This is a genomic window from Acinetobacter sp. TUM15071 (assembly GCF_008980925.1).
GTDB lineage: Bacteria > Pseudomonadota > Gammaproteobacteria > Pseudomonadales > Moraxellaceae > Acinetobacter > Acinetobacter dispersus.
In genome coordinates, this window is record NZ_BKGB01000006.1 from 1 (window position 1) to 56,381 (window position 56,381).

63 protein-coding genes, 3 tRNA genes and 1 pseudogene (1 of these 67 running past the window's edge) are annotated in these 56,381 nt (G+C 41.9%); 21 read left to right on the top strand and 46 right to left on the bottom strand.

What is annotated here, in order from left to right; translation table 11 throughout:
* The 6 genes and pseudogenes from GBI66_RS07005 to GBI66_RS07030 form a co-directional block, all read left to right on the top strand.
* Positions 1-1,606 (top strand): annotated as a pseudogene (locus GBI66_RS07005) (hypothetical protein); the annotation flags it as partial.
* A gap of 372 nt (positions 1,607-1,978) precedes the next feature.
* Positions 1,979-3,088, top strand: coding sequence for a porin (locus GBI66_RS07010; protein WP_151715605.1), 1,110 nt, complete (start codon positions 1,979-1,981; stop codon positions 3,086-3,088).
* A gap of 384 nt (positions 3,089-3,472) precedes the next feature.
* Entirely contained in the window at positions 3,473-4,468 is a 996-nt protein-coding gene (locus GBI66_RS07015) for a tripartite tricarboxylate transporter substrate binding protein (protein ID WP_151715606.1), read from the top strand.
* Positions 4,469-4,564: 96 nt separating this feature from the next.
* A complete protein-coding gene (locus tag GBI66_RS07020; protein ID WP_151715607.1) occupies positions 4,565-5,008 on the top strand; it encodes a tripartite tricarboxylate transporter TctB family protein in 444 nt (147 codons plus the stop codon).
* A 14-nt stretch (positions 5,009-5,022) separates the two neighbouring features.
* On the top strand, positions 5,023-6,522 hold the full coding sequence (locus GBI66_RS07025) for a tripartite tricarboxylate transporter permease (protein ID WP_151715608.1): 1,500 nt from the start codon (positions 5,023-5,025) through the stop codon (positions 6,520-6,522).
* A gap of 78 nt (positions 6,523-6,600) precedes the next feature.
* Complete coding sequence (locus tag GBI66_RS07030) at positions 6,601-7,647, top strand: AbrB family transcriptional regulator (RefSeq protein ID WP_151715732.1); 1,047 nt, start codon at positions 6,601-6,603, stop codon at positions 7,645-7,647.
* A gap of 112 nt (positions 7,648-7,759) precedes the next feature.
* Here GBI66_RS07030 and GBI66_RS07035 read toward each other — a convergent pair.
* The 3 genes from GBI66_RS07035 to GBI66_RS07045 all read right to left on the bottom strand — a co-directional run bounded on the left by GBI66_RS07035 (position 7,760) and on the right by GBI66_RS07045 (position 8,060).
* A tRNA-Arg gene (locus GBI66_RS07035) sits at positions 7,760-7,836 on the bottom strand.
* Between the two features lie 46 nt (positions 7,837-7,882).
* Positions 7,883-7,959 (bottom strand) — tRNA-Arg (locus GBI66_RS07040).
* An 11-nt stretch (positions 7,960-7,970) separates the two neighbouring features.
* A tRNA-Ser gene (locus tag GBI66_RS07045) sits at positions 7,971-8,060 on the bottom strand.
* 259 nt (positions 8,061-8,319) lie between these two features.
* Here GBI66_RS07045 and rnr point away from each other — a divergent pair.
* The 5 genes from rnr (at position 8,320) to GBI66_RS07070 (ending at position 14,251) form a co-directional block, all read left to right on the top strand.
* Positions 8,320-10,755 (top strand): ribonuclease R, encoded by a 2,436-nt coding sequence (gene rnr / locus GBI66_RS07050; protein ID WP_151715609.1) that lies wholly within the window; start codon positions 8,320-8,322, stop codon positions 10,753-10,755.
* 87 nt (positions 10,756-10,842) lie between these two features.
* A complete protein-coding gene (locus GBI66_RS07055; protein ID WP_151715610.1) occupies positions 10,843-11,430 on the top strand; it encodes a hypothetical protein in 588 nt (195 codons plus the stop codon).
* Between the two features lie 76 nt (positions 11,431-11,506).
* Positions 11,507-13,546: a M3 family metallopeptidase gene (locus tag GBI66_RS07060; protein WP_151715611.1), complete on the top strand. Its 2,040-nt coding sequence runs from the start codon at positions 11,507-11,509 to the stop codon at positions 13,544-13,546.
* Between the two features lie 38 nt (positions 13,547-13,584).
* Entirely contained in the window at positions 13,585-13,791 is a 207-nt protein-coding gene (locus GBI66_RS07065; protein ID WP_004660391.1) for a YheV family putative metal-binding protein, read from the top strand.
* 10 nt (positions 13,792-13,801) lie between these two features.
* On the top strand, positions 13,802-14,251 hold the full coding sequence (locus GBI66_RS07070; protein WP_151715612.1) for a hypothetical protein: 450 nt from the start codon (positions 13,802-13,804) through the stop codon (positions 14,249-14,251).
* Positions 14,252-14,299: 48 nt separating this feature from the next.
* Here the strand turns inward: GBI66_RS07070 and GBI66_RS07075 are convergent, their stop codons facing one another.
* Positions 14,300-15,214, bottom strand: a complete 915-nt coding sequence (locus tag GBI66_RS07075; RefSeq protein ID WP_151715613.1) for a DMT family transporter — start codon at positions 15,212-15,214, stop codon at positions 14,300-14,302.
* Positions 15,215-15,328: 114 nt separating this feature from the next.
* Between GBI66_RS07075 and GBI66_RS07080 the strand changes: the two genes are divergently transcribed.
* Entirely contained in the window at positions 15,329-16,096 is a 768-nt protein-coding gene (locus GBI66_RS07080) for a helix-turn-helix transcriptional regulator (RefSeq protein ID WP_151715614.1), read from the top strand.
* Positions 16,097-16,207: 111 nt separating this feature from the next.
* On the top strand, positions 16,208-17,089 hold the full coding sequence (locus GBI66_RS07085) for a DMT family transporter (protein WP_151715615.1): 882 nt from the start codon (positions 16,208-16,210) through the stop codon (positions 17,087-17,089).
* A 2-nt stretch (positions 17,090-17,091) separates the two neighbouring features.
* On the opposite strand, the gene GBI66_RS07090 is transcribed toward GBI66_RS07085, so the two are convergent.
* The 8 genes from GBI66_RS07090 to GBI66_RS07125 form a co-directional block, all read right to left on the bottom strand.
* Positions 17,092-17,400, bottom strand: a complete 309-nt coding sequence (locus GBI66_RS07090) for a hypothetical protein (RefSeq protein ID WP_151715616.1) — start codon at positions 17,398-17,400, stop codon at positions 17,092-17,094.
* Between the two features lie 68 nt (positions 17,401-17,468).
* Positions 17,469-19,673, bottom strand: a complete 2,205-nt coding sequence (locus tag GBI66_RS07095) for a TRAP transporter large permease subunit (RefSeq protein WP_151715617.1) — start codon at positions 19,671-19,673, stop codon at positions 17,469-17,471.
* Positions 19,674-20,169: 496 nt separating this feature from the next.
* Positions 20,170-22,380: a TRAP transporter large permease subunit gene (locus tag GBI66_RS07100; RefSeq protein ID WP_151715618.1), complete on the bottom strand. Its 2,211-nt coding sequence runs from the start codon at positions 22,378-22,380 to the stop codon at positions 20,170-20,172.
* A gap of 144 nt (positions 22,381-22,524) precedes the next feature.
* Positions 22,525-23,112, bottom strand: coding sequence for a rhombosortase (gene rrtA / locus GBI66_RS07105; protein ID WP_151715619.1), 588 nt, complete (start codon positions 23,110-23,112; stop codon positions 22,525-22,527).
* Positions 23,113-23,187: 75 nt separating this feature from the next.
* Positions 23,188-24,303 carry a hypothetical protein gene (locus GBI66_RS07110; protein ID WP_151715620.1) on the bottom strand — a complete coding sequence of 372 codons (1,116 nt, stop codon included), beginning with the start codon at positions 24,301-24,303 and terminating at the stop codon, positions 23,188-23,190.
* A gap of 359 nt (positions 24,304-24,662) precedes the next feature.
* Positions 24,663-24,869, bottom strand: coding sequence for a hypothetical protein (locus GBI66_RS07115; protein ID WP_151715621.1), 207 nt, complete (start codon positions 24,867-24,869; stop codon positions 24,663-24,665).
* Positions 24,870-25,076: 207 nt separating this feature from the next.
* Complete coding sequence (locus GBI66_RS07120; protein ID WP_151715622.1) at positions 25,077-25,466, bottom strand: hypothetical protein; 390 nt, start codon at positions 25,464-25,466, stop codon at positions 25,077-25,079.
* Complete coding sequence (locus GBI66_RS07125) at positions 25,459-25,716, bottom strand: succinate dehydrogenase assembly factor 2 (RefSeq protein WP_151715623.1); 258 nt, start codon at positions 25,714-25,716, stop codon at positions 25,459-25,461. The genes GBI66_RS07120 and GBI66_RS07125 overlap by 8 nt, the downstream gene beginning before the upstream one ends.
* Before the next feature lie 187 nt (positions 25,717-25,903).
* On the opposite strand from GBI66_RS07125, the gene GBI66_RS07130 reads away from it, so the two are divergent.
* On the top strand, positions 25,904-27,076 hold the full coding sequence (locus tag GBI66_RS07130) for an acyl-CoA dehydrogenase family protein (protein WP_005318008.1): 1,173 nt from the start codon (positions 25,904-25,906) through the stop codon (positions 27,074-27,076).
* Between the two features lie 49 nt (positions 27,077-27,125).
* Here GBI66_RS07130 and GBI66_RS07135 read toward each other — a convergent pair whose 3' ends face one another.
* The 32 genes from GBI66_RS07135 to GBI66_RS07290 all read right to left on the bottom strand — a co-directional run bounded on the left by GBI66_RS07135 (position 27,126) and on the right by GBI66_RS07290 (position 44,751).
* Positions 27,126-27,626: a DUF2059 domain-containing protein gene (locus tag GBI66_RS07135; protein WP_151715624.1), complete on the bottom strand. Its 501-nt coding sequence runs from the start codon at positions 27,624-27,626 to the stop codon at positions 27,126-27,128.
* Positions 27,627-27,753: 127 nt separating this feature from the next.
* The gene (locus GBI66_RS07140) at positions 27,754-29,244 is read right to left on the bottom strand and encodes an NAD(P)/FAD-dependent oxidoreductase (RefSeq protein WP_004804131.1); all 1,491 of its coding nucleotides are present in this window, start codon (positions 29,242-29,244) and stop codon (positions 27,754-27,756) included.
* Positions 29,245-29,595: 351 nt separating this feature from the next.
* Complete coding sequence (locus GBI66_RS07145; protein WP_151715625.1) at positions 29,596-30,093, bottom strand: GNAT family N-acetyltransferase; 498 nt, start codon at positions 30,091-30,093, stop codon at positions 29,596-29,598.
* A gap of 150 nt (positions 30,094-30,243) precedes the next feature.
* Positions 30,244-30,609 carry a 50S ribosomal protein L17 gene (gene rplQ / locus GBI66_RS07150; RefSeq protein WP_004641032.1) on the bottom strand — a complete coding sequence of 122 codons (366 nt, stop codon included), beginning with the start codon at positions 30,607-30,609 and terminating at the stop codon, positions 30,244-30,246.
* Between the two features lie 18 nt (positions 30,610-30,627).
* Positions 30,628-31,635 (bottom strand): DNA-directed RNA polymerase subunit alpha, encoded by a 1,008-nt coding sequence (locus GBI66_RS07155; RefSeq protein WP_004804125.1) that lies wholly within the window; start codon positions 31,633-31,635, stop codon positions 30,628-30,630.
* Between the two features lie 18 nt (positions 31,636-31,653).
* Positions 31,654-32,280, bottom strand: coding sequence for a 30S ribosomal protein S4 (gene rpsD / locus GBI66_RS07160; protein WP_004657698.1), 627 nt, complete (start codon positions 32,278-32,280; stop codon positions 31,654-31,656).
* A 12-nt stretch (positions 32,281-32,292) separates the two neighbouring features.
* The gene (rpsK, locus tag GBI66_RS07165) at positions 32,293-32,679 is read right to left on the bottom strand and encodes a 30S ribosomal protein S11 (protein ID WP_004281491.1); all 387 of its coding nucleotides are present in this window, start codon (positions 32,677-32,679) and stop codon (positions 32,293-32,295) included.
* Between the two features lie 19 nt (positions 32,680-32,698).
* Positions 32,699-33,055 carry a 30S ribosomal protein S13 gene (rpsM, locus tag GBI66_RS07170; RefSeq protein WP_004657696.1) on the bottom strand — a complete coding sequence of 119 codons (357 nt, stop codon included), beginning with the start codon at positions 33,053-33,055 and terminating at the stop codon, positions 32,699-32,701.
* Positions 33,056-33,162: 107 nt separating this feature from the next.
* Entirely contained in the window at positions 33,163-33,279 is a 117-nt protein-coding gene (gene rpmJ, locus GBI66_RS07175) for a 50S ribosomal protein L36 (RefSeq protein WP_000867907.1), read from the bottom strand.
* A gap of 21 nt (positions 33,280-33,300) precedes the next feature.
* Positions 33,301-34,620, bottom strand: a complete 1,320-nt coding sequence (secY, locus tag GBI66_RS07180; RefSeq protein ID WP_171494280.1) for a preprotein translocase subunit SecY — start codon at positions 34,618-34,620, stop codon at positions 33,301-33,303.
* Positions 34,621-34,665: 45 nt separating this feature from the next.
* Positions 34,666-35,106: a 50S ribosomal protein L15 gene (gene rplO, locus GBI66_RS07185; protein WP_005147117.1), complete on the bottom strand. Its 441-nt coding sequence runs from the start codon at positions 35,104-35,106 to the stop codon at positions 34,666-34,668.
* Between the two features lie 3 nt (positions 35,107-35,109).
* On the bottom strand, positions 35,110-35,286 hold the full coding sequence (gene rpmD, locus GBI66_RS07190; protein ID WP_003653652.1) for a 50S ribosomal protein L30: 177 nt from the start codon (positions 35,284-35,286) through the stop codon (positions 35,110-35,112).
* A gap of 6 nt (positions 35,287-35,292) precedes the next feature.
* Positions 35,293-35,790, bottom strand: a complete 498-nt coding sequence (rpsE, locus tag GBI66_RS07195) for a 30S ribosomal protein S5 (protein WP_004657688.1) — start codon at positions 35,788-35,790, stop codon at positions 35,293-35,295.
* Between the two features lie 2 nt (positions 35,791-35,792).
* Entirely contained in the window at positions 35,793-36,143 is a 351-nt protein-coding gene (gene rplR / locus GBI66_RS07200; RefSeq protein ID WP_005147119.1) for a 50S ribosomal protein L18, read from the bottom strand.
* 14 nt (positions 36,144-36,157) lie between these two features.
* Positions 36,158-36,691, bottom strand: a complete 534-nt coding sequence (gene rplF, locus GBI66_RS07205) for a 50S ribosomal protein L6 (protein ID WP_004657685.1) — start codon at positions 36,689-36,691, stop codon at positions 36,158-36,160.
* A 13-nt stretch (positions 36,692-36,704) separates the two neighbouring features.
* Positions 36,705-37,100: a 30S ribosomal protein S8 gene (rpsH, locus tag GBI66_RS07210; protein WP_005147121.1), complete on the bottom strand. Its 396-nt coding sequence runs from the start codon at positions 37,098-37,100 to the stop codon at positions 36,705-36,707.
* An 11-nt stretch (positions 37,101-37,111) separates the two neighbouring features.
* Positions 37,112-37,417 carry a 30S ribosomal protein S14 gene (gene rpsN / locus GBI66_RS07215; protein WP_005147122.1) on the bottom strand — a complete coding sequence of 102 codons (306 nt, stop codon included), beginning with the start codon at positions 37,415-37,417 and terminating at the stop codon, positions 37,112-37,114.
* 9 nt (positions 37,418-37,426) lie between these two features.
* Positions 37,427-37,963 carry a 50S ribosomal protein L5 gene (gene rplE, locus GBI66_RS07220; protein ID WP_004804116.1) on the bottom strand — a complete coding sequence of 179 codons (537 nt, stop codon included), beginning with the start codon at positions 37,961-37,963 and terminating at the stop codon, positions 37,427-37,429.
* Between the two features lie 16 nt (positions 37,964-37,979).
* Positions 37,980-38,297 (bottom strand): 50S ribosomal protein L24, encoded by a 318-nt coding sequence (rplX, locus tag GBI66_RS07225; protein WP_005147125.1) that lies wholly within the window; start codon positions 38,295-38,297, stop codon positions 37,980-37,982.
* 9 nt (positions 38,298-38,306) lie between these two features.
* Complete coding sequence (rplN, locus tag GBI66_RS07230) at positions 38,307-38,675, bottom strand: 50S ribosomal protein L14 (protein ID WP_004657680.1); 369 nt, start codon at positions 38,673-38,675, stop codon at positions 38,307-38,309.
* Positions 38,676-38,767: 92 nt separating this feature from the next.
* Positions 38,768-39,025, bottom strand: coding sequence for a 30S ribosomal protein S17 (gene rpsQ, locus GBI66_RS07235; RefSeq protein WP_004641057.1), 258 nt, complete (start codon positions 39,023-39,025; stop codon positions 38,768-38,770).
* A complete protein-coding gene (rpmC, locus tag GBI66_RS07240) occupies positions 39,022-39,219 on the bottom strand; it encodes a 50S ribosomal protein L29 (RefSeq protein ID WP_000849927.1) in 198 nt (65 codons plus the stop codon). Before rpmC ends, rpsQ begins: the two co-directional genes overlap by 4 nt.
* On the bottom strand, positions 39,219-39,632 hold the full coding sequence (gene rplP, locus GBI66_RS07245; protein WP_004657678.1) for a 50S ribosomal protein L16: 414 nt from the start codon (positions 39,630-39,632) through the stop codon (positions 39,219-39,221). Before rplP ends, rpmC begins: the two co-directional genes overlap by 1 nt.
* A 3-nt stretch (positions 39,633-39,635) precedes the next feature.
* Positions 39,636-40,388: a 30S ribosomal protein S3 gene (rpsC, locus tag GBI66_RS07250; RefSeq protein ID WP_005147128.1), complete on the bottom strand. Its 753-nt coding sequence runs from the start codon at positions 40,386-40,388 to the stop codon at positions 39,636-39,638.
* 1 nt (position 40,389) lies between these two features.
* Positions 40,390-40,719 carry a 50S ribosomal protein L22 gene (rplV, locus tag GBI66_RS07255; RefSeq protein ID WP_005147130.1) on the bottom strand — a complete coding sequence of 110 codons (330 nt, stop codon included), beginning with the start codon at positions 40,717-40,719 and terminating at the stop codon, positions 40,390-40,392.
* Positions 40,720-40,730: 11 nt separating this feature from the next.
* On the bottom strand, positions 40,731-41,006 hold the full coding sequence (gene rpsS, locus GBI66_RS07260) for a 30S ribosomal protein S19 (protein WP_004775885.1): 276 nt from the start codon (positions 41,004-41,006) through the stop codon (positions 40,731-40,733).
* Between the two features lie 13 nt (positions 41,007-41,019).
* Positions 41,020-41,844, bottom strand: a complete 825-nt coding sequence (gene rplB, locus GBI66_RS07265; protein WP_004660349.1) for a 50S ribosomal protein L2 — start codon at positions 41,842-41,844, stop codon at positions 41,020-41,022.
* An 11-nt stretch (positions 41,845-41,855) separates the two neighbouring features.
* Positions 41,856-42,176: a 50S ribosomal protein L23 gene (gene rplW / locus GBI66_RS07270; protein ID WP_004641070.1), complete on the bottom strand. Its 321-nt coding sequence runs from the start codon at positions 42,174-42,176 to the stop codon at positions 41,856-41,858.
* Positions 42,173-42,775 carry a 50S ribosomal protein L4 gene (gene rplD / locus GBI66_RS07275; protein WP_004804113.1) on the bottom strand — a complete coding sequence of 201 codons (603 nt, stop codon included), beginning with the start codon at positions 42,773-42,775 and terminating at the stop codon, positions 42,173-42,175. Before rplD ends, rplW begins: the two co-directional genes overlap by 4 nt.
* Before the next feature lie 11 nt (positions 42,776-42,786).
* Positions 42,787-43,425, bottom strand: a complete 639-nt coding sequence (gene rplC, locus GBI66_RS07280) for a 50S ribosomal protein L3 (protein ID WP_004775888.1) — start codon at positions 43,423-43,425, stop codon at positions 42,787-42,789.
* Between the two features lie 58 nt (positions 43,426-43,483).
* The gene (gene rpsJ / locus GBI66_RS07285; protein WP_000070912.1) at positions 43,484-43,795 is read right to left on the bottom strand and encodes a 30S ribosomal protein S10; all 312 of its coding nucleotides are present in this window, start codon (positions 43,793-43,795) and stop codon (positions 43,484-43,486) included.
* 227 nt (positions 43,796-44,022) lie between these two features.
* Complete coding sequence (locus GBI66_RS07290) at positions 44,023-44,751, bottom strand: type 1 glutamine amidotransferase (RefSeq protein ID WP_004804112.1); 729 nt, start codon at positions 44,749-44,751, stop codon at positions 44,023-44,025.
* Positions 44,752-44,920: 169 nt separating this feature from the next.
* Between GBI66_RS07290 and GBI66_RS07295 the strand changes: the two genes are divergently transcribed.
* The 6 genes from GBI66_RS07295 (at position 44,921) to GBI66_RS07320 (ending at position 51,504) form a co-directional block, all read left to right on the top strand.
* Positions 44,921-46,114 (top strand): PLP-dependent transferase, encoded by a 1,194-nt coding sequence (locus tag GBI66_RS07295; protein WP_151715626.1) that lies wholly within the window; start codon positions 44,921-44,923, stop codon positions 46,112-46,114.
* A gap of 19 nt (positions 46,115-46,133) precedes the next feature.
* Positions 46,134-47,684, top strand: a complete 1,551-nt coding sequence (locus GBI66_RS07300) for a helicase HerA-like domain-containing protein (RefSeq protein WP_151715627.1) — start codon at positions 46,134-46,136, stop codon at positions 47,682-47,684.
* 141 nt (positions 47,685-47,825) lie between these two features.
* Complete coding sequence (hmpA, locus tag GBI66_RS07305; RefSeq protein ID WP_151715628.1) at positions 47,826-49,037, top strand: NO-inducible flavohemoprotein; 1,212 nt, start codon at positions 47,826-47,828, stop codon at positions 49,035-49,037.
* 79 nt (positions 49,038-49,116) lie between these two features.
* Entirely contained in the window at positions 49,117-49,569 is a 453-nt protein-coding gene (locus GBI66_RS07310) for an Rrf2 family transcriptional regulator (protein ID WP_005147145.1), read from the top strand.
* A gap of 84 nt (positions 49,570-49,653) precedes the next feature.
* Complete coding sequence (gene yihA / locus GBI66_RS07315) at positions 49,654-50,430, top strand: ribosome biogenesis GTP-binding protein YihA/YsxC (protein ID WP_005185270.1); 777 nt, start codon at positions 49,654-49,656, stop codon at positions 50,428-50,430.
* 129 nt (positions 50,431-50,559) lie between these two features.
* Positions 50,560-51,504: a metal-dependent hydrolase gene (locus tag GBI66_RS07320; protein ID WP_004804105.1), complete on the top strand. Its 945-nt coding sequence runs from the start codon at positions 50,560-50,562 to the stop codon at positions 51,502-51,504.
* 60 nt (positions 51,505-51,564) lie between these two features.
* Here the strand turns inward: GBI66_RS07320 and GBI66_RS07325 are convergent, their stop codons facing one another.
* On the bottom strand, positions 51,565-52,806 hold the full coding sequence (locus GBI66_RS07325; protein WP_151715629.1) for a dicarboxylate/amino acid:cation symporter: 1,242 nt from the start codon (positions 52,804-52,806) through the stop codon (positions 51,565-51,567).
* 129 nt (positions 52,807-52,935) lie between these two features.
* Positions 52,936-53,808, bottom strand: coding sequence for an acyl-CoA thioesterase II (locus GBI66_RS07330; RefSeq protein WP_004804100.1), 873 nt, complete (start codon positions 53,806-53,808; stop codon positions 52,936-52,938).
* 298 nt (positions 53,809-54,106) lie between these two features.
* On the opposite strand from GBI66_RS07330, the gene plsB reads away from it, so the two are divergent.
* Positions 54,107-56,381, top strand: the 5' portion of a protein-coding gene (gene plsB / locus GBI66_RS07335; protein ID WP_151715630.1) for a glycerol-3-phosphate 1-O-acyltransferase PlsB. It continues 272 nt past the right edge of the window; 2,275 of the gene's 2,547 nt are visible here — the first part of the coding sequence; it begins with the start codon at positions 54,107-54,109; the stop codon falls past the right edge of the window.

Consider the following 56,381-nt stretch of genomic DNA (forward strand, 5'->3'; position numbering starts at 1 on the left):
CAACACAGGTATCACTACGGTAGGTGGCGCAATTAGCGGTGTTCTTCCGGGCGTTCATCCAGTTACTGATTTAACCAATCTAGGTACCCTCACCTTTGAAACGTCGCGCGATACAGTAAACGGTACATTAGAAGCAATTTCTGATTTAGCGGGTGCTGATATCGGTGGTGCAGCGGGTTCTCTCACTGGTGTTGTCGGTACATTGATTAATAATGGTTCAACTGCTTCTGGTCTGGTTCAGCATATTGCTGGTGACCTCACTGATGTTGGTGGCCTCATCGGCGGTATTACAGGTGGAATTGGCGGTGGTGAAGGTGGTCCTTTAGGCGCAATTACTGGCATTATCGGTGGGATTACAGGTGGTATTGGCGGCGGTGAAGGTGGTCCTCTTGGTGCAATCACTGGCATCATCGGTGGTATCACTGGCGGAATCGGCGGCGGTGATGGCGGTCCTTTAGGTGCGATCACTGGCATTATCGGCGGCATTACTGGTGGAATCGGCGGTGGTGAAGGTGGTCCTTTAGGTGCGATCACTGGCATTATCGGTGGCATCACGGGTGGTGATCTTGGCAACAACCCTGTCACAGGCGTGATCCAAACAGGTATTGATGTCCTTCAAGGCGTTGAAAGCCTAAAAACAGATATTATCAACACAGGTATCACTACGGTAGGTGGCGCAATTAGCGGTGTTCTTCCGGGCGTTCATCCAGTTACTGATTTAACCAATCTAGGTACCCTCACCTTTGAAACGTCGCGCGATACAGTAAACGGTACACTGGAAGCCATTTCTGATTTAGCAGGTACGGATATCGGTGGTGCTGCGGGTTCTCTCACAGGTGTTGTCGGCACATTGATTAATAACGGTTCAACTGCTTCAGGTCTGGTTCAGCATATTGCTGGTGACCTCACTGATGTCGGTGGCCTCATCGGTGGTGTGACTGGTGGAATCGGCGGCGGTGAAGGCGGTCCTTTAGGCGCAATCACTGGCATTATCGGTGGCATCACAGGTGGTGGTGAAGGTGGTCCTCTTGGTGCAATCACTGGCATCATCGGTGGTATCACGGGCGGAATCGGCGGCGGTGAAGGCGGTCCTTTAGGTTCAATCTCTGACATCCTTGGTGGGATTACGGGCGGTATCGGTGGTGGTGAAGGTGGTCCTTTAGGTTCAATCACTGGCATTATCGGTGGAATCACTGGTGGTATCGGTGGTGAAGGTGGTCTAAGTGTGATTACAGATATTCTTGGAACCATTAATAATGGTGCAAATAGCGGAGATGTTATCGCAGGAATTGCTCAACCGATTCAAACCGTCATTAGCAGTGGTAACATTGCTGTAGATGCCTTACAAGATCATGTCAGTACGCTATTCAGCGATGGCTCATTAGAGAGTATCAATAACCTAATCAGTGTAAGCGTTGGCAATGGAGATTACAGTGCTCACGGAAGTCTGGATGGAATTTTAGATGCGTTGACTGGTACAGTCACTTCAGGCATCGCTGTGGGTGAACCGAATCCAAATGGTGGTTCGTTAACCGATCTTATTTCTCTTCCATCTGCTTTAAACAATTTGACCGACCATCTATTCAGCTCAGTCAACCATTTCTAATTCTAAATAGACCTACTAAAGAGCCGCTGATTTCAGCGGCTTTTTTATACTTAAGTTTTTATAAACCTTGTTTTTTCAGTTAAGTTTAGTACTTATATTTTTCAACGTAACACATTATGTTTATAATTACGGCACAAAAGGTTTATTAATTTAAAAATCAAAATCACTCAAAACCATAGATCTAAAGATTTATAAAATTATAAAAATACCAATCAAAACAACATAAGGCAATTAAATACAAAAAACTATAAAAAATAAATAAAATTCCCAAGAGTCTTTTAAATTAGCCTCGATTAATTACCCCCTAAAACCTCAAGTAAAAAGAGGTCAGGATTAATTACGCATAATTTTTAATTTGTTAGGATGACATCAATGAAAATTAATTTTTTTATCACCAGCATACTTTGGATGGCAACCAGCTCAGCATTTTCATCACCTAAGTTCTATGGTGAGATTGATACCAGTATCGATTATATCCCCGAAAAAAATGCGAATTCAGCTGACCGTGATACCTGGAAAATGAATAGCAATAGTTCATTTCTTGGGATTAAAGGTGAGGAAAAGTTAACCAGTCGCTTAAGTGCACTCTATTCAATCGAATGGGCATTTAATGCCGATGGAGATGGAACGGACTGGTCTCATCGAGATCGATATATTGGCTTAAAAGATGAAAAATTTGGTACGTTGAAAGTGGGTAAAAATAATTCTCCTTTAAAAAAAATGTCGAGTGCTGTAGATAGTTTTAATAATTATATGCGCAACACTGCCGATGTGAGAGGTATTATGCCGGGTGAAAATCGGATCAATAATTCCGTGGTTTATGATTCACCCAAAATCACAGTCAGTGATGAAGCCAATCTTGCGTTCAGTGTTTTACTTGCGACAGGAGAGGCCCAAGGCATTGCCAGTAGTCAAGGAGGCGTTACTGTAGATGGCAATGGTTTAGGTGATGCATGGTCAACCTCCCTAACCTATACCAGTCCAATTTTTTTAGCGGGAATTGCCTACGACAAAGCGATTCCAAGCAACTTCCTAGGTCGTGGTTTCTTGAATGCTGCTGATCCTCATATTAATATTAATCGTGTATTTGCTGCTGCAAATACGATTCGTCTAACAAGCCTAATTAAACCCATCGAAGGAATGGCATTAAAAGCATTGATACAAACATCAGAGGTTGAAGAAGCCAGTGGTAATCAAGCAGGCGCAGCCAATATTGATCAATCGGTAGGTTGGCTCATAGGTGCTGAGTATCGGTTGTCAAACGATTCGAAGTGGAATGTAAAAGCCCAATATAGCCAGAATTCAACCCGTTTTAAAAATGACGATGCAAACTATGATGCTAAACAAATTATGACAGGAGTTGATTATCTATTTAACAAACAATTTAAAGCATATGGCTACACAGCTTATGCAACATTCAAACAGGCAGATTTAGAAGATAAGCAACCTGTAATTGGGACTGGTTTAGAATTTAAATTTTAGAACAAAAATATAATTACTTCCAAAAGCCTAAAGCCCATTAACTTTAGGCTTCTTTACATCCACAAAAATTATTTACCAAATAGTGAGTACTAAAAACCTAAAATATCAAACACAGCGTCCTATATTAATAAATAAAAAATTAAAACATTTTAATTTAATCAATAAAAACAACACTTATTTTAAAAATAAATTGTTCAAAAAATTATATTAAAAAAAAGAATCTCTACAACCCAAGCGATAATGCTAACCTTTTAAAACACTAAAAATAGAGAAGATTGGAGTTTTAAATCTTCTTGTATTAACCCCAATAATCAAGCAATGACGCTTAGATAAAATATGTGCATTGTGCATATTAAAACAATGATGAATGGAGACATATTAAACATGTTAAGAAGCGTTACCTTTACCAGCACCTTAATCATTTTAGGCTTAAGTCTTACAGCATGTACAAAGAATAAAACGGTCACTGGAGAACCCAAACGCCCTGAATGTATTGCACCTGCAAAACCTGGTGGTGGCTTTGATCTCACCTGCAAACTCACTCAAAATGCATTTAAGGAAACTGAGCTCTTAAGCTCCCCTATGCGTGTCACTTATATGCCGGGTGGTGTTGGGGCTGTTGCATACAATAAAATTGTTGCCAATGATCCTGCCAATAACAATGCCATCGTCGCTTTTTCAACTGGCTCACTCCTGAATTTGGCCCAAGGAAAATTCGGACAATACAACGAAAAAGATGTTCGCTGGTTAGCTGTAGTCGGCACAGATTATGGGGTCGTTGCCGTCAATGCAGAATCGCCTTATCAGAATTTGAATGACTTGGTCACAGCCCTACAGAAAGATCCAAAATCTGTCAGTTTTGGTGCTGGCGGTAGTGTCGGTGGTCAAGACTGGATGCAGACAGCGATGCTTGCCAAAGCAGCAGGCGTTAACCCTAAAGAGATGACCTATATTGCACTAGAAGGCGGTGGTGAAGCGATAACCTCTGTTCTAGGTAATCATATCCAAGTGGTCAGTGCTGGAGTTGCAGAAGTGATTCCACATGTCAAATCTGGAAAATTACGCGCATTAGCTGTATTTGCACCTGAACGCTTACCCAATGCGCTAGCTGATATCCCGACCGCAAAAGAACAAGGCTATGACATCCAATGGCCTGTGGTACGGGGTTACTATGTCGGTCCTAAAGTCAGTGATGAAGCCTATCAATGGTGGAAAACCGCTTTTGAAAAAATGATGGCCGACCCTAAATTTACCAAGTCTAGAGAGCAATTCGATTTACTCCCGCTCTCCATAACAGGTGAAGAACTCGATAAATTTGTCATGCAACAAACTAATCAATTACGTATCTTATCTAAAGAATTCGATCTCATTACAAAATAATCTGAAAACAATAAAAGTATTTTGATCACGCATCTTCCGTGGCAACAAGATCGGATCGAAATACGCCTAAATCTGAATGCAAAAAAGGAATATTTTATGTCCGTGGAAAGGATTTTTGCAGGGACTTTAGGCCTCGTCAGCCTTGGTCTTCTATATTTGGCTTGGAGCTATGTCGCCCCAATCGCTTATGACCCACTAGGTCCGAGACCCTATCCTGTCCTGCTCTTAATACTTTTAATTTTATCTTGTCTTTATCTGACCTTTAGGCCTCAAAAACTAACTGAGCAGATTGATCTCGGCTATACCGGCGCTGTGCTAAAGAAAATTGGTGTCATGATGTTATTGATGCTGATGTATTCCCTAACGTTTGAATGGTTAGGCTTTCCAATTGCAACTGCATTGATGTTCTTCACTGTCGGCATGCTGTTTGGAGGAAGTCCAAAGGCCTCCGCCATCTCAGGGCTTGTTTTTGGCTGCCTATTTTACGGTTTATTTGATTACATCTTGGATGTGCCATTACCACTCGGATTTTTGAGTTAATCAAGGAAGAATAAATGGATGTTTTTGAATATTTAATCTATGGTTTCCAAGTCGCACTGACACCACAAAACCTATTGATCGCGCTGATCGGCGCATTTATTGGAACCATTGTGGGCTTATTGCCAGGACTGGGGCCAATTAACGGCGTAGCCTTGCTTCTTCCTTTTGCTTATGCCCTTGGCTTACCACCTGAAAGTGCACTGATTCTTCTTGCGGCTGTCTATTTAGGTTGTGAGTTTGGTGGCCGAATTTCTGCAATTCTAATTAATGTCCCTGGAGATGCCGCGGCCATCATGTCGACCATTGATGGCTATCCACTCGCCAAACAAGGCAAAGCAGGGATTGCACTTTCACTTTCAGCCATGAGTTCATTCATTGGTAGCATGATTGCCATTTCCGGCATTATTTTATTTGCTCCTCTTTTAGCCAAATGGGCCATTGTGTTTGGTCCAGCAGAATATTTCGTACTAATGGTTTTTGCCTTGACTTGCTTAAGCGGCCTTGTCAGTGATCAGCCGATTAAAACAGCTGTTTCCGCCTTAATCGGCTTACTCTTGGCCACGGTTGGTGTAGATGCTGTTACTGGCGTGTACCGCTTTACTTTTGATTCCGTTAGTCTCAGTGATGGCATTCAATTTACCACGATCGTGATCGGCTTTTTCAGTATCAGTGAAATCCTGATCATGCTCGAAAAAACCAGTATTGGGCAGAAAGCCTTAGGTCAAGGCAAGCGTAGTCTATTTAATCTCAAAGAGTTTAGTTTCACCCTCGGCTCAACCATTCGCAGTTCATTCCTAGGCTTCATTGTTGGCATTTTACCTGGCGCTGGCGCAACCATTGCCAGTGCTATGGCATATACCAGCGAACGTAAACTTGCAGGCAAAGACAGTAAATTCGGTGATGGTGACTTACGTGGTATTGCCGCCCCTGAAGCTGCAAACAATGCATCTGCCTGTGGTTCATTTATTCCAATGCTAACTCTGGGAGTACCTGGTTCTGGGACAACTGCAGTAATGCTAGGTGCTTTAACCTTATATAACATCACGCCTGGCCCACAACTATTCACCGAACAGCCAACGATCGTGTGGGGCCTGATTGCTTCGCTCTTTATTGCCAGTATTTTATTGCTGTTGATGAATATTTCACTGGTTCGATACTTTGCCAAGCTGCTCAGTGTACCCAACTTTATTTTACTTCCTGCTATCGCAACAGTAAGTTTTGTGGGTGTTTATGCCATTCATAGCACCATGTTCGATCTGATCCTGATGGTTGCACTCGGTGTGTTTGGCTATGTTTTACGTAAGCTCAACTTCCCACTTTCAGCACTTATTCTCGGGTTTGTGCTTGGCGAACTCATGGAATCGAGTTTGCGTCGAGCGCTGTCTATTTCCCAAGGCGAACTCTCTATTCTATTTGACGGTTACATCACTAAGACACTCTGGATTCTCGCGGGGATCATGATTGTTTTACCACTCATCCGCTGGTTACGTAGTCGCCAGCAAGTGAACTCATAGTCATGCAGCCAATAGCGATCATAGATGGCTATTGGCTTCTACCCACGTTCTATTCATCCTTTATCGGCGACTGTGTTCATGATCTACCTCAAATATATTTCGAGTCTAGCCATTGCCTTCATCGGTGCACATCTTGCCGAATGGTTACATCTCCCCCTGCCTTGGCTACTCGGACCTTTATTTATTACGGCCTTACTCAAGATTAATCATGCCCCTATTGAATGTCATCACAGCGCACGCAATATTGGCCTGTCCATTTTAGGGCTAACCCTCGGCCTCTACTTTACCCCGCAAATGATCCAGCTCATTGCAAGCCAATGGCATATCTTATTATTGGGTCTTCTCTTTGCCCTCAGTTTAGGTGGTGTAGGTTCTGTCATCTTATATCGTTGGGGCAAGGTAGACTTTAAAACAGCCTGGTTTGCTTCGGCTATTGGTGGCGCAAATGAGATGTCGAATTTAGCCGAATACTATCAGGCGCGTGTCGATAAAGTCGCATCTGCTCATACCTTACGCGTATTAATGGTAGTGGTCACCATTCCCTTTTTTTATCAATTTATGGGATGGCATGGTATTGATCACACAACCATGAATCACCATACCGATGTCAATGGCTACGGCCTTGTATTATTAATCTTCTTGGCTTACTTAAGCAGTTGTATTTTTCAATACTACAAACTCCCTAATCCTTGGACCTTTGGTCCATTATTGGCTGCAATTTTACTTACAACCCAAGATATTCACCTTTCAGCAATACCGACATCGATCCTGCATTTAGGCCAAGTGTTACTGGGTTGGTCATTAGGAAACAAATTTAAGCCTGACTTTTTTAAAACAGCGCCTCATTATTTAACTGTTGTGGCTTTAAGTAACCTAGCTGCTCTACTGCTGACCGCTTTGTTCGCCTATAGCATCAGCTTCTGGACTAATATTCCTCTACCTACACTCGGTTTAAGTCTTTCTCCTGGAGGGGTAGCCGAAATGGCATTAACCGCTAATATATTACAGCTTGGTGTACCAATAGTGACCGCATTTCATGTGGTACGTATGATTGGGGTGCTTGGAACAGCAGGATACTTATATGATTTTTTTGCAAAAGTTCATAAAAATAAGCTATCTAAATAAATTAGGTTGTTTAAAACTACTTTGCTTAAACACAGTCTTATAGCTTAACGAGGCAATAGCATCAAAATTCAGGCACAAAAAAACCGCAATTAAGCGGTTTCTTCTATTAAGTTGGTGCGCTCAGAGAGATTCGAACTCCCGACCCCTTAGTTCGTAGCCAAGTGCTCTATCCAGCTGAGCTATGAGCGCATTACTTATGTGCCTATTTAGGCGTGTGTTACTTTAAATCTTTACTTGGTGCGCTCAGAGAGATTCGAACTCCCGACCCCTTAGTTCGTAGCCAAGTGCTCTATCCAGCTGAGCTATGAGCGCTTTAAGTAAAGTGGCGGTGAGAGAGGGATTCGAACCCTCGGTACAGTTACCCGTACGCATCCTTAGCAGGGATGTGGTTTCAGCCACTCACCCATCTCACCGTAACACGAGCGCAATAATACAAACTAAAACCACATTACACAAGGGATGTTCCTGTTTTTTTCTGCTTTTTAAGTTCAATCAAATGTTTTTTAATCAATTTCCTCATTTTTTCAGCATTTTTTGGTTCAACGCTTGTTAATATAGTGTTCTCTCCTTTATTCAGATTGGCCAATAAACAGAATCTTGCAATCTTTGACGTGCAGTTAGAGTTTGAATGACTTATGCTAAACCGATCTGCCAGATGTGAAATGAAACGATATGACTACAAATTGGGTTGATCCCGAAGCAAAAGCAGAAGCGCAACGTTACGATAATCCTATTCCTAGCCGAACTCTTATTCTAACTACACTAGAACAATTAAAAACTGCACAGTCTCATGCAGAGCTGGTTGACCACTTTAATATCCCAGATCAAAAAAGTATTGATGCATTGAATCACCGTTTAAGTGCCATGGTACGTGATGGGCAACTTATGAAGGATGGTTTTAAATACCAACCTGCAACCGATCTGCCAACTCATGAAGCAACGGTCTATATCAATAGTAAAGGTCTAGGTACTGCCAATATTGCAGGTCAGGACGATATCCTTTTACCTGAACGTGAACTTCGCCTAGTTTTTAATGGCGACCGCGTTAAAGTGCGTCAGACCTCCGTTGATCGTAAAGGTAAGCCTTGGGGCTTTATTAGCGAAGTAGTACAACACCGCGTTAAACAAATTATTGGTAAATTGTCTGAACATGAAGGTGAATACTTCATTCAACCCAGCAATCCGAACCAGCATCAACCGATTACCTTAGAAAAAGAATTGATTGAGCATGCCAATGCTAAAGTTGGTGATATGCTCCGTGTTGCAATTGATGACTATCCAACACGCGAAGAACTGGCGACAGGCCATATCGTTCAATCAATGGCGGATAAAGCAGATACAGAAATCATCATTCCACAAACGATTCTAGAATTTGGTCTGCCTTACGAATTTCCTGAAGCTGTGGTGAAAGAAGCAGAAAGCTTTAAAGAACCATCCGCAAAAGATCTTAAAGGGCGTGTTGATCTACGTGATCTACCATTGGTTACGATTGATGGTGAAGATGCACGTGACTTTGACGATGCCGTATTTGCTGAAAAACGCCCAGGCGGTGGTTATCGCGTTGTCGTTGCCATTGCCGATGTTAGCCACTATGTGCGTTTAGACTCTCCATTAAATGAAGAAGCAGAAGAACGTGGTACATCGGTTTATTTCCCACACTTTGTATTGCCTATGCTTCCAGAAGCGTTATCAAATGGCTTGTGTTCTTTAAATCCGCATGTTGACCGTCTGTGTATGGTCTGTGATTTAAAACTATCTCGTGCAGGTAAAGTCACAGGATATGAGTTCTACCCTGCGGTGATGCATTCCAAAGCGCGTCTGACGTATACCCAAGTGGGACAATATTTTGAGGGAGCAACCAATGCGATTCCTGAAGATAAGAGCATTCATAAGTCACTCAATACACTCTTCCAGCTTTATCAAACACTAAAAGGCTTACGCGCTGAACGTCATGCAATGGAATTTGAAACCATTGAAACCTATATGACCTTTGACGAATTAGGTGGGATCAAAGAAATCTTGCCGCGTAGCCGTAACGATGCACATAAACTGATTGAAGAATGTATGCTGCTGGCCAACGTTGCTGCAGCAGAATATGCTTTAGAGCATGATATTCCAATGTTGTATCGTGTGCACGAAGCACCAGAGTTTTCACGTATTCAGAAAGTGCGTGACTTTGTGAAATTGCTTGGTCTGCCATTCCCTGAACAGCCAACTCAAGCAGATTATCAAGCCGTCATTGAAGCAACCAAAGATCGCTTAGATGCACCAAGTATTCATGCAGTGTTGTTACGTTCGATGATGCAAGCCTACTATGGTGCGAAGAATGCAGGACACTATGGTTTGGCATATGAAGCATATACCCACTTCACGTCACCGATTCGTCGTTATCCTGACTTATTATTACACCGTGCGATCAAAGCGTATTTAGACAAAAAAGTGTATCCACTGTCAGGTGCAGCCTTAGATGATGCGGGTGAGCATTTCTCCAAGACAGAACGTCGTGCCGATGAAGCATCACGTAGCGTCACCATGTGGTTGAAGTGCCACTATATGCAACAGCATATCGGTGATGAATTTGTCGGGGTTATCAGTGCAGTCACTGAGTTTGGACTATTCGTGACCCTAAAAGACCTCTATGTCGACGGCATGATTCATGTTAGTCAGTTAGGTGATGACTTCTTCATTTATGATCAAGCAAGTCAAAGCTTAGTCGGTCAAAACCGTGGACAATCCTTTAGTCTCGGTGATGAAGTCAAAATTCAAGTTGCGGGTGTAAACTTGGAAGAACGTAAAATTGACTTCCAGTTGGTTCAACAACTCACCCATTTGGGTCGTGTAATTCGTCAAAAAGCACCACGTACTGCGAATCCTTCTAGCTCGAAGCGTGCTTCAACAACTGAAGAAGTATTTGGCAAACCGCCATCGACAAGCTCTAAAGTCAGTGAAGATGGTGAGAAGCCTGTACGCAAGAAAAAGGATAAGAACAAACCAAGTTCTTATACCAAAAAGCCTGCAAAAAAAGCTTCGGCTAAGCCTGAAAGCAAAGACAAGGCCAAGAAAAAAGTGAAAAAGAAAAAGTCTAACGCGAAAGCAAAGGCTGAGTAATTTTTACAAAATAAGAGAGCTTCGGCTCTCTTATTTTTTGTTATATAATGAATAGATAGAATATTTCTAAATATAAATAAAATCCGAATGACTCACTACCGCATCACAAAATATTATTACCACCATTACTTTTCTATTCTCTTCTTCTTTCTCGCAATCGGTGCTGCTATTTCTGTATTTTGGAGTGATTTTTCACCTAGCTTTACAGTAGAAATTGTCGCCTTAATCATTGCATGTTTTCTCTATGCCTTACTCCTCATTTATTTTCTATACTTGAAAAAGAAACAGGAATGGGTGATTCCTAGACAATGGCAGAAAGTACAAAAACAACCTAAACATTATGCTTTATTTATTTTCCCTTTATTCATTATTCCCGTACTCTGGCTCAACTTGGCTGGTACGCTTCCAATGATTTGGACGTATATCACTGGAAATTCGGAAATAATAGAGGCATCAGCAATTGCCGAAAAAAAGCACACGAGACATGGGAATATTTATTTTTTTAAAACAGCTTATTCCGACATACCGATCTTTAGAATGACATCGACTGAATATCAAGCGTATAAAAACCATCAACTCAAATTAAAGCTGTCTACCCGTCATAGCTCATTCGGTACATATGTAATGTCGATTGATGAAATTCAGGTCGCAACGCAAAACCCAACGAATAAATAATCAATCAACCTTGATTTCTCCCCTCCGAAGCCCTACATCTATAACTATGTTTAAAGATGAATATGGCAAAAATACAATGACACTCCAGCAAGCGACACTTCCCGTTCCTCAATTTGATCAAATTCAACTTGCCGACTTAAAACAACAAATTGAACAGACCATTCAAAACGGCCAAAACTTCCTGAGTCAACTCAATGAGGTTCCACAAGGCACTGAAGCCCAACTGGCAACATTGACCGAAGTTGATCAACTTGAAAATAATATGAGTGAAGCATGGGGGATTTTGTCACATCTCAATGCTGTGATGAACAATGCCGAAACCCGTGAGGTGTATCAGGCACTGCTACCAAGTTTAAGTGAATACTATACGCAGCTTGGGCAACACACGGCACTGTATCAAACCTATCAACAGATTCATGATAGTGATGTATTTCAAACACTGAGCGAAGCACAACAGAGTGCGATTAAACTGGCTCTACGTGATTTCAAACTGTCAGGTGTTGCACTCGAAGGTGAAGCTAAAAAGCGCTATGCAGAAATCTCAGCACGTTTATCTCAACTGTCCTCAGATTTCTCAAACCATGTATTAGATGCAACACAAGCCTACTTTAAACCTCTAACGGAAGCGCAACTCAAAGGCCTGCCACAAAGCAGTGTTGAACTGTTAAAACAATACGGACAACAACGCGAGCTTGAGCAAGCTGTTGCCACACTCGACTTCCCTGCTTACTTTGCCATTTTGACCTATGCTGAAGATCGTGAGTTGAGAGAAGAGCTGTATAAGGCTTACGTTACCCGCGCATCAGAACAATCTGACCAAACAGAATTTGATAATACCCCAGTGATGGAAGAAATCCTCAGCTTGCGTCAGGAAATGGCTCAGTTGCTAGGTTTCAACAATTATGCAGAATACTCACTTGCCAGCAAAATGGCACCAGATGTTGAAACAGTAAATCAATTCTTAGTCGATTTGGCAGAACATGCGCGTACGCCAGCACTGGCTGAAATTGCAGAGCTCAAAACCATTGCACAACAAGATGGTATCGAGGAACTCAAACCTTGGGATGCAACCTATTATTCTGAAAAGTTGAAACAACAACAGTTCAACCTTTCGCAAGAAGCACTTAAACCATATTTCCCTGCACCGAAGGTGGTTCAAGGTTTATTTCAGATCGTACAACGTCTTTATGGTATTCAGATTGTCGAACGCCAAGCCCCTGTGTGGCAGAATGATGTCCGTTACTTTGAAATTGAAGATCAAGGTCAAGTGGTGGGTGGTTTCTACTTCGACTTATACGCACGCAATGGCAAACGTGGTGGTGCATGGATGAGCGGTTTCCGTTCTCGTGTGCAAACGGCAAATGGACTACAAAAACCAATTTGCTATATGGTGTGTAACTTTACCCCACCAATTGGCGATCAACCTGCCCTGCTTACCCACGATGAAGTAATTACTTTGTTCCATGAGTTTGGTCATGGCTTACATCATATGTTGACCGAAGTGGATAACATCTCGGTTGCAGGGACACACGGCGTAGCTTGGGATGCAGTTGAATTACCAAGTCAGTTTATGGAATTCTGGGCATGGGACAATGAAAGTTTAGATGTACTCAGCGAGCACACCGAAACAAAACAAACGTTGCCACAAGAATTGTTATCCGCGTTATTGAATGCACGTTTCTTCCAATCAGGTATGCAAACTTTACGTCAAATTGAGTTTGCTTTATTTGATCTCACGATTCATCGTCAAGCACCTGCATTAAACAGCCAGCAAATCCAAGCAACTTTAGATGATATTCGCAGTAAATTTGCGGTTGTACCGGCTGTTGCTTATAACCGTTTCCAGCACAGTTTTAGTCATATTTTTGCAGGCGGTTATGCTGCGGGCTACTACTCGTATAAATGGGCGGAAGTTTTAGCGAGTGATGCTTTTGACCGTTTCGAAAGTGAAGGTATTTTTAATGCTGAGACTGGAAAAGAGTTTAGAAAGTTTATTCTAGCAGTTGGCGGAAAAGATACAGCACTTGATGCGTTTCGCAATTTCCGAAAAAGAGAGCCTAAAATAGATGCGTTATTACGTCATCAAGGTTGGACGAACACAGATAAAACCGCTTAAACTATGTCATTATTATTCACAGGGTGTAATTAACTGACATGAAAAGACAGTTCATCGCGGGCGCAAAATGCCCTAAATGTGGCGCCTTAGATCGTGTAGTTAAGATCATCACTGTGGATGACGAGTGGATTGAATGTATCGAATGTGCTTATAGCGAAAAACGCCCGACCCACGTGGAAGAGCAGCAACCCGCTGAGCCAGATGAAATTGGGGTGATACAGTTCAAACCTCGTCATTTTGACTAGAAGGTTAAAAATGATGTCCACATACCAAACTGAAAATTCCAAATTATTATGGATGATAATTGCTGGAATGAGTGTTGTAGTGGTGCTGTTCCTTGCTGTCCAATGGTTTTTAGCACAAAAAGACCAGCAAACAAGTACCACCGTAACTCAGCCTGTTGCAACAGAAAACGTTGCAGCACCCTCTGAGCAAACAACCACAGCCGCTGAAGAAACCACAGCAACACCTGATGTTGCAGAACCGATCCAATTGGTTGAAGCATCTATCATCAAGGAACCAATTCCAGCCAATGACACTTTAGCGAAAGAAGAAATCGCGAAGCTGGATGATATTCACCAACAATTGCAAGACCAACAGCATGATTTGAAACAGCAAAATAGCGATGTGGATACATTGCTCAAGCTGAAAGAAGATCAGATTAAGCTCTTGGAAGCCCAGATTGCTGCCCAGAATAAATCTTAAAAAAGAAAAGCTTTAACCTCGGTTAAAGCTTTTTTGTTAGTGGTCTCTCTAATCTAAAATTTGCTTTGATCCTTGTTTGAATTGAATCGGCTTCTGGATGGTTTGCGCAATTAAAATTCCCAACAACGTTAAGCCGCCACCAATATAGTGAAACATCTGTAAATGCTCCCCCAATAAGGCCACTGCAATCAATGCCGTAAATAAGGGCAATAGATTCATAAAAATACTATTTCGATTCGGCCCTAAATGTCTCACCCCTTCAATCCATAAATAAGATAACAACACCGATGAAAAAATACTGGCATAAACAATCAGCGGAATGGTTTGTTGATTCAGTTGGATTTCCGATGCAGGCAAAAATATGAAAAATGGCAATACATAAACAATCGCAAAACTAGATTGTACGAAGTTAGATTCCCACGCAGGGATCGGCATTTTCCAACGTTTCAGTAAAACGCCATATAAGGCATAACCTGCTGCCGCGATCAACATTAAGCCATCGCCCAAATGAACACCTTGCTTCCAAATATCAACAATTGAACCATGACTTAGCAAATACAAAATGCCATAAAAAGATAAGGCTCCTCCAAACAACATGCCATAACTGATGCGATCTTTCAGCATCACACTCGTTAAAATCATGGTTAGTAAAGGAATCAATGCCGTCACAATTGCCATATTGGTTGCTGTGGTGGTCGCTGCCGCTCGATAGGACAAAAACTGAAATAGAGATACTGAAAGAAAACCACCAAGCGCCAACTGTTTCCAATACTGCTTAATGGTCTGTCGATTTTTCCAGACAGGAATCAGCACAAATGTACTCATCACAGTGAGTGCTAGTACCAAACGATAAAATGTGATTGCCACAGGAGAAATGGCATGGCTGGCCATTTTAGACACCACCACATTCCCAGCCCAAAACAAGATAGCGAATAAGGGATAAAAGTAAGCTTTCTGAAACATGATCTAGACCTGTACATTGCGGTATCAATCATGCTAAAAAATATTCAGACTATAGTTTCTCGATAATAAGACGACTACTATCGAGAAAAAGACAATCGATTTGAGATGCTTGATATGGGAAAGAACTTTGAACATGGCTTTTTAGATTATCCCGTCTATGCCTTTTCTGAAAATTATCCCCATGGTCATATTGAAGATTGGCATAGCCATGATCGGATTCAGTTGATCCATACCCTATCGGGCGTGATCCGTGTTCAGACCCTTGAGGGAATTTGGATTACGCCACCAGGACGCGGTGTCTGGATTCCTGCACAAAAACCACATGCACTACTCAGTAGTGGTGATGTTAAAGCACGGGGAGTTTTTATTGAGGTATCACCACAAACCAATATGCTGGATGAATGTCGCGTTGTCGCAATTCCTGCCTTATTAAGAGAACTCATGAGCAGTGCCATGGACATACGGACAAGAATTCAAACCAACAGTCGTAATGAACGACTACTGCAATTGATTTTAGATGAGGTCAGACTATTACCGACTCTCGCCTTCAATCTACCCGATCCCCAAAATCCAAAACTTCAGCAACTATGCCAAAGAATTAAAGACAATTTAGCTGTGGAATGGAGTCTAGAAGATACCGCAGCTCAACTACATATGAGTAGTAAAACGTTGGCACGGCACTTCCAAAAGGAAACTGGCTTACATTTTTCTCATTGGGTGCGCCAAGCCAAACTGATGCAAGCCATGATTGATTTGGCGATGAACAAACCTGTATTAAATGTGGCTCTCGACCTAGGTTATGACAGCCCCAGTGCTTTTAGTGCCATGTTTAAGCGTGAAACCAGCATGACACCAAGTGATTATCTGAAGCAATTTACTTAAAGAGTTGATCAATTACTTGAGAGTTCAGTCGCGCCATCTACATGAGAATCTCATTTCTTTCCGCACAGCAGAAGCATAAAATAAGCACAATCTCCCAATACAATCATCGCTATGGATGCTCAACAAACCAATCGCAACCTCGTCCTCGCGATTGGCTGTCTTACCCTTTCTGCTCTGCTCTTTTCAGTGATGGGGATCTGTATTCGTTATGCCTCACACACAGTAGATAACTACACCATTGTATTTTTCCGTAATGTGGTTGGACTGGTCCTTTTTTTGCCATTTATTTTTAAGCAAGGAACCAGCTTTGTAAAAACAGAAAAACTGTGGATGCATACCTGGCGCAGTATTGTCGGACTCGCTGCAATGTATGGATTCTTCTATGCTATTGCCCATTTAAAACTCTCCAATGCCATGGTGTTTACCTATTCCTCTCCGATCTTTATTCCACTGATTGCATGGCTTTTTTTGAAAGAGAAAATCACCACGGCGATGCTCTGTGCAGCAGGCTTGGGCTTTATAGGTGTCTTCTGTGTTGCAAAGCCTGATCAAGGCTTACTGAATTGGATTTCAATCGTTGGCATCAGTTCGAGTTTATTGGCATCGATGGCCTTTGTCACAGTGCGCGCACTCACCCAAACAGAACCACCTGAACGAATCGTATTTTATTTCTGTTTTATTGGTTCATTACTGTCTGTGATTCCGATGTTTTGGATGTGGCGACCTTACCATCTCCATGAACTATTTTTTCTTATTGCGGCAGGTGTGCTGGCCAATGTCAGCCAAATCTTTATGTCACATGCTTATCGTCTTGCCCCTGCTGGGCAAATTGCGCCTGTTAACTATGTAGCGATTATCTTTGCTGGGATCTGGGGTTTTTTACTGTGGAATGAAGTGCCTGATCTATATAGTGTGATTGGTTTTGGCATTATTATTTTGGCTATTTTTTTATGTAGCCCTTTAATACAAAGGTCAAAAAAGTCAGTATTGTAAGTTCATGACTTTGGATACGGGTGCAAATCCAGTACATAGTGACCAAGAATTTCCCGTTTCGGCTTATCAACAATTACAACAAGATAGGTATTATCTAAGGGCACTGGGATATTCATATGCTGGAATTGCCCATCTTGAGTTTCATAAATATGTTTCACATACCATTCCCATGCAGTACAAGAATGATAGAGCTGTTCAATCACAAGATCAGCATATCCCCATAAATCTACAATTTCCTCCGCACTCTCTGTGATATCTCGCATAGGAGGAAAAAAGGTTGCCTGATATTCTTCCTGACTCAATTCTTTCATGGATTAACCTATTCAATAAAATAATAATAAAAAAGCAGCCTAAGCTGCTTTTCTTTTAGTATCAACAGTTAATGCTTATACCAACCAAACATCTGGAAGATATACGGTGCATAAGTCACCAACACCAACGATGAGAACAAGACGATAATTGGTAATAACCAACGCTCGTAGCGGAAGTAGAAACTGGTGTATTTCTCTTTCGCTTCCTTATCTGCAGCCGTAACCTCCTCATCCCCGACGGAGAGTCGCGTCAGCAAGTGATTCAGGGCAACTGGCGGTGTTACGTAACCAAATTCGAATGCAACCAATACGATCATCCAGAAGTGAATTGGATGAATACCATTCTCGTAGGCGACAGGTGCAACGGTTGCAGCAACCAAAATCACCGCACCGAATGGATCGGTTGTCATACCAATAATGGCAAGTAACAGCGCAATAAAGGCAAGTGAAATATAGATATTACCCAAGTGCGTTGGTAATAACTCAACCACTTCGGCACGCTCGATTAAACCACCAACGCTTGCAGACAATGCCATAAGCAGGATTAATGCACCGATATGTCCAACCGTTTCTGATGTCGCAAAACGCAATGCACCACCAAAACCCAAGCTCTTGCCACCATGTGGATCATGTGACTTCAGGAATTCTGATTTCTTTTCATGCTCACGAACTAGTGCTTCATGCTTCGCATCAACAACGGGTGCAGGTGCAAGTTTTGCTGAAAATAACTTGTCAAACAAGATCATTGCAATCAATACCAACGGTAAAATCATTGGTGCAGTGAATTCATTGATTGAGGTATCTAAAGCAAGCTTATAAAACATCACTACAGCAAAACCAATGATGATATAAGGAATCACAGGTACACATGCACGTAACATTCCTGGAACTGCAACTTTAGGCGAGTTCACACGGAATTTTTCTTCAGCAAGAATTAATGAAACACCAAGGAAAATGAATGCTGTTAACCAGAAGACATAGATACCATGATCAAATAACTCAGTAGAAGTCACATGACGACTGTCGAGCATCGAGATCAAGATAACCAATAGACATGGACGAATCACCACACCCAAAGAACCTGACATTGCAGATACAGCCAAGGCATATTGACGACGCGCACCAGAGTTCCAGACTTCTTTATAAATGATCGCACCCGCTGCGATAACGAAAATACCCGAAGCACCTGTATATGCTGTTGGGATCGCCGCTGCAATCAAGATCAACCAAGTTAAAGTTTCAGGTGCCAAGTTCCATGGACGTAGGATATTTAAGAATAAATCCATCACACGTGTTTGAGTGAGCAACATACCTGCCCAAATAAACAATGCCAGATTTAAGAAAATACCTGAGAACTCAACCAAGATACCTAAGTAAATCCCTTGCCCCATTGGATAATCCATGAAGAAGGTAAATACAATTCCTGTCACCAAAGACATGAACGCGTACAGTGGCACACTGAGTAAAGCTAAACCAAAGTTACCCTTCGGCTGAGCGGTCTTCGGAATAAAGATAAATTGGAAAATACTGATAATGGTCAGTGATACAAATAGTGCAATCCACAACCAGTACAAGACAGCTGTTTTACCCGCAACCTCTACCCCAGAATTCAATACCGAGTGATATTGGCTGACAACTGAATAACTAAGTAAAGCATTACCCGCAACCATCAACGCCGAATAGACACGGAAGTCAATTTTGGTTTTTGGCGCACGTAAACCGATGTGATGGTAACGTAAAGATGCTGTAATTGAAGCAAACAATACCATTATCAATAAAATAACAGTTTGGTTTTCAGATCCCAGTTTAAAGATACCAAAGAAGGTGGTTTCAACTTTACGATAGGTACGAATGCTTGGATGAGCTTCCAAATGCTTCATTGCTTTATCGTAGAATTGATATTTTTCTTCACACTGTTGTTGTGCTGCGAGTAAAGATGCACGAACATCAGATTCAGAAGCCGCACCAAACATACTTGCAAATTCATCGGCAGCATTAGCTTTCATCTGCTCTTGAACTTGTGCATCAATGTTAGGATGTCGATCACAAGATGGTTTTTCAGGTTCCGCCCGTAAAAATGAATACTGCATCCCTGTTGTCTGATCACCGTACAGACGCTCCCCCATACGAAGCATCTGACCGTGAATCATTTCGCCTGTACCAATAAGCAAAGTCATTAGCAACAAAGCAAGAATAATGAAGGTTGATATCCAGTCATTCCAGATATAGCCTAACCGGGCTAATCCAGTCTTATTCTCTTGATCATTTTGCATGTCTATTCCAATTTATTGTTATCAACATCCATCCAAAGATGTTGAATCATGCGCTGTCCATGGTTGATAGATAAATGAATTTACCCTTTGAATCACCAATCCCTTTTAAACCGCTTAAATTTGCAGCAAACTTTTAGAAAAAAGAATGACTGCAATCACTTTTTTATTGGTTGTTTTTATCAATTTATATGTACTCTCGAGTGCCCTCTATTGCCATCCTTATTTTAATTAATAACTTAGTTGCCTAAATAATCTTTTTACAGCTCCCTCTACTGCAAGATAAATGAGCGCTAAAGCAGACTACTCCATCTTTTCCGTCTATTTATAGCATAACTATTTCGATCTAAAAATGTTATTTTAATCACATAATAATCTTCTCTGGCATAAATTCACATATTCTTATTCTTTCATTCGATATTTACTAGCTACCCCCTAATTCTCTGCTGTAAAAAAAGCACCCGGAGGTGCTTTTTTTATCTTTAAAGCACTGTTTTAACTAGCTATACCAACCAAACAATTTGAAGGTATAAGGGATATAGGCAATAATTAAAATTGCAGGAACCATCACCAATAGCGGTAGTATCCAACGTTCATAACGATAGAAGAAGGAAAGATGACGAACTTCCGCATCTGCTTCGGCCACCTCAGCATCCCCAATCGACTGTCTCGCCAATAAATGATTCAGTGCAACTGGTGGTGTTACATAACCCAGTTCAAATCCAATCAATGCAATCATCCAGAAATGAACAGGATCAATGCCATATTGATAAGCGACTGGTGCAACAGTTGCAGTAATTAAAATTACAGCACCAAATGGGTCCATAATCATGCCTACAAAAATCATCAGCAAAACAATCAGTGTAATCACTAAGTAAGTGCTATTTATATTTTGTGGGAATGTTTCCATGATATGAATCTGCTCCAGGAAACCACCGACGCTGACTGAAAGCGCCATTAAAATGACCAAAGCACCAATATGTCCCACCGTCTCACTGGTTGATGTATGTAATGCTTTACCAAAGGAAATTCGGCGTGCAGGATTACGTGGATCATCTGCCGGATCGACTTTGGGCGTCGGTAAACTACCATCACTAGGTACAGTATATGAATCTAGAGTACTGTCCCAATGTCCAACAGGTGCTAAGGGCGCAGGTTCTTTACGTAACTTGTCAAACAACACCATCAGCAATAAAATCACAGGCATCATCACTGGTGCAGTAAATTCATTTAGATTTGTCGCTAAAGCATACTTATAGAACAGCCAAATCAAAATAAAAATGACGATATATGGTGATACTGGAACAAATGCACGTAGTGATTTTGGTAGGGCTACTTTAAATGGTGCAATTCTAAATTTTTGCTCTGCAAAGAACAGCGCAATAACCAAGAATAAAGTAGAGGTGAGTAAGAACACATACATACCGTATTTATAAAGTAGATCTGTGGTGACTTCTTTATTTAAAGAAGCAACAACCACAATCAATAGACACGGACGTAGCACCACGCCCAACGAACCTGAAAGTGCTGTTGCAGCCAAAGCAAATTGACGACGGCCACCTGCATTCCAAACTTCTTTATAAATAATGGCACCCGCTGCAATAACGAAAATACCTGAAGCGCCAGTGTAAGCTGTCGGCAAAGCCGCAGCAATTAAGATCAACCATGTTAATGTTTCTGGTGCCAAGTTCCACGGGCGTAAAATATTCAGGAACAAATCTACAATCCGCGTCTGTTTTAGCAACATCCCCGCCCAGATGAATAACGCCAGATTTAAGAAAATACTCGAGAACTCAACCAACTGCCCCAAGTAAATACCTTGGCCCATTGGATAAGCCATAAAGAAAGTAAAAGCAACTCCCGTGATAATAGCCATATAAGCATACAGCGGCACACTCAGGAAGGCTAAACCAACACTGCCACCCTCACGTGTCGGCGTTGGTGATTTGATTAACTGATATAGGCTAATCACAGTCAGTACGCCAAAAAGTATAATCCATAGCCAATAAATCAGCTTCATTTCTGAACCCATCGGAACACCTGAGTTCATGACCGATTGATATTGACTAATAACAGAGGAAGTCAGTAGACCATTGCCGATCAACATCGCAATGCTGTATATACGAAAATCGATTTTTGTTGCAGGGCTACGCAAACCAATATGATGTGTCTTTAAAGTGGCGCTAATGGCAGCAAATACCACCATGATCACTAAAAATAAAGCACGATTTTCAGTACCAAATTTAAAGATTCCAAAAAAACTTGTCTCAATTTGACGATAAGTACGCACACTTGGATGTGCCTCAATATGTGTCATAGCCTTATCATAAAATTGATATTTTTCTTCACATTGCTGCCGAGCCGCGATTAAAGAAGCACGTACATCTGCCTGTGAGGCAACACCAAACATACTGGCAAATTCATCAGCAGCATTAATCCGCATCTGCTCTTGAACTTGTGCATCAATGTTTGGGTTTCGGTCACAGGTGGGCTGTTCTGGTTCAGCGCGAAGGAAGGAATATTGCATCCCAATCGCAGGATCACCATATAAGCGTTCACCCATACGTAATAACTGACCGTGTACCATCTCACCAGTACCAATAATCAGTGTCATAAGTAATAACAAAAGAATAACAAAGGTTGATATCCACTCGGTCCAAATATAACTCAATAGACCTAATCCCGTTTTTTTCCGTTGATTATGCTGCATATTTATTCCAGTTTATTGTGATCAACACCTCTCCGAAGATGCTGAATCTTGCAATGTACATGGTTGATAGAGAATACATTTATTCCCTGTATAACCAATCCCTCTGTACCCACTGAATTATTATTAAGCGTCTTAATCAAATGATCATGTTTTTCTAGTTTTTATCTTTTTTATCTTTTTTATCAGTAAATAACCTAAACCACAGAGCAGCCCACCAATTGCACCTATCAAATGTGCTTCGGTTAGGACTGGACTGCCAATTAACTGGGCAGTCCCTGTTTGCCCAAATGTATTCTCCCAAACCAGTTTTGCCGTAATCAAAGCCAAAACTAAAATTGCGAATTTCCGTTCGTTCTTATATTGCAGATATACCACTCCCACGGCGGTATATAATCCATGCAAGACACCTGAAAGTCCTGCATAAGCATCAATATAAGGTAGATAAAAATAAAAAATGAAGCTAATGAACGGGGATAAAATCAACAACAATGCCCATAAATGCCAATTTCGGACATGAGGAAAAATAAAAGGCAAACATGCGAATGCCATCATATTTAGTAGAAAATGAACCCAGCCGACATGAACCCAATGTGCTGTCCAAATACGCCAAAATTCTGTGAGTAGATTGGGTCGCCAATAAATAAAATGATCATCAAAAACTTGTAGACAAGCCGATATGGAAATACATATCGCAATCAAAATGACTTTGCTTATCCATATTTGATCTTTCATTGGCTGGCTGCCCCCTAAAAAATAGACCTTTTACAATTTTAGATATTTCATTTGTAAAAGGTCGTTTAATTCAGGTTACTCCGCTGGAGTTTCTTGTGCGGGTGCTGCTTGATCTGATGCTGGTACAGCTTGATCCTGTGCAGGTGCTGCTTCACCACCGTCAAACAAGGAGTCCAACTCAGCCGAGCTTTCTTGTTTATCATCCCAGAATGAAGTAAGACCTTCATCACTCGCTCTCACACCCGTGTTTTCAGTCCAATAACGATCTGCGATACCACGAACCATCAAACCTGCCATTTTATCAATCAATCTAAATTGTGGGTTCGCAGGTTTATCTTCACCAGTTGCCGCAGCATATGAACGGAAAGCATCACGCAGTTTGGCATCATCACCACTGGCTTGTGCAGCAACTGCATAAAGTGCATGCGCTAAACGAACGCCCTTCTTCTCGCCAATTGCCATAGATTGCTTCATGGTGGCATATGGTTCAGGTTTTCCATCACCAGCACCCGGTAGTAAGGTCCAGATCACAGCACGGGTTGCCATTGGAGCACCCCAGAATTTTTCATTATCCAAACAGGTCATGCCTCGCTCAACGATCCCCGCAATATCCTTAGGAACATTGATCGCACCACCTGAGTTAATATCATTGGTCATGGCTTGCAAACCACTCACCATACCGAGTAAATAAACGGTTTGATCTAGATCATTGCGCATGGTTGGGCATGAATCGCCTAATTTATATTTGTATTTAGTTTCCCAACGATTGGCAAAAAGTTGATAGCCTGCATATTGACGCTCAGCCGCAATCGCAGCCCAACGTTTCTGCTCAATACGTGCATCTTGCGCTTCAGACACTTGCCCAGCTTTAGAGGCACGCAAATAACGTAATTCTGCTTCTAAGGCTTGATTCTCAGCACACACACCTGCTGCTGTATAAAGCAATACAGCTATACGAGTTGGATCAGCCCCCATATCTTTGGTTGACATGACCGCAGGCGTTAAAGCATTCCCTGAGTTACACACCATTTCGGCATCATCCATCGACAAAATCGGTGGAACAATATGTTTTTCACCAAAACCAAGTGCTACATTCGCACCCGTTTTAATCACATAAGAACATCCTGATAGCATTGATGTTGTTAATACAGCAACCGCCACACCCTGCCCAATTTTATGGAGTTTAGACATACTTCCTGTCCCTCTAATAATTTGTTTTTTCCTTTTAGCTGTACATTATCAGATGCAATACTTGAATTAAAGAGTAATTGCTCTAATTTAACGAGGACATTTTGACATAATTCACAAATGAAAGAATTGACAAATACGCAGCAATACAGAAATTTCAGGCAAAAAAAAGTAGCATTGCGACGGTTCAGCACATGCTACTTATTAACTGGTAAAATCGTGAAACTCTTTATATTTTAGTTTTGTTGAAAATAATCCTTGAGTAATGTTCCAGCTCTTCCTACTACAATCGCCATAACGATCGCAATTACCAGAAACATCCACATTGAAATCTCCATAGAGACCTCCTACACTTGTTGTATCTACTTTTGATAGATACTAGATTGGCGTTCACCATCGATATTCACGGGAGAGTGATATATTGATGACACTTTCAATCTCTTTCTCTTGGTCACTACAACTTGACGTTGGCGTGATTCAAGAAATTCCCTGAGTAAAGTTCCTGCTCTTCCTACTACAATCGCAAGAATAATTGCGACCACCAGAAACGACCATGTTGGAATTTCCATTTTGGACCTCCACCATACTTTACGTTGGTGTTTGTACTTTAGCGAAAATAACTCGGCGTTGATTGCCAGATTGTCTGACAATCATAATTTTCACGATTTTTTAGAGTATTTAATCTAACAATTTAAACAAAACAAACCTTAATTTTAATTAAATTATTGAAATTTATATTTTTATTAATTTTATACAGTTGTAGAATTGTCAAACAATTATGCCAGTTTTGCACGTAATTTTAGCTTTTTCCACTGAGAATGTGATAATTGATCCCACCAAATAATGCAATTTTTATTCTTTTGATGAGAAAAATAGAGCGCGATATAAAATTGGTGATCTAATATTTTGACAATTTGTCGGCGCTGAATCTTTAATTTGGGGTCATAAAATTCGAACGAACATTCTTGATGATCTAAATATTCAAAACGTTTAATTTGTGGCTGTTTCAAAAATAAGAACCAAGCAACGCCCATCATGCAGAAGCACAATAGCCAAATCCGTAAGGCCAGTAAGGAATAAGTTAATCCGAGGATGGCAATGAAAATCAAGAGCTGCAATGCGATCGCAAAACGACTACGTTGCAGCTCGAAAACACCATTAGCCATGGACATAGTGTTTTAATTTTAAAATAAAATCTTTTAATTCTGTACGAGGCGGTTCCCCAACCTCCATAAACCAATCCAATAAATCCGGATCTTCTTGATCGACCAACTCCGCAAATAATGCCTTTTCAGCAATATCAGCTGTCAGGTAATGGTTTTTAACATAAGGATCAAAATACACATCGATTTCTTTTAAACCACGACGTGCACGATACACAACCTTACGCTCTTCCAGTGTCATTTCATCAGACATTATTGGCTCCGCAATGCAACAATTTTTCCATAGTGTACCCGATCTCCCCGATGAAGTTCTGAGAGATTTTTCTCAAGTGACCAAATACATCAATCAAATTGAGCATTGATCACATTGTTCACTATTTTCAATTTCTTGTATGGTGATGAAGATGATTTAAATCCAACACACTAGGGAAAAATAACAAATGCAATCAGGTGCTATTCGTCCAATTCCAAACATGCTCCCACGCAAACTGTTTACTTCAGACCACGAAGCATTTCGTGAAACAGTCCGTAAATTCTATGAGAAAGAAGTTGTTCCTAATATTGAAAAATATGAAAAACAACAACATGTAGATCGTGACTTATGGAATAAGGCAGGTGCACTTGGCTTGCTTTGCACGACCATGCCAGAACAATATGGTGGTTCAGGTGTAGATCGTCTTTACAGTATGATTCTGATCGAAGAACAAGCCTATGCTATGGATTCAAGCACGGGCTTCTCTTTGCATTCAGATATCGTTGCCAACTATATCAATAACTTCGGTAATGAAGAGCAAAAGCAACACTGGTTACCCAAAATGGCAACAGGTGAAGCAGTCACAGCGATTGCCATGACTGAACCTGGAACAGGTTCCGACCTACAAGCAGTTCGCACGACTGCTGTATTGGATGGCGATGAATATGTCATCAATGGTTCTAAAATCTTTATTACCAATGGCTATCTTTGCGACATGGCCATTGTGGTGTGTAAAACAGGTAACAATGAAAAAGGCTCAGCAAACTTATCTTTGCTGATTGTAGAAGCAGATCGTGCGGGTTTCAGCAAAGGTAAACCACTGAACAAAATTGGTATGAAAGGCCAAGATACCTGTGAATTGTTCTTTGATAATGTCCGTGTACCGAAAGAAAACCTATTAGGTATGGAAGGCATGGGCTTTATCATGTTGATGAAAGAGCTCGCTTGGGAACGTATGCTGGTTGCGATTATCTGTCAAGCAGGCGCTGAAGCAGCCTTTGCACATACCGTGCAATACACCAAAGATCGTAAAGCATTCGGCAAAGCCATTAGTACCTTCCAAAATACTCGTTTTAAACTGGCGGAATTGCGTACTGAAATTGATTTCTGTCGTACCTATCTCGATCGCTGTATGGAACTACAGCTTGAAGAAAACTTAGGTGTGGATGCGGCAGCAGCTGCCAAATACAAAATTTCAGATATGTTCTCAAAAGTTGTAGATGACTGCTTACAACTACATGGTGGTTATGGTTATATGCTGGAATATCCAATTGCCCGTGCCTATATCGACAACCGTGCCAATCGTATTTATGCAGGTACCAATGAAATCATGAAAGAACTGATTTCACGTACCCTCTAAATATCAATAAAACAAAGGGATCGTGCCCGATGCGCGATCCCTTTTTTATTTATTTCGATTCAGGTTTTTCAACAGCTTGAACAGGCTGCGGATTCATTCTTGCCATCAATTGCTTAACTTTAGGATTCTCAATATATTGTTGCATGGTGGTATTGAGCGCAGTACGCGCATTTTGTGTGGTGAAATGCGCGACTTCACTGCCAACATCACTGGCTTTCTTTGCCCAAGCCTTCCCTTCTACAGATTCATAGAAGGTCAATGCAGCTTGTAACTCTTTCTGGCTAAAACTTTCCACATAACGTTGCACGATAAATTGCTTACGCTGTTCACTATTCAGGTTTTTGCTCAAATCTGTATAAAAACTTTCGGGTAAGTCTTTTGGCAAACGCATACGAATTTGCTCTAAAATCATTTTATCGGTGTTTTGCAGTCCTTGCTCAGTCCCATCAACAGATACCAGCTTTTGTGCAATGACTTCTTTTTGTTTTACGTCATCGGCAAAGACTGATGTACTAAATAATAATGCCCCTAAGATGATGATTTTTTTCATCGTATTTTCCCTAATCAAAATTTTCTAATGTGCTCAATATACGCGATATTGATCGAATTTAAAGCCTGATTTCAAATAAAAAACCCCATGCTCATGCATAGGGTTTTTTAATAAATTCAATAAATAATTATGACACTAGCTTTGGCTTACGATCGACTTGCTCACCACGTTTATGGAATTGCAGGACCACATCGTTGAATGATGCATCTTTTAATTCTTTACGATCCGCAAGGTAGTTATTGGTAATTTTCCACGGTGCTTTTTTACCTTGTTTTGGCATCACATCTGCTGCACGTGCAATATAACCAGAAGACATTTTACCCATAATGGTATCTTGTTCACGCAATGCTGGATCCGCATGGGCAATGACTTCATCATAGCCATTTTTATCCATATGATTCAGCAAACGACAGATATAATCCGCTGCAATATCAACTTTCAATGTCCAAGATGCATTGATATAGCCAATGATCATTGCCATATTTGGTACATCACTTACCATAACACCTTGATATAGCATGTGTTGAGAGGTATCCATTGGCTTGCCATCGATTGTACCTTTTACGCCACCTAAGATTTGGATTTCCAAACCTGTCGCCGAAATCACAATATCAGCTTCAAGGTGTTTACCAGACTTCAATTGAATACCATTTGCCGTGAACTTCTCAATTTGATCCGTCTCAACATTGGCTTGGCCTTCACGTAACGCCTTGAACAAATCACCATCTGGCACAACACATAAACGTTGATCCCAAGGATTATAGCTTGGTGTAAAGTGTTTCATATCCACTTTACCCTTCAACTGTAATTCAATACCTTTCAACAATAAGCGACGAACTGTTTTCGGATATTTTTGCGCTAATGCATAAATACCACGTTGCATACCAATATTACGTGCACGGGTAAATTTATAAGCGGTTTCCTCAGACATAAATTTACGCGTTTTTTCATAAATGAAGTCAATTGAAGGAATCGTCGCAATATAAGAAGGAGAACGCTGTAACATGGTCACATGCCCCGCACCGCCTTTCACCATTGAAGGAACAAGGGTAATTGCGGTTGCACCACTACCAATAATAACGACTTTCTTGCCAGTGTAATCTAAGTTTTCAGGCCAGTGCTGTGGGTGGATCAATTGGCCTTTGAAATCTTCTTGTTTTGGGAATTTCGGCGCATAACCTTGATCATAGTTGTAGTAGCCTGTACAACCCATCACAAAATTTGCAGACCAAGTTTGCTTTTTCTTGTTACTGTCTTCAATTTCAACTGCCCATTTTTTCTTTGCAGAATCGTAGTTTGCAGAAAGGACACGATGACCAAAATGAATTTTATCTTTTAACTGATTTTCGCTGATTACATCGCTTAAATAACCTTTGATCTCAGCACCACTTGCCAATACTTTATCTTTTGCCCATGGTTTAAAATTAAAACCAAACGTTGACATATCCGAGTCAGAACGAATACCAGGGTAACGGAATAAATCCCAAGTCCCGCCAAAGCTATCACGACGTTCTAAGATTTCGAATTTACGTTGTGGACAGTTCTTCGAGAGATGCACAGCTAACCCAATCCCAGAGATACCTGCACCAATAATTAATACATCAACTTGCTTTTCCATTTTTTTTATACCCTGTATAAACCATGACTTTATTAAAGCACAAATTTGACAATACGCAATGTCAAGTTTGGTCATTCATCGGTTTTTTCATATCACTTCGGGACAATTTTAGAAAAAAGAGTGCTAAAAAATCCTGAGATTTCTGCTTGGATTTCGTTCAGTAGAGGGTTTGCTTTCGTAGATGAATAAAATTATCTGTACTCACTGAATACTTATAAACATGCTTTATTCAATATCTACAGGGAGACAACTTTTAAGGAAAAAGCTCAGGATAAGAGATGATGTAGAAATAGATGTATTAGCAATTTTAGATCGTAGCTTTAATTTCAAATAGAAAATGCCATTTATATCCTAGAATAAAAATAGCTTCATCAAAAGCTCATCTATATATTCTGCGTTACTTTTTAATGCTTTTGATTCCACCCCATAAGTTTGAAAACCAAACTTTTGATAAAGCTTAATTGCTGGCTGATTATCATCAGCGACAATAAGTAAAATTTGTTCTAGATATTCTTTACTATGTTCAATAACAGTCGTGAGTAATCTATCTGCCACTCCCTGTCTTTGAAATTCAGGTTCAATAAATACACTTGATAAATAAGCCTTATGAGCAAGCTTTGTTGCGACCTCTCGGGTTAAAGTCGCTAAACCAATAATTTTATCGTTATAGTAAACGCCAAAAACTGTTGAACTAGATAAGCAATTTTCAAAGAAACTTAAGGGTTTCACCACTTCTATACTATAAGTAGAACCAAACATTTCAGGGGCTTTTGCTAAAGCTGAAAGCCTGATCGTTCTAAAGTCATTCAGTTCATTCACACTTAGAATTTTAATCTCAATATTTAACATACTTGTCTATTTGAATTTTTATAGGATCACGACTTAATTTAGCATATCAACCAGTTGGCCAAACCCCAATTAATTAAAAAGATAAATAAAAAAGACCGGTTATTACACCGGTCTTTTTTGGAACAACTGACTGTTCTACACGTAGAAGTATTATTTTACTTCACGGTCAACGAGTTCAACGTAAGCCATCGGTGCAGCATCACCTGCACGGAAGCCCGCTTTAAGAACACGAAGATAACCGCCGTTACGTTCTTTGTAACGAGGGCCAAGAACGGTAAATAATTTACCAACAGTTGCTGCAGAACGAGTACGAGCAAACGCTAAACGACGGTTTGCTACTGTATCGTTTTTTGCCAAAGTGATTAAAGGCTCAGCAACGCGGCGAAGTTCTTTCGCTTTAGGTAAAGTTGTTTTAATTAACTCGTGCTCAACTAAAGCATTTGTTAAATTTTGGAACAACGCCTTACGGTGGCTGCTGGTACGGCCTAATTTCACACCACTATTACGATGACGCATGGTGATAGTCCTACTTAATTAACGGCTACGATAGGCAAAACGGTCATCCATACGGAGACTAGCTGGTGGCCAGTTCTCTAAACGCATGCCGAGTTGCAAACCTTTCGAAGCCAAAACATCTTTGATCTCTGTTAACGATTTTTTACCTAAGTTAGGAGTTTTTAACAACTCAACTTCAGTACGTTGAACAAGATCACCAATGTAGTAAATATTTTCTGCCTTCAAACAGTTAGCAGAACGAACAGTTAGCTCGAGATCATCTACTGGACGAAGCAAGATTGGGTCAACTTCTTCGCGAGGCTCTTGAGCAACAGGAGTTTGATCTTTCTGAAGATCAACAAAAATTGCAATTTGTTGTTGCAAGATTGTTGCCGCTTTGCGGATTGCTTCTTCTGGATCAACAGTTCCGTTAGTCTCAAGATCAATCACTAACTTATCAAGATCGGTACGTTGTTCAACACGAGCATTTTCTACTGTGTATGAAACACGCTTGATTGGGCTATAAGAAGCATCTAACTGTAAACGACCTACAGGACGTGTTTCACCTTCAGGGAAACGTGAGTCAGATGTTTCATAACCACGACCTTGAGAAACTTTAAGGCGCATTTTCAATGAACCTGTAGAACTCAAAGTACCGATTAAATGATCAGGGTTAACCACTTCAACATTATGAGGTAAACGAAGGTCAGCTGCAGTTACGTCACCCGCCCCTTGTTTCTCTAATGTCAAATATGCTTCGTTTTGATCGAACAGCTTAATAGACAATCCTTTTAGGTTCAGCAAGAGCTCGACGATGTCCTGCTGCAAGCCTTCTAAAGTACTGTACTCGTGCTCGACACCTTCTATTTCTACTTCAACCACAGCAGCGCCAGGTAAAGAAGACAATAGAATGCGACGTAAAGCATTACCTAGAGTATGACCAAAGCCACGCTCTAAAGGTTCCAGAATCACTTTTGCCGAGGTCCCGCTCACCGCTTCGACCTTGATCGCTTGCGGAGTTAGAAACTCGTTTGCAGTACGCGTCATTTATTGCTACCTCAAGGATTATTTAGAATACAATTCTACAATCAAGCTTTCGTTGATTTCAGCAGGTAAATCAGAACGATCTGGTGCAGCTTTAAACGTACCTTCTAACTTAGAATGGTCAATTTCCATCCAAGCAGGGATACCACGTTGAGCAGCTAATTCAATTGCGTTTTTAATACGTAATTGTTGTTTAGCGCCTTCGTGTACTGCAATTACATCACCAGCTTTAACTTGGATAGATGCAATGTTAACACGACGACCGTTCAAAGTGATGCTACGGTGAGATACTAACTGACGAGCTTCTGCACGTGTAGAACCAAAACCCATGCGATAAACAACGTTATCAAGACGGCTTTCAAGCAATTTCAACAAGTTTTCACCAGTTGCGCCTTTTACACGAGCAGCTTCTTTGTAGTAGTTACTAAATTGACGCTCTAACACACCGTACATACGACGTACTTTTTGTTTTTCACGTAATTGTAGTGAGTACTCAGATTGTTTGCTACCACGAGCTCCGCCATGTTGGCCAGGAGCTTTAGCATGTTTTTTAGTCTTAACGTCAAACGGTTTAACGCCAGATTTTAATTGCAGGTCTGTCCCTTCGCGGCGAGAGAGTTTGCATTTTGGACCAATATAACGAGCCATGAATGTTTCTCCTTACACGCGACGTTTTTTAGGTGGACGGCAACCGTTGTGCGGAATTGGAGTCACATCGGTAATGCTGTTAATTTTATAACCCACTGCACCTAATGCACGAACCGCAGATTCACGACCAGGACCAGGACCTTTTACAAGGACGTCCAAGTTTTTCAAACCGTAATCTAAAGCAGCTTTACCAGCAACTTCAGCAGCTACCTGAGCAGCAAACGGTGTTGATTTACGTGATCCACGGAAGCCTTGTCCACCTGAGGTAGCCCAAGCCAATGCATTACCTTGACGATCGGTAATCGTAACAATGGTGTTATTAAAAGAAGCGTGAATGTGTGCGACACCTTCAGAGACGGTACGAGTGACCTTCTTGCGTGCGCGAGTATCTTTAGCCATCTTTTAGCTTCCAGAAATCTTATTTCTTAATCGGTTTGCGCGGACCTTTACGGGTACGTGCGTTAGTTTTGGTGCGTTGTCCACGGACAGGCAAGCTGCGACGATGACGAAGACCGCGGTAGCAGCCTAAATCCATTAAACGTTTAATGTTCATGGAAATTTCGCGACGTAAATCACCTTCGGTCGGAACCTTAGCAACTTCTGCACGAATCGCATCAAGCTGAGCATCATCTAATTCACGGATCTTTGTAGTTTCAGTGATACCTACAGCAGCTAAGATGTTCTTAGCAGTGTGGCGACCTACACCAAAAATATACGTGAGAGAGATAACAGCATGCTTGTTATCCGGAATGTTTACACCGGCAATACGAGCCATTCAATTTTCTCCAAAAAGGCAGTCAAGATAATCAACCGCCCCACAAAAATCTTGAGGGGCGGATAATAACCTAATTAGCCTACTGAAATCAACAGGTCTTAATTAAATTAACCTTGACGCTGCTTATGACGAGGTTCTGCGCTACAAATTACGCGAATAACCCCATTACGACGGATAACTTTACAGCTACCACAAATTTTCTTTACAGAAGCTTGTACTTTCATGATGAAACCTTCTAAGTGCGCTTATCCCTTAGGATGAGCAGTCGTTTTTCTCATTAACGTTTGATTATCATACTGGTGCGACGTAAGGTGCGCTTGGAGTTGCGCCATAAAGTCCATTACTACTACCACTACAATCAGTAACGATGTCCCCCCCAAATGGAATGGAATACCGAACGAACTTTGTAGAACCATAGGCATTAAACACACTACAGTAATGTAGATTGCACCAATGAAGGTCAAACGGTTAAGAATATGATCTAAATAACGAGCCGTTTGCTCACCTGGTCGGATGCCAGGTACATATGCTCCACTACGCTTTAAATTCTCTGATACTTCTTTCGGGCTAAAAACTAGCGCGGTATAGAAATAACAGAAGAAAATAATTAACGCACCGAAGAGCATTAAATACAACGGCTGTCCAGGCGATAACACCAATGCCAGATCTTGTAGGCTACGCTTCACAATCCCTGCATTTGGATCAGCACTTCCTAACCATTGTCCCAAGCTCGCTGGAAATAATAACAATGAGCTAGCAAAAATCGCTGGAATTACACCTGCCATGTTAATTTTTAACGGCAAATGTGTTTGCTGTGCAGTAAACACACGACGCCCTTGCTGTTTTTGTGCGTAGTTTACAGGAATACGACGTTGTGCTTTTTCAATAAACACAATCGCTGCTAAGACTGCTAACGATAATAAACCGAAAACAACTAACCCGATTAAACTACCCTGACCATTTTGTACAGACGTAAACGACTGAATCACGAGATTTGGCAAACCTGCCACAATACCCGCAAAAATGATCATCGAGATACCATTACCAACACCACGTTCGGTAATTTGCTCGCCCAACCACATCAAGAACATTGTTCCTGCAACTAACGAAGTTAATGCTGGAACATAAAATGCTAGGCCTGAAGTTAAGGTAATACCTTGACTGATCAAGCCAGCACACATCCCTATACCCTGCACAAGTGCAAGAAATAAGGTGCCATAACGCGTATATTGATTGATCTTACGTTTGCCTTGCTCGCCTTCTTTTTTCAAAGCTTCTAGCGAAGGAATTACGGTAGACATTAACTGCACGATAATCGATGCAGAAATGTACGGCATAATCCCTAATGCTAGAATCGACATGCGTTCTAACGCACCGCCAGAGAACATGTTAAATAAACCTAAGAAGGTACCTTCATTAGCTTTAAAAAACTGTGCTAGCGCTACATTATCAATCCCCGGCAACGGAATATGCGCTCCTAGTCGAAAGACCAACAACGCGCCAATCAAAAACATTAATCGACGAATAATTTCACGGTATTTCACATGAAATGGTTGGCCTTTCATCATGTTTACATGACCTGAAGAACTAGGAGTCATAGACACTCGAGATTACTCCTCGACTTTACCGCCAGCAGCTTCAACAGCAGCTTTAGCGCCTTTAGTCAACACAACACCTTGAATAGTGAATGCGCGAGTGATTTCACCAGAAAGAACGATGCGAGCACGAATTTGGTCACGACGAACAACATTCGCAGCTTTCAAAGTCTCTAGGCTAACAACATCACCTTCAACTTTATTCAACTCAGACAAACGTACTTCAGCAGTTTTCAAAGCGATTTGACTAGTGAAGCCGAATTTAGGCAAACGACGATATAACGCAGTTTGACCGCCTTCAAAGCCTGGACGAGTACCACCACTTTTACGTGAGTTTTGACCTTTGACACCACGGCCACCAGTCTTACCAACGCCAGAACCGATACCACGGCCTAAACGACGATTTTCACGTTTTGCACCTTCTGCAGGCGCAAGTTCATTCAAACGCAGAGTCATGGCTTATTCCTCTACACTAACCATATAGTAAACTTTGTTGACCATACCGCGGTTAGAAGGCGTATCTTGCACTTCTACAGTATGACCAATACGACGCAGACCTAAACCTTGAAGGCAAAGTTTATGATTTTTTAAACGATGCGAAGAAGATTTAGTCTGGGTAACTTTAATCGTTTTCATGATTGATTACCCTTGAATTTGTTCTACTGAAAGACCACGTTTCGCAGCGACTTTCTCAGGAGAAGTCATATCACGCAAACCTTTGAAAGTTGCGTTTACTACGTTAGCAGCATTTGTAGAACCATAACATTTAGCAAGTACGTTATGTACACCTGCAGCTTCAAGAACAGCACGCATAGCGCCACCAGCAATTACGCCAGTACCTTCTGAAGCAGGTTGCATGTATACACGGCTTGCGCCATGACGAGCATTCACAGGGTGTTGTAAAGTAGTACCCGCGAGGTCTACAGTGATCATGTTACGACGAGCAGCTTCAAGTGCTTTAGAAATAGCAGCTGGAACTTCACGTGCTTTACCACGACCAAAACCTACACGACCGTTACCATCACCCACAACAGTTAATGCTGTGAAAGAGAAGATACGACCACCTTTAACAACCTTGGCTACACGATCAACGGCAACCAGCTTTTCAACGAGACCTTCGTTTTGTTCAACTTTCGCCATGATTAGAACTCCAAGCCGCCTTCACGAGCAGCATCAGCCAAGGCTTTGATACGACCATGATATTTAAAACCAGAACGGTCAAATGCAACTTTAGTAACACCAGCTGCCTTAGCACGTTCTGCGATCAAAGCACCAACTTTCGTAGCTGCGTCTACATTACCTGTAGAGCCACTACGCAAAGATGCATCTAAAGTTGAAGCTTGCGCTAAAACTTTGCCACCATCTGCTGAAATAACTTGCGCATAGATGTGACGCGGAGTGCGGTTTACACACAAACGAGTCGCACCCAATGCACGAATGTGCAAGCGTGTGCTTTTCGCACGACGCAAACGGGTTTGTTTCTTTTCGTTCATAAGAACCTCGCGCCTTATTTCTTCTTAGCTTCTTTACGAAGAATAACTTCATCCGAATAACGAACACCTTTACCTTTATATGGTTCAGGAGCACGGTATGCACGGATTTCCGCTGCCACTTGACCTAACAACTGCTTGTTTGCTGATTTCAAAATGATTTCAGTAGCAGTTGGAGTTTCCGCTGTTACACCTTCAGGTAAAGCGTAGTCAATCGGGTGTGAGTAACCAAGGTTAAGGTTTACAGAAGTACCCTTAACCGCAGCTTTATAACCAACACCAACAAGCTGTAACTTACGTTCGAAGCCTTCGCTAACACCTTTTACAAGGTTGTTCAATACAGCGCGAGCAGTACCAGCTTGCATCCAAGCGTCTTTCGACTCTTTAGCTGGAGCAAGTTGAAGTTTACCTTCTTCCTGTTTTAGCTCGACCAGCGCATGCAGGTTGAAAGACAATGTACCTTTGCTGCCTTTCACTTCGACCTGCCGGCCGTTCTGAGTAACTGTTACACCATTCGGTACAGTTACTGGGGCTTTAGCCACACGAGACATGAGGAATCACCTATTAAGAAACAAAAGCAATAACTTCACCACCAACGCCCGCAGCACGTGCAGCGCGATCAGTCATGATGCCTTTGCTTGTAGAAACAATTGCAATACCCAAACCTTGCTTAACGCTAGGAATTTTATCTTTACCGCGATATTGGCGTAAACCTGGACGGCTTACACGCTTAACGGTTTCGATAACAGGCTTGCCTTCGAAATATTTTAATGTAATGGTCAAAGTAGATTTTGTCTCTTCAGAAGCAACTTCTACATTTGAAACATAACCTTCTTGTTGAAGAACGTTTGCAATTGCAACTTTCAACTTAGAAGAAGGCATAGAAACAGTTTGTTTCTTAGCCATTTGTGCGTTACGAACACGTGTTAACATGTCGGCAACGGTATCTTGCATACTCATTTAGTCGCTCCTTACCAGCTTGCCTTAACAACGCCTGGTACATCACCCTGCATTACTGTGTCACGTAATTTGTTACGGCTTAAACCGAACTTACGGAAGTAACCATGAGGACGACCAGTTAAACCACAACGGTTACGAAGACGTACTGGAGATGCGTTACGTGGCAATGCCTGTAACTTTAATGTCGCGGCGAAACGTTCTTCGTCACTTGCATTTACGTTTGCAATTGTTGCTTTTAATTCAGCACGTTTTGCAGCGTATTTAGCAACTGTCTTTTCGCGTTTCAATTCGCGATTAATCATACCTTTCTTAGCCATATCGACCTCTTATTTGAACGGGAAGCCGAATGCACGCATAAGCGCACGGCCTTCGTCATCGCTACGAGCAGTGGTCGTAATCGTGATGTCTAAACCACGGATACGATCAATCTTGTCAAAATCGATTTCAGGGAAAACGATTTGCTCTTTTAAACCCATAGAGTAGTTACCACGACCATCAAATGATTTCGAAGAGAAACCACGGAAGTCACGGATACGAGGGATTGCGATTGAGATCAAACGATCCAAGAATTCGTACATTTGGTCGCCGCGTAAAGTAACTTTACAACCGATCGGCCAACCATCACGGATTTTAAAACCAGCGATTGATTTACGAGCAAGAGTCACAACTGGCTTTTGACCAGCAATGAGTTGCATATCAGCAACAGCGCCATCTAATAATTTCTTATCAGTTGCAGCTGCGCCTACACCCATGTTCAGAGTGATTTTTGTGATGCGAGGAATATCCATCACGTTCTTAACGCTAAGTTCTTCTTGTAACTTCGCTTTAAGTTCGTCGTTGTAACGTGCTTTAAGTCTGGCCATTGCCTTTTTCAACCTATTACTTCGCTACCGCCACTGATTCACCATTTGATTTATAAACACGAGTTTTCGCGCCATCAATCACTTGGTAACCAATACGGTCAGCCTTTTGGGTTGTAGCATTAAAAATTGCCACGTTTGAGATATGAAGCGTAGCCTCTTGAGTAACGATACCGCCTTCAGCGCCAGTTACACGGTTTGGCTTTTGGTGCTTCTTCACCAAGTTAAGACCTTCGACCTTAACTCGTTCTTCAGAAACAGACAAAACAACACCTTGTTTGCCTTTTTCTTTACCTGCGATCACAATTACTTGATCGCCTTTTTTAATCTTAGCCATGATTGCCTCTTATAGAACTTCAGGAGCCAATGAAATGATTTTCATGAACTGTTCAGTACGAAGTTCACGAGTCACTGGTCCGAAGATACGAGTCGCAATCGGAGCTTTATTGTTGTTCAAAATAACAGCAGCGTTATCGTCGAAACGAATAACTGAACCGTCTGGACGACGGATGCCGAATTTTGTACGAACAACTACAGCATTCATCACGTCACCTTTTTTAACACGTGCGCGTGGAATTGCTTCTTTTACAGTAACTTTAATAATATCGCCAACTGAAGCATAACGACGGTGTGAACCACCAAGTACTTTAATACATTGTACGCGGCGTGCACCACTGTTGTCTGCTACGTCGAGCATACTTTCGGTTTGAATCATTGCCCTACTCCAAAACCGAGCATCACCGGTCACAATTTCGAAAGGCTCAAAGAGTACTCGAAATTGTCCGATGATGCAACAAGAACGTCTAATTACTCAGCAGCAGCTTCAACTACTTCCACTAAAGTCCAAGCTTTAGTTTTAGAAATTGGGCGGCTTTCTTTGATGGTCACTAAGTCGCCAGTTTTAGCAACATTGTTCTCATCATGAGCGTGTAATTTAGTTGAACGGCGGATTGATTTGCCATACAACGGGTGTTGAACGCGGCGTTCAATAAGCACAACAATAGACTTGTCCATTTTGTCGCTTACGACTTTGCCGGTTAACGTGCGGACTGTTTTTTCACTCATTGTCCGTTCCCCTGTTTTTCGGTAAGGAGTGTCTTAATACGAGCAATTGTCTTACGAGCAATTTGCACTTCATGCGATTTGCCTAATTGACCAGTTGCTTTCGCCATACGAAGACGGAATTGGTTAAGCTGTTGCTCATCAAGCAAAGCTTTCAACTCTTCTACCGACTTTTCACGTAGATCTTTAGTTTTCATTACATCACCGTCCGAGTCACGATAGTGGTTTTAAACGGAAGTTTAGCAGCAGCTAAAGCAAAAGCTTCGCGCGCCAACTCATCGCTAACACCTTCAATTTCGTACAGGATCTTACCTGGCTGGATCTGACACACCCAGTATTCCACGCTACCCTTACCTTTACCCATACGTACTTCTAATGGTTTTTCGGTAATTGGTTTGTCTGGGAATACGCGGATGAAGATTTTACCACCACGTTTGATACGACGGCTAATGGTACGACGTGCAGCTTCAATCTGACGCGCAGTCATACGACCACGTTCAGTTGCTTTAATTGCAATCGAACCAAATGATACTGTACTACCACGATGCGCTAGACCAGTGTTACGGCCTTTGTGCACTTTACGGAATTTGGTACGTTTAGGTTGCAACATGGATTATTCTCCCTTGTCAGCAGCACGGTCACCGCGACGACCACGACGCTCTTGACCTTCACCACGACCACGACCGCGTTTAGCTGGACGCTCTTCAGCAGGAGCAGGGTTCATGACTTGTTTCATGCCACCTAAGATCTCACCACGGAAAATCCAAACTTTAACACCAATCGTACCGTATGTTGTTTCTGCACGCATAGTAGCATAGTCGATGTCAGCACGAAGTGTATGCAAAGGTACACGACCTTCACGATACCATTCAGTACGAGCAATCTCTGCACCACCTAAACGGCCAGAAACTTCAACTTTGATACCTTTAGCGCCAGCACGCATCGTGTTTTGAACCGCACGCTTCATAGCACGACGGAACATAACACGCTTTTCCAATTGAGAAGCAATTGCTTCAGCAACTAGACGTGCGTCCAAGTCAGGGCGATCAATTTCATTGATGCTAACTTGAGCTGGAACACCCATAATAGTGGTGAGTTCGCGCTGTAATTTCTCGATGTCTTCGCCTTTCTTACCGATAACGATACCAGGACGAGCAGTGCTAATAGTTACTTTAGCAGCGCCTGTAGGACGTTCGATAAGAATATTGCTGATCATCGCGCTCTTAAGTTTTTTAATTAAAAACTCACGAACTTGAAGATCTTTAAGCAAGTATTCAGCGTATTGTTTCGGACTCGCATACCAGTTAGCGTTATGACGTTTCACAACACCTAGGCGGATACCGATTGGATGAACCTTCTGACCCATATCAAACCCCTACCTTAACGGTGATGTGACAAGTACGCTTAGTAATACGATCTGCACGGCCTTTAGCACGTGGCATGATACGTTTAAGGCTAGTGCCTTCATCAACGTAAATCGTAGTTACTTTAAGGTCATCAACATCTAAGCTGTTGTTGTGTTCAGCATTTGCGATTGCAGATTCTAATGCTTTTTTAACGAGCACAGCTGCTTTCTTATTGCTGAAGTTTAAAATATCTATCGCACGTGCAATCGACTTACCACGGATCAAATCAGCAACTAAACGTGCTTTTTGTGCCGAGATAGCGGCACCGCGTAATTTAGCAGTTACTTCCATCATAGCACCTATTAACGTTTAGACTTCTTATCAACACCGTGACCACGATAGGTACGAGTTGGCGCGAATTCACCCAATTTATGACCAACCATGTGTTCAGTAACAATTACTGGAACGTGGTTACGGCCATTGTGAACAGAAATTGTTAAACCAACAAAGTCTGGAAGGATCATTGAACGACGTGACCAAGTTTTGATCGGCTTACGGTTGTTAGCAGCTACAGCAGCTTCAACCTTAGCGAACAAATGCGCGTCGACGAATGGACCTTTTTTTAATGAACGAGGCATTATTCAGATTCCCTTACTTGACGCGACGGTCGCGAATAATCATCTTAGTCGTACGCTTATTGGTACGTGTCTTGTACCCTTTAGCTTTTTGACCCCATGGACTTACAGGTTGAATACCTTTACTACGTCCTTCACCACCACCGTGTGGATGGTCTACTGGGTTCATCGCCATACCACGAACGGTAGGACGAATACCACGCCAGCGCGCAGCACCAGCTTTACCCAATGAACGAAGGTTGCTTTCTTGGTTAGAAACTTCACCAATTACAGCACGACATTCAACGTGGACTTTACGCATTTCACCAGAACGTAAACGAACGATAGCGTAAGAACCATCACGACCCAACAACTGAACTGAAGTACCAGCAGAACGTGCTAATTGAGCACCTTTACCGATTTTAAGTTCAAGGTTGTGAAGTGTAGAACCGATTGGCATGTTGCGAAGTGGCAAGCAGTTACCTGGACGAATTGGAGCATCGTTACCAGATTGTACTTTATCACCAGCACGTAGGCCTTTAGGTGCAATGATGTAACGACGTTCACCATCAGCATATTTCAACAAAGCAATATGAGCTGTACGGTTAGGATCGTATTCGATGCGCTCTACAGTCGCTGGAATACCATCTTTGTTACGTTTAAAGTCAACAATACGGTAGTTTTGCTTATGACCACCACCCACGTGACGTGTAGTGATGTGACCATTGTTATTACGACCACCAGTACGTTTTTTAGCTTCTACCAACGGTGCATAAGGCGCGCCTTTGTGAAGATGGTCATGAACCACTTTCTCTACAAAGCGACGTCCTGGAGACGTTGGCTTACATTTTTGAATTGGCATAATTCTCGTCCTTATTCCGCTGCGTTTTCAGCGGTATCGCCCAAGTCAGCCATTTCTACATCTTGGCCAGCTTTCAGGGTGACGTATGCTTTTTTCACATCAGAACGACGTCCTAATGTTTTACCAAAGCGTTTTGTTTTACCTTTAGTGATCGTTGTATTGATTTTTACAACTTCAACACCAAAGAGCTGCTCAACTGCTTTCTTGATTTCAAGTTTGTTTGCATTTAATGCAACTTTGAACACTTGAACACCAGCAGTATCACCTAAAACTTGTGCTTTTTCTGAGAATACTGGTCCTAATAGGACTTGATAGATACGTTCGTTGTTCATCCGAGTTCTACCTCAATTTTCTTAGCAGCAGCTACAGACATTACAACTTTATCAAATGCGATCAAGCTAACAGGATCAATAGCAGTAGCATCAACCACATCAACGTGTGGAAGGTTGCGAGCTGCGAGATACAAGTTCTCATCTACAGCATCTGTAATGATCAATGCGCGAGTTGCATTCAAGTCTGTAAGTTTTGCAAGCAAGTCTTTAGTTTTTGGAGCTGCAACAGCAAACTCTTCAACCAATACAAGACGATCTTGGCGAACAAGTTCAGCTAAGATACATTGCATTGCACCGCGGTACATCTTACGGTTTACTTTTTGAGACCAATCTTGTGGGCGAGCAGCAAAAGTTTTACCACCACCAACCCAAATAGGGCTACGAATAGAACCCGCACGAGCGCGACCAGTACCTTTTTGACGGAATGGCTTTTTACCACCGCCAGAAACATCTGCACGTGATTTGTGAGCACGAGTACCTTGACGACCACCAGCTAAGTAAGCTGTAACAACTTGGTGTACAAGAGCTTCGTTAAATTCACGTCCGAAAGCAACTTCAGACAATTCAACAGCAGAGCCGGAAACAGTTTTTAAATTCACAGTATTTCCCCTCAGGCCTTGATGGTAGGACGTACAACAACGTCACCGCCAGTTGAACCAGGAATAGCACCCTTAACAACTAAAACAGAACGTTCAGCGTCAATAGATACAATTTCAAGACCTTGAACTGTTACGCGTTCGTCACCTAAGTGACCAGCCATTTTCTTGCCTTTGAACACGCGACCAGGTGTCTGGTTTTGACCTGTAGAACCTAATACACGGTGAGATACAGAGTTACCATGAGTAGCATCTTGCGTACGGAAATTCCAACGCTTAACACCACCTTGGAAACCTTTACCTTTTGACTGACCAGTTACATCAACAATTTGACCAACTGTGAACAGATCAACACCGATAGAAGCACCCACTTCACGGCCTTCAAGCTCAGCTTCAGTAACACGGAACTCTTTAACTAAACGACCAGCAGCAACACCCGCTTTCGCGAAGTGACCTTTCTGAGCGTTAGTTACGCGCGATTCGCGACGTTCACCAGTAGTTACTTGAATTGCTTGATAACCATCAGTTTCAAGTGTTTTGATTTGCGTAATGCGGTTTGGATCGACTTCGATAACTGTAACAGGTACAGATACACCAGCATCTGTAAAGACGCGAGTCATACCACATTTGCGACCGACTAAACCAATAGCCATGTGCATAAACCTCTAAAAAAGCGGCCTAATTAACTTAAAAGTTAATCAACCGAAAGCCTTAACCCAAAGCGATCTGAACATCAACACCAGCAGCAAGATCTAACTTCATCAATGCATCAACAGTTTTATCTGTTGGTTGAACGATGTCGATCAAACGCTTATAAGTGCGGATTTCGTACTGATCACGAGCGTCTTTATTGACGTGTGGTGAAGTAAGAACGTTGAAGCGTTCGATGCGAGTAGGCATCGGAATTGGACCACACACTTGTGCGCCAGTACGCTTAGCGGTTTCTACGATCTCTTGAGCAGATTGATCAATCAGACGATGATCAAAAGACTTCAAACGGATACGAATTCTCTGGTTAGACATACCAGTAAACTCCAAGCCAAATATATAAAGAATCACCCATGACGCACCTCACCATTCTGGTAAGTGTCAAGGGCAGTGAAAATCACTAAGGTCATGATCGATGCCACGACTGTAATGCGTTAACTACTTTCTTCGTAGTAAACGCCCTCCATTTGAGGGTCGCTCATTATAACGATTGTTTAAGTCTTATGCAATTCTTCTTTTCATTTTTTAAGCAATCAATCCTGCTATGCACTCACAACATAATCGATTGCCTGATTCAACAAACGATTTCCCTGTTCAAATTTACTTTTGATGGTTCTTTTTAATTCAGATATCGGTTGCACATATTCACCATTAAAAACCGCCATATCCTCTTCATTCTCAATCAACAGCGCCAAGGTCTGTGGTGTCATTTCTGGATGAAACTGAAATCCAAGAACATTACGCCCAATCTGATACATTTGATTTCGGCAGACTTTATTCTCTGCTAAACGCACCCCACCCTTTGGAATTTCAAAAGTCTCGCTATGCCATTGCAATATATTCAATTGCTCTGGAATCTGGAAATAATCCTCAGGCACATGCGAGGCACGACCCACATCCATCCAGCCTAATTCTTGGTACGGATTTCGGCTCACGGCTGCCCCCAAGGCATTGGCAATTAACTGACCGCCCAAGCACAACCCAATCGCAGGTTTACCCGCAGCCAAATAACGTCGTAACCATCTTTTTTCGAGCTTTAACCACGGATAATTTGCTTCATCATTCACACTCATGGTTCCCCCCATGATAATCAGTAGATCAACTTCATCTACTCGTGGTAAGGCCTCCAACTCCAATGGTAAATCGACAGGTAATGCAAAAAACTCGGTTGCGGTAATTTTTGCTTTATGTGCTTTCAAAAAGTCATAGCAACTGCCAAAACCTTCGCCAGCAATGTGCTGAAAATAGTGCACTCTTAAATGCGACTTCATGCGCTAAAACCTATTTATCGTTAGAATGATAATTAGTCTTAGCAAAAATAAAGCCAGTTTTGAGCAATCGTATTAATCCGTACCGATTCTGTACAAAAGCAGCGCAACACTAGCGGCTTGGTTGATTTTCTCTTAACCTAAGTCATTATATTTATTTAGCCCATGCCCCATGACAACACACAATAAAGCACAAACCAATCTAATTCATGCACCACGCCAAGCCCCTCAATACATTGAAACCGTACAACCTCCCTTATTTCGTGCATCGACCATTATCTTTAAAAGTACGGCGCACCTTTTTGAGCGCCATTGGACCGATGCTTATGACTATAGTTATGGCACACACGGCACACCGACGACGTTTACATTAGGGGACAATATTGCGCAAATTGAAGGCGGACGTTATTGCTTGCTTGCACCAAGCGGTTTATCTGCGATTAATCTCGTGAATAGTGCCATTTTAAGTTCAGGTGATGAGGTTTGGGTCGCCGATAATATTTATGGCCCTAATCTTGAGCATTTAAATAATCTGCAAGATCGTTATGGCATCAGCGTTAAAATTTATAATCCAATTGATGCCAATAGTTTTCAACCGACTGAAAAAGCAAAATTGATTTGGCTTGAAGCAGCGGGATCAGTCACTTTAGAATTTCCCGATTTAAAGAACTTGGTTAAAAAAGCACAGCAGGCCAATGTACTCACCGCACTGGATAATACATGGGGCGCAGGGCTGGCTTTCAATGCATTTGATTTCTCAGATGAGCATCTCACTGTTGATATTACAGTTCATGCACTAACCAAATACCCAAGCGGTGGTGGCGATATTTTAATGGGTTCTGTAGTCACAAATGACCAAGCACTCCATCACAAACTCTATCGTATGCATGCCATCCAAGGAATTTCAGTTTCCGGTGATGATACAGCACAGATCCAACGCAGCTTGGCACATATGTCTTTACGCTATGAACAACAAGCTCGAAGTGCACTCACTTTGTTAAATTGGTTAAAACAACAACCACAATTTAGCCAAGTCCTGCATCCAAGCGATCCAGATGCAGCAGGCCATCAATTCTGGACAGAAATTTGCAGCACTGGTAAAAGTGCAGGCTTGGTCAGTGTTATTTTCAAACCAGAATATGATCTAGCCATGATCCGAAAGTTCTGCGACAGCCTAACGCTGTTTAAACTCGGATTTAGTTGGGGCGGTCCTGTCAGTCTGGCAATGTTGTATGACTTAAAACAAATGCGTACTTTGAAAAATACACATTTACAACAAGGTTTATTGGTTCGCTTCTGTATAGGACTAGAACATCCAGAAGATTTAATTCAAGATATTCAAAACGCATTAAAACAGCTCGATTGAGATTAAAAACAGGTGAAGAATGAGTACACCAATCGTTATTGCAAAAAAAACCACTGACACAACACAAGATATTGTTTTACATTCTAAATATGCAAACCGACATGGTTTGATTGCAGGTGCGACAGGAACTGGTAAAACCGTAACCCTTAAGGTGATGGCGGAAAGCTTTTCTCGTATTGGTGTACCGGTATTCCTTGCCGATGCCAAAGGTGATGTATCTAGTCTTGCCAAAGCAGGCAGCAGCAATCCTAAATTTGATGAGCGTCTAAAAAGCCTGCAACTAGATGCAATTCCTTTTGCAGCATCTCCAGTAATCTTTTGGGATTTATTCGGTCAGCAAGGCCATCCAATTCGTACTACCATTTCAGAGATTGGTCCCTTATTACTGGCACAAATGCTGAATCTGAATGACACCCAAGAAGGTGTGCTTTCAGCTGTGTTTCGTGTTGCCGATGATCAAGGTCTTTTACTGATCGATTTTAAAGACCTGAAAGCTATGCTGACTTATGTCAGTGAAAATGCTGCCAGCCTCAAAGCCGAATATGGCAACCTTTCCCCTGCCAGTCTGGGTGCAATTCAACGCAATCTACTCGCTTTAGGTGATCAAGGCGGTGAACAGTTCTTCGGTGAGCCAAGCCTGAATATTCTCGATTTCATTCAAACTGATACCAATGGTCATGGCTATATCAACATCTTGGCTGCAGATAAGCTGATGAACACCCCGAAGTTATATGCCACTTTCCTGCTTTGGATGATGTCGGAACTGTTCGAACAACTACCAGAAGTCGGCGATATGGATAAACCAAAACTGGTATTCTTCTTCGATGAAGCGCATTTACTATTTGATAATGCGAGTCCTGCTTTGCAACAAAAGATTGAACAAGTGGTACGTTTGATCCGCTCTAAAGGTGTGGGGATTTATTTCATTACCCAAAATCCACTGGATCTGCCTGAAAGCGTATTAGGGCAACTGGGTAACCGTGTACAACATGCCTTACGCGCATTTACCCCCAAAGACCAAAAGGCAGTCAAAACCGCAGCGGATACTTTCCGTGCCAATCCAGAGTTTAAAGTCGATCAAGCCATTACTGAACTTGCAGTCGGTGAAGCATTGATCAGCTGCCTAGATGAACAAGGGACGCCACAGATTGTGGAGCGCGGTTGGGTGATGCCTCCTTACTCCTCCTTTACCCCGATCACGCCTGAAGAACGTCAAGTGATTATTGGGCAAAGTATTGTGGCGGGTGTCTACGACCAAGCCATTGACCGAGACAGTGCTTATGAAATGCTGCAAAAGAAAGTATTGCAACAATCCCAAGAAAAAGAGGCAGATGAGTTAGCCAAACAGCAAAGCAAAGAGCAAGATGCTTTGGCCAAGCAACAAGCCAAAGAACAAGAACGTTTTGCCCGTGAGCAACAAAAAGCCGCAGAAAAGTCACAGCGTGATCGCGAGAAGCTCACTCAAGATATCGTCGGTACTTTTGCCAAGAGTGCCGCGCGTAGTTTAGGTGGGACAACTGGACAAAAAATTGTTCGTGGCTTACTCGGTTCATTATTCGGTAAAAAATAAATCCATATTCATTTGTAAATTAAGGGATAATCTATTATCCCTTAATTTTTTTATGGCTTTTATTTAAATATGCATTGCAAATACACCTTATAAGATGTATTTTAAATACATCTTATAAATGATAGCCAAGAGAGATCAAGCATGACTCCACAGCAAATTGACCTAGTAAAAGCCACTGTTCCTGTCCTACGCGAAAATGGTGTTGCACTGACTGGATACTTTTATAACCGCATGTTAGGTAATCATCCCGAATTAAAAGAAACCTTTAATATGGGACACCAACGCAGTGGGGCTCAAGCACAGGCACTTGCAGGTGCAGTTTTGGCGTATGCAGAGAATATTGAAGACCCTTCTGTGCTTTTGCCTGTGGTTGAAATGATTGCGCATAAACATGTCAGTTTAAATATTCAATCCCCTGACTACGGCATTGTCGGTGAAAACCTTTTGCACTCGATTAGTGAAGTCCTCAATATTTCAATGGAAGATCCATTGATTGGCGCATGGGCTGCCGCTTATGGTCAATTGGCTGATCTATTTATCAGTACTGAAAAAGCCATTTATGATCAACATCAACAAACTCAAGGCAGTTGGTTAGGCTGGCGTAATTTTAAAATCGCCAAAAAAGTGGTGGAAAGTGATGAGATTACCTCGTTCCACCTTGCCCCTGTAGACGGCGGTGCATTACCACACTATGAAGCAGGTCAGTACATCTCAGTTCGCGTATTTGTACCTGAGTTGAATTTAAGACAACCGCGTCAATACACGCTTTCAACAAGCCCACAGGCAGATTATTTACGTATCTCAGTCAAACGTGAGGATGAAAAAGGCGAACTCGCTGGTGGTTGGGTATCCAGCACATTGCATGGTCTAGCTGAAGGTTCTGAAATTGAAGTATCTGCACCAACAGGTAATTTCTATCTGATCGATAGCAGCAAGCGTAATGTCTTTATCAGTGGTGGTGTTGGTCTAACCCCAATGATTGCAATGTTGAACCAATTGGTGACTTTAGATATGCCGCAACCCGTGAATTTCATTCATGCCTGCCGCAGCAGCCAAGTGCATGCCATGAAGCAGCATATCCAAGAGCTTAAAACCAACTATCCACGTTTAAGCACATTTACGGCATATGAGTTTCCACATGAAAATGACAACCTTGGGGAAGACTACGATGTTGCTGGACGTTTAGATTTAAGCAGCATCGATGCCGCATTATTACCAACCAATGCCGATTATTATTTATGTGGCCCAATGCCATTTATGGCAGCGCAACATCAGGCACTGGTTGCTCGTGGTATTCCTGCTGCCAACATTCACAGCGAAGCCTTTGGCACAGGTGGCGTTAAACTCAGCTAAGCCACACTACATTTTGCATGGGGCTAGTCTATGTTAGACTAGCCCTTTCTATTTCTTGCACTAGATTGAGTGAAACCACATGCAACTCAATAAGTTTACTGATTATGCACTCAGAATTTTGATGTATGTCGCTCGTCCGAGTGATGTACCTTATACGATTGCAGATATCGCAGAAGACTTACATGTGTCGCAAAACCACTTGGTTAAAGTCGTGCACTTCATGGGCAAGCAACACTGGATTGTGACCATTCGTGGTAAAGGCGGTGGCCTGCGCCTCAATCCGGAAGCCAAAAATCTGAAATTAGGTGCGATTGTCCGAACCTTACAAGGCAATCATCAAATTGTTGAATGTAATACCCCTCCTTGCGTACTTCGAGCCAACTGCGGACTAAAAGGAATTTTAGATCAAGCCTTAGAATGCTTTTATCAAAGCCTGGATCAATATACGCTTGGCGAAGTCGTCCAACAGGGCATTATCCCCTCTTCCACACGCTCAAATATCGACTTTTTAGAGCTTATTCAGAAAGCTTAAAATCGCATACAGACGAAGGGTTCGCACGAACGCCTTACATCCTTTATAATGGTCGTTGCTATTTCTATTCAAAAGTAAGCTTCTATGCGTCGCAGTGAAAAATCGAAAGATACCAAAGCCAGACTCGCACCTAAACAAAAAATCAGTTATGAAAAAAAGGCTGACCCTGCATTAACTGAATATGCAGTACAGTCTTTAACTTGGTTACGCCAAGCTGAATTTTTGATGAGTGCGCCGAAACTGGCTTTATGCGTAGAAGACACAGGTTATGAAATCGCATTTGCTGGCCGTTCCAATGCTGGTAAATCAAGTGCAATCAACACCTTGACCAATCAAAAGCAACTGGCACGCGCTTCAAAAAGACCGGGCCGTACCCAAATGATCAACTTTTTCAGCTTGGGCAATCCAGATCAGCGCTTGGTCGATTTACCTGGTTATGGTTATGCAGCGGTTCCTGAAGCGATGAAAATCGTTTGGCAGAAAGAACTCGAAAATTATCTAATCCACCGTAAAAGCTTACAAGGCTTGGTGCTATTGATGGATATTCGCCATCCTTTACAGCACTTTGACTTGATGATGCTGGAATGGGCACATTCACGTCATTTATTTGTACATATCCTGCTGACCAAAGCAGATAAGTTGAACCGCGGCCCTGCCAATGAAGTTTTATTTGATGTAAAACAGCAATTGAAGAAAATGAAACTCGATTTCTCAATTCAACTGTTCTCATCTCTCAATCGCATTGGCTTAGAAGAACTGGCAACTGTCATGGCAGGTCGTTTGAATTACACCCTTGATCAACCAGCGGAATTTGACCTCAGCCAAATCCCAGAAGCCTCAGAAACCGACATTCAAGAATAAAAAGTGCATTTTATGCATCAAGTTGCATAAAATAATTTTTAATTGTCCCGAATTGCTAAACACAAACACTAGGTAGTTTTCATATACTGCTTAGTGTTGGTTCATTGCACTATCGATTAGGACTAAACGATGAAATTACTATCATTTGTGAAGAACAAAGTTCTTGGTTCTTCGATTGACTATAAAATCCTCCCACGCAAAGTAAAATTTGACTGGGAAAATACGCCAGTGGATTGGATTCCAAACCAGCCTTTTGCCAGCTATTTTATTAATGAAATTAACAACATTTTACCTGCTGGTGAGTTTTGGTTTTGCCGTTTATATAACAAAGTCCTTCCAGAAATTACCGATGAAAAATTAAAGCAAGACGTCCAAGCCTTTATTCGTCAGGAAGCAATGCATGCCGTTGCTCATACCTCAGCCAATAAAGAATATTTGACGCAGCGCAATATTGATATTCAGCGTAACCTCGACATCATGGATTTCTTATTCACCAAGGTCTTGGCAGATAAGCCTTTTGATAAAGAAATTCCAAAAGCACTCGAGCATCAGTGGGATTTATTCCGTCTCGGTGTGATTGCGACTGTTGAACACATGACCTGTGTACTGGGCAAATATGCACTGTATAACAAACGCTGGGAAGAACTCGGTGCAGATCCAGAAATGATCGATTTGATTAAATGGCATGGCTCTGAAGAAATTGAACACCGTACCGTTGCATTTGATCTCTATCGTCATTTGGGCGGTGGTTATATCGCACGTTACTACATGAGTGTTGCCGTCATTATCGGTGTACTCGGCCTATGGGTCGATGGTGCAGCGCATATCATGAGCCAAGACCCTCGTTTTGCTGACAAGAAACCAAGCTTATTTAAACCATGGATCTGGATTGAATGGTCGAAGATTGCATTAAAAGACGCTAAAATCTTGCCAGGTCCTGCATGGTTAGTTGCACAACAAATTGATTACCTCATGCCTTGGTATGACCCAGTCAAAGAAGGCAATACCCAAGATGCTGTGAATTATTTAAATAATTCCCCTGCTGCAAAACGCGCCTTACAACCCGCAGCATAATCATTCTTTTTAGAATAAAAAAAGCAGGAGTCATCTCCTGCTTTTTTGCGCCCAATACGATCAGCTTGATTCAGCTTCTGCCTGTTTTGCGTAGCGATCAACCACCACACTAATCATCATATCACCCTGTACGTTAACCACAGTACGGACCGTATCCAACACGCGGTCGATCGGCAGTAAAATTGCAATCGCCTCCGCAGGTAAACCGACTGACTGTAGCACCATAATCATGGTCACCATCCCCGCACTCGGAATCCCTGGCGCGCCCAATGAAGCAATCATGGCGGTTAAACACACAATAACCTGCTGAGTTAAACTCAGATCCAAGCCCATCAAATTGGCAATAAATAAGGCAGCCGCAGCTTCATACAAAGCAGTACCATCCATATTCAGTTGTGTGCCTAAAGGAATTACAAAACCTGCCGTTTGCGGTCGTACACCTAAGTTTTCCTGTGCACACTTCATACTCAGCGGCATGGTTGCTGAACTCGAACTGGTCGCAAAAGCTGTGACTAAAGCCGTTCTCGCCCCTCTAAAAAAGGTAATGGGATTCATACGACCAAAAATCCACAACAAAGCAGGTAACACCACCACACCATGGAAAATGGTCGTCCCCGTCACTACTGCCGCGAATTCAACCAACCGACTTAATACAGACAAATCTTCAGTCGCAATCAACTTTGCTAAAAGCGCAAAAATCCCGATCGGTGCAAGCTTCATCACCCAACCCACTAACATCATCATGATGTCAAAGAATTGCTGGCTGATGTTACGGACGAGACTAAAACGTTCGCCACCTTTGACCAATGCCACACCTAGGAATAAGGCAAACACCACCACAGCCAACACATTGCCTTCGCTAAATGCCTTAAATGGGTTAATTAAAGTGTTTTGAATAAAGGTGGTGACAAAACTTGATGGCGTTAAGGTGTCTGGTGTTTGATGACTGTCCATTGCTGCTTGAAACAGCTGAATATCGACACCTTTACCCACATCAAACAGGTGCGCACAACTAATCCCTAGAATTAAAGCCAAGGTGGTCGTCGTCAGGCAGCTCAATGCCGTAATTTTCCAGACACGCCCGAATTGACCGCCTGCCTGTAAATTGGAAACCCCAACTACGATTGAGCTAAAAATCAATGGAATCAGCAGCATTTTCAATAAGCCAATGAAAACACTACTTAAGATGCCCAGTCCGTAAAGACTAGATTCAACAAATGCAGTTTGTGGATAGGCAAGCAACAGAAAACCGAAAGCGACGCCAAGCACAGCTGCAATTAAAATTTGTGTATTTAAATTCATTGTTTAATGGGTAAACATTTAACTTATCGGTACTATGGCATGCTCATGTTGAAGAATCGAGCAATTTTTTGTCACATCCTTATGATAAAAAAAGCCATCAGAATGATGGCCTTAGTACTGGTTTACTTTTTACTGGGTTTCAATTTCTCTGAGCCGAATCAAACCTTCTTGAACGGTACTACAGACCAACTGTCCATTTTGCCACATCCGCCCAAAGTTTAAGCCACGTGAGCTGGCACTAATCGTTGCTTCCATGTCGTAAAGCATCCATTCATCTGCACGCAGTGGGCGATGGAAATAGATAGTGTGATCAATACTGGCACATTGTAAGTTTGGAGAGATCCATGACAAACCATGTGGGCGTAAAGCCGTGGTCATCAAGGTAAAGTCTGAATAGAATGCCACAATTGCCTGATGCAGTGAGATTTCATCTAAATCAGCTGGAATGGTATCATGGGTACGAATGTAATGCGCATAGAACGGTGCTTCAGGCTGCGGCTGAAATGGATTAATCAACTGTGTAGGCCTAATTTCCACATGACGTTCACGCATAAAACTAGCACGTACATTTTCAGGTACAAAATTAATCAGACTTTCTTTCAGCTCGTTCTCAGACTTTAAGGTCTCTGGTTCAGGGTACTCAGGCTCTTTGTGTTGATAGTTCAGCCCTTCTTCTGGATTGGCAAAAGAGACCATTGCAGAGAAAATAGTACGGCCATGTTGAATCGCACGAACCTGTCGACTGGCAAAGCTTTTACCATCTCTGAGTGGATCAACTTCATAAATAATCGGTGCATTGACATCGCCACCATACAGGAAATAGGCATGTAAAGAGTGCGCTGGACGATCCGTGGTATATGACGCTGCTCTTAATGCTTGTCCAAGAACCTGCCCACCGAACACTCGCTTGCCTACCAAATTGCGGCTATTGCCTCGAAAAATATGCTCTTCAAGCTTTTCCAGAGTCAACAGTTCTACCAATTCTTGAGTTAACGCATTCATGTAATAGTCTTCCAACATCAATGAGGAGAGATCAACCAATCCTTTCAGGGTTGATAATTTTGATTGTGCCACAAATTCAAATGACAATGGTCAGGATAAAATGATTCATCCGTCACGATAATGATGTATTGATTATCTTAATATGTATTTATAGCGGCTAAAAATACGATTTTTAACGATAAAATCTACCAAATACGCTATATTTTGTCAGAAAATAACATACCGTTTCATGTAAGAATATCGCAGAATGTCGTGTTCATCATGACTCGATGTCAGGATTATTATTTAGGAGTTTGTAATGTCCAAGACTGGATTTGGTCAAATGTATCGCCAACTTTCGAGTAAGTTACTTGACCTTGTGGTAACCCCACATGTTCTTGGTGAAGTTCCTACAGAATCCACCACAACAGAGCAAAGCACAACCGATTCAAATAAGTTAGTTTGCTATGTTTTACAAAATTATTCGCGTAGTAATGCACTGGTGGTTGATGGTGAAACCCGTCGTCTCAATTTAAAACCGGCCTTAGACCCCTTGAGTTTTGGGAGCTATCAAGAAAAAAATTCAGTCTTGTTTTTACACCATAACGAAAACAATTTTTTTAATACTCAAACTTTCCCCCCCCGCCTATTACAACTAGTTGAAGCACTTGAACAACAAACTGATATTGATATTCAGCTGGTACCTGTAACTGTACTTTGGGGTCGTTCGCCAGACAAAGAAGACTCTTGGTTCAAATTATTATTCTCAGATACTTGGGCAACTCCAGGCACAGTTAAACAACTGATGAATATTGGCTTGCATGGTCGCCAGTCTTATTTAGAGTTCCATGAACCGCAATCTTTGCGTGAGTTGGTAGATTATGCCAAGACCAACCATCCAAATATCTCGCCTGCAACCTATATTGCAAGTTCTTTAGATACCTATTTAGATCAGCAACGTGAAGTGGTGCTTGGCCCTGACTTATCAGACCGTCGCAATGTGATGCAATCAGTAGTGAAGTCAGCTGAGGTACAAGATGCCATTCGTCGTGAAAGCATTCAGCATAAAATCAGTATGCTCGAAGCTGAACGTCGTGCCATTGGCTATGTCAATGAAATCGTGTCTGACTATTCGGCATCTGCGGTACGCTTTGCCGATATGGCCTTAACCCGTTTATGGACGCAACTCTATGACGGCGTAGAGGTACATAATTTCAGTACCGTACGTGAGTTGGCAAAAGACTACGAAATCGTTTACACCCCATGTCACCGTAGCCATATCGATTATTTATTACTGTCTTATGTGATTTATAAGCGTGGCTTGATGATTCCGTATATTGCCGCAGGTGATAACCTTAATCTACCATTTGTAGGTCAGTTATTACGTGGTGGTGGTGCATTCTTTATTCGCCGTTCTTTCCGCGGAAATGCACTTTACACCTCTGTATTTAAAGAATATTTATACAGCATTTTATCGCGCAACACGCCTATCGAATACTTTATTGAGGGTGGTCGCTCACGTACAGGTCGCTTACTCCCGCCTAAGACTGGGATGCTGGCGATGACCATTCAAGGTCATTTACGTGGTCCCGCAAAGCCGATCGTCTTCGTACCAACCTATATTGGTTATGAGCGCCTGATGGAAGGCTCAACCTATGTTGGCGAAATGCAAGGTCAACCGAAAGAAGCGGAATCCATTTTTGGTATCGTGAAAACCTTACGTAAAATTGAACGTATCTTCGGTAAAGTGCATGTCAACTTTGGTGAACCTGTATTCTTAAATGATATTTTGAAACAACAGGGTGCGGAGAATATTCAAGCTGATACCGCAAGCACCACAGAGATTTCTAATGTCGTTGCAAGCTCAGCCAATCTGATCTTAGAAAACATCAACCGCGCTGTCGTCATCAACCCTGTGTCATTACTGTCTTTAATTCTATTGGCAACACCAAAGCACACTTTAGATGAAGAAATCTGTGCTAAACAGCTCGATATCTACCGTGACTTGGCAACACAACAACCATATGATGAGCGCACGCAAGTCACCTCATTGTCAGGTAAAGAGATCATTGCTTATGGTCTCAAGCTCAAGTTAATCAAACGTGTACAACATGTGTTAGGCGATATTATTGCGATTGAAGATAATCAAGCGGTATTGCTGACTTACTTCCGCAACAATATTTTGCATGCCTTTGTTTTACCGTCATTGGTGGCTTCGCTGGTTGAACACAATGGTAAAATTCACAAGAATGATTTAAGTAATGTGATCCGTACCTTGTATCCGTTCTTAAAAGCTGAATTATTCATGAAATGGGAAGCTGCTGATCTACAAACGCAGATTGATAATTATATCGATGCCTTGGTTCAGATTGGTTTGATTTTCCAAGATCATGATGGCAATTTATTCAGTCCAACACCAAATAGCGAAGAACATCAAAAGCTTGTCACTTTAGCTCTACCAGTAAAGCAAAGTTTAGAACGTTATTATATGACACTGGCACTGATTACTCAGCGTGGTTCAGGCAACATTTCAACCAAGCAAGTTGAAGAGCTGAGTCACCTCTTAGGTCAACGCTTATCTGTGCTGTATGAAT

What these genes read in the sequence shown, in the direction of transcription:
- GBI66_RS07135 (WP_151715624.1), bottom strand. Translation starts at nt 27,626, where the DNA reads ATGAAAAAAATCATCATCTTAGGGGCATTATTATTTAGTACATCAGTC.
- rpsD (WP_004657698.1), bottom strand. Translation starts at nt 32,280, where the DNA reads ATGGCTCGTTATATTGGTCCAAAATGCAAACTCTCTCGCCGCGAAGGG.
- GBI66_RS07320 (WP_004804105.1), top strand. Translation starts at nt 50,560, where the DNA reads ATGAAATTACTATCATTTGTGAAGAACAAAGTTCTTGGTTCTTCGATT.
- GBI66_RS07080 (WP_151715614.1), top strand. Translation starts at nt 15,329, where the DNA reads ATGGGAAAGAACTTTGAACATGGCTTTTTAGATTATCCCGTCTATGCC.
- hmpA (WP_151715628.1), top strand. Translation starts at nt 47,826, where the DNA reads ATGACTCCACAGCAAATTGACCTAGTAAAAGCCACTGTTCCTGTCCTA.
- rpsH (WP_005147121.1), bottom strand. Translation starts at nt 37,100, where the DNA reads ATGAGTATGCAAGATACCGTTGCCGACATGTTAACACGTGTTCGTAAC.
- GBI66_RS07100 (WP_151715618.1), bottom strand. Translation starts at nt 22,380, where the DNA reads ATGCAGCATAATCAACGGAAAAAAACGGGATTAGGTCTATTGAGTTAT.
- rplW (WP_004641070.1), bottom strand. Translation starts at nt 42,176, where the DNA reads ATGAACAACGAACGTATCTATCAAGTCCTATTAGGACCAGTATTCTCA.
- rplX (WP_005147125.1), bottom strand. Translation starts at nt 38,297, where the DNA reads ATGGCTAAGATTAAAAAAGGCGATCAAGTAATTGTGATCGCAGGTAAA.
- GBI66_RS07325 (WP_151715629.1), bottom strand. Translation starts at nt 52,806, where the DNA reads ATGAATTTAAATACACAAATTTTAATTGCAGCTGTGCTTGGCGTCGCT.
- GBI66_RS07070 (WP_151715612.1), top strand. Translation starts at nt 13,802, where the DNA reads ATGATGTCCACATACCAAACTGAAAATTCCAAATTATTATGGATGATA.
- GBI66_RS07075 (WP_151715613.1), bottom strand. Translation starts at nt 15,214, where the DNA reads ATGTTTCAGAAAGCTTACTTTTATCCCTTATTCGCTATCTTGTTTTGG.
- GBI66_RS07330 (WP_004804100.1), bottom strand. Translation starts at nt 53,808, where the DNA reads ATGAATGCGTTAACTCAAGAATTGGTAGAACTGTTGACTCTGGAAAAG.
- GBI66_RS07020 (WP_151715607.1), top strand. Translation starts at nt 4,565, where the DNA reads ATGTCCGTGGAAAGGATTTTTGCAGGGACTTTAGGCCTCGTCAGCCTT.
- rplB (WP_004660349.1), bottom strand. Translation starts at nt 41,844, where the DNA reads ATGCCAATTCAAAAATGTAAGCCAACGTCTCCAGGACGTCGCTTTGTA.
- GBI66_RS07295 (WP_151715626.1), top strand. Translation starts at nt 44,921, where the DNA reads ATGACAACACACAATAAAGCACAAACCAATCTAATTCATGCACCACGC.
- rplV (WP_005147130.1), bottom strand. Translation starts at nt 40,719, where the DNA reads ATGGAAGTAACTGCTAAATTACGCGGTGCCGCTATCTCGGCACAAAAA.
- GBI66_RS07145 (WP_151715625.1), bottom strand. Translation starts at nt 30,093, where the DNA reads ATGTTAAATATTGAGATTAAAATTCTAAGTGTGAATGAACTGAATGAC.
- GBI66_RS07090 (WP_151715616.1), bottom strand. Translation starts at nt 17,400, where the DNA reads ATGAAAGAATTGAGTCAGGAAGAATATCAGGCAACCTTTTTTCCTCCT.
- GBI66_RS07140 (WP_004804131.1), bottom strand. Translation starts at nt 29,244, where the DNA reads ATGGAAAAGCAAGTTGATGTATTAATTATTGGTGCAGGTATCTCTGGG.
- GBI66_RS07015 (WP_151715606.1), top strand. Translation starts at nt 3,473, where the DNA reads ATGTTAAGAAGCGTTACCTTTACCAGCACCTTAATCATTTTAGGCTTA.
- rplR (WP_005147119.1), bottom strand. Translation starts at nt 36,143, where the DNA reads ATGAACGAAAAGAAACAAACCCGTTTGCGTCGTGCGAAAAGCACACGC.
- GBI66_RS07085 (WP_151715615.1), top strand. Translation starts at nt 16,208, where the DNA reads ATGGATGCTCAACAAACCAATCGCAACCTCGTCCTCGCGATTGGCTGT.
- rpmC (WP_000849927.1), bottom strand. Translation starts at nt 39,219, where the DNA reads ATGAAAACTAAAGATCTACGTGAAAAGTCGGTAGAAGAGTTGAAAGCT.
- GBI66_RS07155 (WP_004804125.1), bottom strand. Translation starts at nt 31,635, where the DNA reads ATGACGCGTACTGCAAACGAGTTTCTAACTCCGCAAGCGATCAAGGTC.
- GBI66_RS07110 (WP_151715620.1), bottom strand. Translation starts at nt 24,303, where the DNA reads ATGTCTAAACTCCATAAAATTGGGCAGGGTGTGGCGGTTGCTGTATTA.
- rplN (WP_004657680.1), bottom strand. Translation starts at nt 38,675, where the DNA reads ATGATTCAAACCGAAAGTATGCTCGACGTAGCAGACAACAGTGGTGCA.
- GBI66_RS07055 (WP_151715610.1), top strand. Translation starts at nt 10,843, where the DNA reads ATGACTCACTACCGCATCACAAAATATTATTACCACCATTACTTTTCT.
- GBI66_RS07120 (WP_151715622.1), bottom strand. Translation starts at nt 25,466, where the DNA reads ATGGCTAATGGTGTTTTCGAGCTGCAACGTAGTCGTTTTGCGATCGCA.
- rpsN (WP_005147122.1), bottom strand. Translation starts at nt 37,417, where the DNA reads ATGGCTAAGAAAGGTATGATTAATCGCGAATTGAAACGCGAAAAGACA.
- rpmJ (WP_000867907.1), bottom strand. Translation starts at nt 33,279, where the DNA reads ATGAAAGTACAAGCTTCTGTAAAGAAAATTTGTGGTAGCTGTAAAGTT.
- GBI66_RS07115 (WP_151715621.1), bottom strand. Translation starts at nt 24,869, where the DNA reads ATGGAAATTCCAACATGGTCGTTTCTGGTGGTCGCAATTATTCTTGCG.
- rplP (WP_004657678.1), bottom strand. Translation starts at nt 39,632, where the DNA reads ATGTTGCAACCTAAACGTACCAAATTCCGTAAAGTGCACAAAGGCCGT.
- rpsM (WP_004657696.1), bottom strand. Translation starts at nt 33,055, where the DNA reads ATGGCTCGTATTGCCGGTGTAAACATTCCGGATAACAAGCATGCTGTT.
- yihA (WP_005185270.1), top strand. Translation starts at nt 49,654, where the DNA reads ATGCGTCGCAGTGAAAAATCGAAAGATACCAAAGCCAGACTCGCACCT.
- rpsS (WP_004775885.1), bottom strand. Translation starts at nt 41,006, where the DNA reads ATGCCTCGTTCATTAAAAAAAGGTCCATTCGTCGACGCGCATTTGTTC.
- GBI66_RS07065 (WP_004660391.1), top strand. Translation starts at nt 13,585, where the DNA reads ATGAAAAGACAGTTCATCGCGGGCGCAAAATGCCCTAAATGTGGCGCC.
- GBI66_RS07290 (WP_004804112.1), bottom strand. Translation starts at nt 44,751, where the DNA reads ATGAAGTCGCATTTAAGAGTGCACTATTTTCAGCACATTGCTGGCGAA.
- rpsQ (WP_004641057.1), bottom strand. Translation starts at nt 39,025, where the DNA reads ATGAGTGAAAAAACAGTCCGCACGTTAACCGGCAAAGTCGTAAGCGAC.
- rpsK (WP_004281491.1), bottom strand. Translation starts at nt 32,679, where the DNA reads ATGGCTAAAGATACTCGCGCACGCAAGAAGGTCACTCGTACCGTCTCT.
- rplQ (WP_004641032.1), bottom strand. Translation starts at nt 30,609, where the DNA reads ATGCGTCATCGTAATAGTGGTGTGAAATTAGGCCGTACCAGCAGCCAC.
- rplE (WP_004804116.1), bottom strand. Translation starts at nt 37,963, where the DNA reads ATGGCCAGACTTAAAGCACGTTACAACGACGAACTTAAAGCGAAGTTA.
- secY (WP_171494280.1), bottom strand. Translation starts at nt 34,620, where the DNA reads ATGAAAGGCCAACCATTTCATGTGAAATACCGTGAAATTATTCGTCGA.
- GBI66_RS07010 (WP_151715605.1), top strand. Translation starts at nt 1,979, where the DNA reads ATGAAAATTAATTTTTTTATCACCAGCATACTTTGGATGGCAACCAGC.
- GBI66_RS07060 (WP_151715611.1), top strand. Translation starts at nt 11,507, where the DNA reads ATGACACTCCAGCAAGCGACACTTCCCGTTCCTCAATTTGATCAAATT.
- rplC (WP_004775888.1), bottom strand. Translation starts at nt 43,425, where the DNA reads ATGGCTATTGGTTTAGTCGGTCGCAAATGTGGTATGACTCGCGTCTTT.
- GBI66_RS07125 (WP_151715623.1), bottom strand. Translation starts at nt 25,716, where the DNA reads ATGTCTGATGAAATGACACTGGAAGAGCGTAAGGTTGTGTATCGTGCA.
- GBI66_RS07095 (WP_151715617.1), bottom strand. Translation starts at nt 19,673, where the DNA reads ATGCAAAATGATCAAGAGAATAAGACTGGATTAGCCCGGTTAGGCTAT.
- GBI66_RS07025 (WP_151715608.1), top strand. Translation starts at nt 5,023, where the DNA reads ATGGATGTTTTTGAATATTTAATCTATGGTTTCCAAGTCGCACTGACA.
- GBI66_RS07300 (WP_151715627.1), top strand. Translation starts at nt 46,134, where the DNA reads ATGAGTACACCAATCGTTATTGCAAAAAAAACCACTGACACAACACAA.
- rpmD (WP_003653652.1), bottom strand. Translation starts at nt 35,286, where the DNA reads ATGAAAACGATTAAAGTTACCCAGACTAAATCTTCTTCGCATCGTTTA.
- rplF (WP_004657685.1), bottom strand. Translation starts at nt 36,691, where the DNA reads ATGTCTCGTGTGGCTAAAGCCCCAGTAACTGTACCGAATGGTGTAACA.
- GBI66_RS07130 (WP_005318008.1), top strand. Translation starts at nt 25,904, where the DNA reads ATGCAATCAGGTGCTATTCGTCCAATTCCAAACATGCTCCCACGCAAA.
- rnr (WP_151715609.1), top strand. Translation starts at nt 8,320, where the DNA reads ATGACTACAAATTGGGTTGATCCCGAAGCAAAAGCAGAAGCGCAACGT.
- rpsJ (WP_000070912.1), bottom strand. Translation starts at nt 43,795, where the DNA reads ATGTCTAACCAGAGAATTCGTATCCGTTTGAAGTCTTTTGATCATCGT.
- rrtA (WP_151715619.1), bottom strand. Translation starts at nt 23,112, where the DNA reads ATGAAAGATCAAATATGGATAAGCAAAGTCATTTTGATTGCGATATGT.
- rpsE (WP_004657688.1), bottom strand. Translation starts at nt 35,790, where the DNA reads ATGGCGAAAGTTGAACAAAACGAAGGTCTCGTTGAAAAGCTGGTTGCC.
- rpsC (WP_005147128.1), bottom strand. Translation starts at nt 40,388, where the DNA reads ATGGGTCAGAAGGTTCATCCAATCGGTATCCGCCTAGGTGTTGTGAAA.
- GBI66_RS07310 (WP_005147145.1), top strand. Translation starts at nt 49,117, where the DNA reads ATGCAACTCAATAAGTTTACTGATTATGCACTCAGAATTTTGATGTAT.
- GBI66_RS07030 (WP_151715732.1), top strand. Translation starts at nt 6,601, where the DNA reads ATGATCTACCTCAAATATATTTCGAGTCTAGCCATTGCCTTCATCGGT.
- rplO (WP_005147117.1), bottom strand. Translation starts at nt 35,106, where the DNA reads ATGACTCTGCGTTTGAATGAACTTGCGCCTGCAGAAGGTGCAAAACGT.